The organism is Chryseobacterium sp. IT-36CA2, from assembly GCF_949767875.1.
Classification (GTDB): domain Bacteria; phylum Bacteroidota; class Bacteroidia; order Flavobacteriales; family Weeksellaceae; genus Chryseobacterium.
This window is the reverse complement of the sequence record NZ_CATKPG010000027.1, coordinates 57,672-100,050: the sequence shown is the minus strand read 5'-3', so window position 1 is coordinate 100,050 and position 42,379 is coordinate 57,672. Positions and strand designations below refer to the sequence as shown.

Sequence of the window (42,379 nt, the reverse complement as noted above, 5' to 3'; positions counted from 1 at the left end):
CCCTTCAGGATAATTTGCTTTTTGAGAAATTTTGTAATCTCTATTGCTTAATACAATGATATTACTATCATTTTTATCAGCAAGTACCTTTTCAGTACAACTAATCAAACTATCTATCTGTTTTATAGTATATTGTTGAGCATTGTACAATGTAAGGTTCATCACAAAAAAAATAATAAAGAGGAATTCTTTTTTCATATTAGATTTTTAATTAAATAATCATCAATCATAACACCAAAATATACAAATCCAGTAAATAGTAAAAAAAATTACATATGTATGTGATAAAATTAATTAATTACAAATAAAAATCATCAATATTTATTTTAAAATAAATATTGATGATTTTTATTTGCTGCTAAAGAATTAGCAACAGCCCATCTAGAAAATGCTCACGATATCTGCAATTAGTATCATAATGATTTTTCTTATCACTCAGTGTTTTAGTCATTTCGTGGCACAAAATGAGAATAATACAATTTTGAAACAAAAAAACTGACTACAACAAATCTACAACACAATATATAACCAATTAAAAATGAAACAATTAATCATTTAAAAACCTTTTTACATATAAATATTTAACAGTTTAGGAAGGCATTTTATTTAGAACTTAACATCTCCCAGGAGTCCATATTTCCCAATTAGAAATAAAAAAAGACCTCATTTCTGAAGTCTTTATTTTTTTTAATCTTGTTTTTAATCATTTGGAACCAGCTTACTATCATACTGATCACTTCCAAGCCCCAATACAGGAATAAAGATAAATCCCAGGAAGAGAATCAGAATCGTGTAAAGAGGAGTTTCTTTGGAAAAACCTTTAGCCAGCCTGTCATACACTACCCAACATGCATAGATATTGACTAATGGAATACAGAAAAGAATGATCCACCATATTGGTTTTTTCACAATTTCCAGCAATACAATTGTATTATAAATAGGAATAAAAGCTGCCCACGCATCCTGTCTTCCTGCTTTCTGGAAGATTTTATACATACAGTATCCGTAGAAGATATAGCAAAGTAATCCGAAGAACATAGTTCCAATCCCTAATCCTGCAGCAGCTGCACCAGATACCGAATCTGCCCCATTGTAAGGGTCTGTTTGTAAAAGAGTTAACATATTATTTGTTTTTTTGGTTTACCCAAATATAAAAAAAGCTTCTAAATAATTAGAAGCTTTTTTATTATATTTTTAAAAAGGTTTATGCATCAATTTTTGCATATTTCGCATTTTTCTCGATAAACTCTCTTCTTGGTGGAACCTCATCTCCCATCAACATTGAGAAGACACTATCAGCTTCAACAGCATTATCGATAGTTACCTGCTTCAGAATTCTGTGTTCTGGGTTAAGTGTTGTTTCCCAAAGCTGCTCAGGATTCATCTCTCCAAGACCTTTATAACGTTGTACCTCTACTCCTTTTCCATCTGGAGCCATTTCCAATGTAAACTCTTCACGTTCTTTTTCGTTATAAGCATATACTTTTTTGTTCCCTTTCTTTAATAGGTATAAAGGAGGTTGAGCAATATAAATATATCCGTTCTCAATAAGCTCCTTCATATATCTGAAGAAGAAAGTAAGGATCAATGTCGAAATGTGAGATCCATCAATATCGGCATCGGTCATGATAACGATCTTGTGGTATCTTAGCTTAGCCATATTCAATGCTTTGCTGTCTTCTTCTGTTCCTACAGAAACTCCAAGAGCTGTATAGATATTTCTGATTTCCTCATTATCATATACTTTATGAAGCATAGATTTCTCTACGTTCAAAATTTTACCTCTTAATGGAAGAATAGCCTGAAAGTGTCTGTCACGTCCCTGCTTAGCAGTACCTCCTGCGGAATCTCCCTCTACAAGGAAAAGTTCAGATTCTGCCGGATCTTTGGAAGAACAGTCAGAAAGCTTTCCAGGAAGACCAGAACCTCCCATTGGGGATTTTCTCTGAACCATTTCACGCGCTTTTTTAGCGGCCTGTCTTGCTTTTGCAGCTAAAACAACTTTTTGAACAATTACTTTAGCTTCATTAGGATTCTCTTCTAAGAAATTAGTAAGCATTTCTCCTACAATCTTATCAACAGCACCAGAAACTTCGGAGTTTCCTAATTTCGTTTTGGTCTGTCCTTCAAACTGAGGTTCCATTACTTTTACAGAAATTACAGCTGTTAATCCTTCACGGAAGTCATCACCTGTAATCTCTACTTTTTCTTTTGCAGGAAGCCCTAGCTCATCTGCATATTTCTTTAAAGTTCTCGTTAAAGCTCTTCTGAAACCCGCAAGGTGAGTACCTCCCTCATGCGTATTGATATTGTTTACGTAAGAGTGAAGATTTTCGTTGAAAGATGTGTTGTAACGCATGGCTACTTCCACAGGAATATCATCTCTTTCACCTTCCATGAAGATCACGTGCTCCATGATAGATTCACGGTTTCCATCAATGTATGCAACAAATTCCTTTAAACCTCCTTCAGAATGAAAAACTTCTGAACGGAAAGATCCGTCTTCTAATTTTTCTCTTTCATCGGTAAGCGTAATGGTAATTCCTTTGTTCAGATAAGAAAGTTCTCTTAAACGGCTTGCTAATGTATCATAGTTATAAACCAGTTCTGTAAAGATGGTATCATCCGGCTGGAAAAACTGCTTAGTTCCTCTTTTCTCACTATGACCAATCTCCTCAACCTGAGTTTGTGCTTTTCCTTTAGAATATATTTGCTGATAAACATTCCCGTCTCTGTAAACAGTAGTCACCATTTCGTTGGAAAGTGCGTTCACACACGATACCCCAACTCCGTGAAGACCTCCTGAAACCTTATAAGAGTCTTTATCAAACTTACCTCCGGCTCCAATTTTTGTCATTACAACTTCAAGGGCTGATTTCTGCTCTTTTTCGTGGAAATCAACCGGGATACCTCTACCATTATCACTTACCTCAATTCCGTTTCCTTCCTTGATGCTCACGAAGATTGTGTCGCAGTATCCTGCCAACGCCTCGTCAATAGAGTTATCTACTACTTCATAAACCAAGTGGTGAAGTCCTCTTGTTCCTACATCACCAATGTACATTGAAGGACGCATACGAACGTGCTCCATTCCTTCCAATGCCTGAATACTACTAGCTGTATATTGTTTTTGACTCATATTAAATATTAAAAATCCTGCTCTATGCAAAGACTTACAAATATCGTGATTTTTTTCGAGGTATGAAAGTTAAAAAGTGTCAAAAAAACATATAGTTTTCTTAGTAAAAACATAAGGAAAAGTAAGCCAATAAAAGAATCAAAATTAAAATGTATTGGTGAAATATCAACTGTTGTAAATCATATTCAACATCAATAATTTATGCGTAAATTTATTTACTGAAAAGTTGATATTATGGATGATTTTATAGCAGCACGCGCTCAGATGGCACTCTCTCTGGGCTTTCATATCATATTCTCCTGTGTGGGTATGGTGATGCCTTTTCTGATGGCTTTTGCCCATTGGAAATACCTAAAGACCAATAATGAAGTATATAAAGGATTAACAAAAGCATGGAGCAAAGGGGTAGCAATCCTTTTTGCTACAGGAGCCGTTTCAGGAACGATGCTTTCTTTTGAGTTGGGTCTTCTATGGCCTGGTTTTATGAAGCATGCAGGACCGATTTTCGGGATGCCATTTTCTTTGGAAGGGACGGCCTTTTTCATCGAAGCTATTGCTATCGGGTTCTTTTTATATGGATGGGAAAGATTCAATAAATGGTTTCACTGGTTCTGTGGTTTCCTTGTTGGGCTCAGCGGGCTGGCTTCCGGAATTCTGGTGGTAGCCGCCAACTCATGGATGAACTCCCCTACCGGTTTTGATTATATCAACGGACAATATCTAAATATAGATCCTATCAAAGCTATGTTTAATGACGCATGGTTTCCGCAGGCTCTTCACATGACGGTTGCCGCATTTTGTGCAACGGGATTTGCTGTAGCCGGGGTACATGCTTTTATGATCATGCGAAAAAGAAATATTGAATTTCACACTAAAGCTTTTAGAATTGCTGTAGGTTTTGCATTGATCGGAGCATTTGGTGCACCGTTAAGTGGTGATGTTGCCGCTAAATCAGTAGCAGAAAGACAACCTATCAAATTAGCGGCTATGGAGGCTCATTTTGAAACTGAAAAAGGGGCTTCATTTGTGATTGGAGGAATTCCTGATGAGGAAAAAGAAGAGGTAAAATATGCGGTGAAAATTCCAAAAGTTTTAAGTTTTCTGGTGAGCAATGATTTCAATGCTGAAGTAAAGGGTCTTAAAGATTTCCCAAGAGACGAATGGCCTCCGATTGCAGTTGTTCATTATGCCTTTCAGATTATGATCTTCTTCGGAGTGGTGATGATTGGTATTGGCGCTATTTATTTATATGCCTTCTTCTTCAAAAAAGAATGGTTAAGTAAGCACTGGTTGTTAAAAACCTTTTTAATAGCAACACCTTTCGGGTATATTGCGCTGGAAGCCGGATGGACGGTAACAGAAGTCGGAAGACAGCCATGGATCATTTATGGCATTATGAGAACAGTAGATGCTGTAACACCTATGCCGGGAATACAGTATTCATTCTACTTCTTTACGGCTATTTTCATCTCATTATCATTGATTCTTGTTTTCCTTTTAAAGAGACAGATTCAGATGGTACCAAAGCTTTACGATCCTACCGATTCTCAGTTTAACGATAAAAACAAACAATCATGATCTACGTTGTAATAGGTTTTCTCTGGCTATCCATATGCCTTTATATTATTCTGGGAGGTGCTGATTTCGGAGCTGGAATTGTGGAACTTTTCACTCATAAAAAAGCCAGAAATAAGACCCAGGAAATCATGTATGAGTCTATTGCTCCCGTTTGGGAAGCCAATCATATGTGGCTGATCATTGCGATTGTAATTCTCTTTGTAGGTTTTCCTGAAATTTATACTACCATGTCTACTTATCTTCATATTCCTTTAGTATTAATGCTTTTGGGAATTATTGCGAGAGGAACAGCATTTACATTCAGACATTATGATGCAGTAAAAGATAACTGGCAGGTTTTATATACTCAGATCTTTTACTATGCAAGTCTTTTGACTCCTTTCTTTTTGGGATTAATTGCTGCTGCAACCGTTTCACATTCTATCAATCCTGATGCTGTTGGTTTTCTGGATTTGTATGTATTCAGCTGGCTGAACTGGTTTGGAGTTTCTGTGGGGTTATTTACCGTTGCACTATGTGCTTATCTTGCTTCAATTTTTTCATTAAGAGAAACCCGTGATAAAGCAGATCTTTTATTAATGATAAGAAAGTCCAAACAGACGATGATCTTCGTTGTCATTACTGGAATATTGGTATTTTTCACAGCTTATATTTCAGATATACCTCTTTTGATGTGGGTATTTTCCAAGCCTTTAGGGATTATGGCAATTGCCTTTGCTACCATTGCATTATTGCTTATTTTAAGAGCTCTGAACCGACAGAAACTTCTTCCTGTACGTGCATTGGCTGGATTTCAGATGATGATGATTCTGGTAGCGGCAACATACCAGCATAATCCGAATATTATTTTGTTAGGAAACGGACAGCACCTTTCATTATTGGAACATATGGCTCCTGAAAAGACTATTGCGGCATTGGGATGGGCGTTGATGCTGGGTTCATTATTTATTCTTCCATTCTTATTTTATCTGATGGCTTCGTTCAGTAAACAAAGAAAATAAATTTTGTAGCGGCTATCCCAATGCTTGTATTATCTAAATTCGTTTTTGAATATTCATTTTTCAACCTAAAGCAGAGATCCCTGGCAATTATTACAATCATTCATTTTTTAGTTTAAAGAAAACTGAAATTGCACGAATTATTAGAATATTATTAATTAATTATAATTAAAGTTAACAGGCGTTAAGTGTTTATGTTAAATATAAAATTTATCATATTTTCGATTTTATATTCTTTTAAAACAAAATATATAATTATATGAAATATTTTACACAGCCACTTTTAACACTTAAAACTAAAAAAAAACCTGCCAACCTATACCTTATTATTACTCTTAGTATTTTTTCAACTACAAGTCTATTTTCTCAAAATAAAAATCCTGCTGAAAAATATTCTAATGCTTATAAAAAATACGAGGCTGAAAAATGCCCTGTTAAAGAAAATGGAATAAAAAATTTCGTTTATTTTTCGAGAGATAGAGAACAGATAAAAGATCATCCTTTTTTAAATATTCCTCAATTTGAAGGTGCACAAATCATGTATTCATGGAGAGATCTCGAACCTGAGAAAGGCAAATATAATTTTTCCATTATTAAAGAAGATTATGAATACCTTCGTTCAAAAGGAAAAAAACTTTTTATTCAGCTTCAGGATGCTACTTTTGATCCCAATTATAATGCAACACCTAAATACCTTTTAACTGATGAATATGATGGTGGTGCTATCGAATTTTTCGAAGAAGGTAAAGCTGTGGGATGGGTTGCTAAGCGTTGGAATCCCAAAGTTCAACAATGTTTCGCTACATTCCTTGAAGCTTTAGGAAAAGAATTTGATGGAAAAATTGAAGGAATTAATCTTCAGGAAACAGCTATAGGAACCGTTAAGAACCTTAATCCTGAACAATATGTAAAGGCCATAAAAGCAAATATGCTTTCCATGAAAAAAGCTTTTCCAAGCTCTACTACCATGCAATATGCTAATTTTATTTCAGGAGAATGGCTTCCATGGGAAGATAAAGGATATCTTCGAAGCATTTATAAATATGGAGAAGAAATTGGCGTTGGACTTGGTGGTCCAGATTTAATGGTCAAAAAAAAGGCTCAATTAAATCACGCATTAACTTTAATGCATGAAGAAAAATACACCGTCCCATTGGGGATTGCTATTCAAGATGGAAACTATCTCGGAGAAACCGGAAACACTAAAATTGTTCAGAAAAATAAAAATATTGTCCCTATGCTTAGTGCATTTGCAAAAGATTTTTTAAAAGTAAATTATATGTTTTGGGTAAATCAGGAACCTTATTTTACACGTGACGTTATTCCTTGTTTTTCATCAAAAGAACAATAAGTTAATGTATATTTTATTAAAAAAGCGAACCTTATAAGGTTCGCTTTTGATATTTATTATCTTTAAAAATTATGCTAATTTCATCAGAAGATTTTCTTCAATCTTCTCTACTTTCACAATATTATTCTTTGTTAAAGTTTTAGAAGCTTTATCCCATTTTTTACCAGATAACTGGCTTCTTTCTTTTACTTCAGCTAAAGACATTGCTTCTTCCTGAGAATTAAGGATTTCAAGGATTACTTTTTCATCCTCTCCCAATTCAATTTGAGGAACCGCTTTTTCTGGTCTCATCTGAGGGAAGAATAATACTTCCTGAATCGATGCATTATTCGTTAAGAACATGATTAATCTGTCCATACCGATTCCTAATCCTGAAGTTGGCGGCATACCGTATTCCAATGCTCTTAAGAAGTCCTGATCGATGAACATGGCCTCGTCGTCTCCTCTTTCAGATAAAGTCATCTGTGCTTCAAAACGCTCTCTCTGATCGATAGGATCATTAAGCTCTGAATAAGCGTTTGCGATTTCTTTACCGCAAACCATTAATTCGAAACGCTCAGTTAAGCCCTCTTTACTTCTGTGTTTCTTTGTCAGTGGAGACATTTCGATCGGATAATCTGTAATGAATGTTGGCTGAATGAAGTTTCCTTCACATTTCTCACCGAAGATCTCATCAATTAATTTTCCTTTCCCCATCGTCTCGTTCACTTCAATACCGATAGATTTAGCGAAGTCGTATAATTCCTTCTCAGTTTTTCCTGTAATATCAAATCCAGTATATTTCAGGATCGCTTCCGTCATGGAAACTCTTGGATAAGGTGCTTTCCAATTGATTGTGTGCTCACCGAAAGTAGATTCTGCATTTCCATTCACCTGAGTGGCGCAGAATTCCAATAATTTCTCAGTGAAATCCATCATCCAGTTGTAATCTTTATACGCAACATAGATTTCCATAGCCGTAAACTCAGGGTTGTGAGTTCTGTCCATTCCCTCATTTCTGAAGTTTTTAGAGAACTCATATACTCCGTCAAAACCACCTACGATCAATCTTTTCAGATATAATTCGTTGGCAATTCTTAAATATAATGGAATATCTAGCGCATTGTGGTGCGTAATAAACGGTTTTGCAGCAGCTCCACCAGGAATTGACTGTAGGATTGGTGTTTCCACCTCAAAATATCCTGCATCATTAAAGAAAGCTCTCATCGCATTGAACAGTTTTGTTCTCTTCACGAAAATTTCTTTAACCTGAGGGTTCACCGTTAAATCTACATAACGCTGTCTGTATCTTAATTCAGGATCTGTAAATCCGTCGTGAACAACACCGTTTTCGTCAGTTTTAGCCTGAGGAAGAGGACGTAAAGCCTTCGTAAGAAGGATAAAGTTTTTTACTAAAACCGTCTTCTCTCCTACCTGTGTCGTAAACAATTCTCCTTCGATACCGATAATATCACCAATATCCAAAAGATGCTTGTATACTTCGTTATATAATTCTTTATCTTCCCCCGGACAGATCTCGTCTCTATTGAAGTAAACCTGGATTTTTCCTTTAGAATCCTGCAATTCTGCGAAAGAAGCCTTCCCCTGAATTCTGCGGGACATCAATCTACCAGCGATCTTTACCTGTTTACTTTCAGAAAAGTCCTGTTTTATAGATTCTGTAGTATCTGTAATGGTATACTCATCCGCAGGGAACGCATTAATCCCCATTTCAGTAAGCTTATTAAGCTTTTCTCTTCTAATGATTTCTTGTTCTGATAATTGCATTTCTTATTTTTCTAAAAGCGTACAAATTTAGGCATTTTTGACATGACCATCAATGGCTTTTTTAAGAAATTTTAAAAAGTGGTTGAGATATGGAGTCTGGATATGTGTTCCGGAATGCGGGGTTTGAGATGCAAGATCTGAATTATTGTGCTAATGACTTTAAACTTTGAACCTTGAATTTTAAACAAACCAAGCTCTCCTGTCCTTTTTAGGAATAAATGTCCAGGCCAGCATTCTGCTGATCTTTTGCCCCTGAGCCATATCAATGGTTTTCACTTCTATAGCTTTTACTTTCTTTAAAAGACGGGTCAGTTTATTGAGATTTTCTTTTTTGGAAACAAGGCACGTGAACCAAAGAACCTGTGATGAAAATAATGCACTTTCATTGATCATTTTTGTTATAAAAGCCAGTTCACCTCCTTCACACCACAGCTCGGACTGTTGACCGCCGAAGTTAAGAAGTGGCTTTGTTTTCTTTAATTTACTGAGATTTTTTGTTTTCCTGATATTTCCTTTCATAGCAGACTCTTCAGAATCATGAAAAGGAGGATTGCACATGGTAAAGGTAAACCTGGCGTCAGGCTTAATGATATTGGTAAAGATATGATCAGCTTCCGGCTGCTTTTTTAACAGAATAGAACACGACAAATCTTCATTCTGATCCAAAATATGCCGAGCATTTTTCAAAGAATCCTGATTGACATCTGTTCCCAGCATCGTCCAGCCATATGCCCTGTGACTGATTAAAGGATATACAAGATTGGCGCCTGTTCCTATATCCAGACCTTTTACAGAATTTCCTGTAGGAATTGTATCAAGCTGTTCGGCTAAAAGATCGGCAATATAATGTACATAATCTGCTCTACCAGGAATCGGTGGACAAAGATTGGTATCGGGAATATCCCAGCCTTTAACATTATAGAAATGTAAGAGTAAGGCTTTGTTGAGCAGTTTGACTGCCTGTGGAATGCTGAAATTAATGGTTACCGTCTGATAAGCATTCACGAAAACATAGTGTTTCAGCTCCGGCACACAAGAAATAAGCTGATCAAAATCATAGGGATTACGATGCAGATTTCTTGTGTGCAGACTGGATTTTTCAGCGGACATATTTTATTTCTTCTGACTTAAAATATATTCCACCATTTTTTTGGCATCTTCCTTAGACACCTGTGGATGGGCGGCCATAGGCACACTTCCCCATACTCCACTTCCGCCTTCTATAATTTTGGAAGCCAGCAATTCTGTATCTTTTTCAGAATACTTTCCTGCAACTTCCTTATAAGAAGGTCCTATCATTCTCTCATTAACAGCGTGGCATCCAGAACAATCCAATGTTTCCATGATTTGATCGCCCGAAAGAGTAGATTTAACAGGCTCTGAAACAGCAGTTGTTTCAGAAGAGGGTGCCACCTCTGCTGTATTTTCTTTTTTAGAACAGGAAATGATCATAAGACCGAGAGTTCCTGCTAAAAGTATTTTTTTCATTATTTCTTCGCTGTAGAATCTGTTTTAGCAGCTTCTGGTGCAGTTGCAGCCGGAGTTGCAGCAGTTTTAGCAGTAGAATCTACAACTGTAGATGTTTCTGGCTCTTCAAGCATTGTGTTGCTGTCTTGTAAAGAGTGATCTACTTTTTTTGAACAGCTTGCTAATAGTAAACCTCCGATAAATGCGATTGCTAATACTTTTTTCATTTTTTTCTAATTTGGAAGCAAAAATATAAAAAATAAAGTTTTAAACTTATGACAAATGTTTTCTTTGAGAAATATTTTTTACTGACTGCATTTTAATCCAATCAGTAAAAAAATAATTCAAACATTAGGGATAATTAAATTAGGTTATTATTTTTGTATACTGAATTATCCAAACCAAAATCAATCTATTCATATGAAACTTATAACTAAAAAAAGTTTGTTAAAAACTGCTTTCTTCACGGCATTCTTTTCCTTGATTCTGTCCTGTAACAGCTCATCAGACGATCCTCATTCAGAATATTCTGATAAAATTGAATCGGTAACCTTATTAAAAACAACCAAATCATGGGATGGAACTTTGTATCCGGCCTATCCTACCACACAGCCGGAAATTTCTGTTCTTAAGATTGCTGTACCTCCTAATAAAGCCCTGGATTGGCATAAACATCCTGTGATTAATGCAGCTTATGTAGAAAAAGGAGAAATTCAGGTGGAAAGGAAAGAAGATGGTAAAACACAATGGATCCGTAAAGGCCAGGTTCTTCCGGAAATGGTGAACATTGGTCACCGAGGGAAAACGGGAGATCAAGGAGTAACTCTGATTGTTTTCTACAGTGGAACTCCTGATATTCCTTTGTCTGAACCAGTAAAATAGTTGTTTTAAACGCCATGTTCGCAAAGTAATTATCATAAAACTTCTTTTTTGTTCGCAAGGGCACTGCGTTTAGCTAATGATAGCCAACTTTGCTGAGTGAAATGCCATTGCGACCGCTTTCAAAGTAATTTAATAACATCTTTGTGATCTCAGCGTTTAAATAAAATAATTATATTTAATCCATGGTTTTAATTTCAAAAATTCTATTTTTCACCAGTCATCATGGTTTTTATACTGTGATTCTGTTGTTTGGGCTGTTTGGGCTTCTCTCCTATCTGACCAAAAAAGCATGGTTTTTAATTCCAATCATTCCACTGGCTATATTGAACGGAGTTGGCGGACAGTTTTTGAATGCATGGTTTTTAAATAAATATGGTGTTGAGAGCACGGCCATTATCACATCTAATGTAGAAACCAACTCTACGCTGAATGATATGTATATCCACGATTATGAAGCTATTGTGAAAAAGCAGGATGGAAAATACACTACTACTTTTTTCTCCACTACCAGTGCAGCCATCTATCCCATCAGTAATTCAATCAGAATACCCGACGACAAAGATATTCCTGTAAAATACATTCCGGGATATGAAAAGAATATAGTGATCCTTTATGATCAATCCAGAGAAGGAAAAATTTTATTACAATATGAAAAGCTAGCTCCCGTCAACTCTGCAAGAATCAAATATGAAGCAGATAAAACGAATAAAGAGTTCATTGAAGAATATATTTCTGCCCTGGAAAGTTATGTAGAATATGATGATGATGAAACTTACAAAGAAAAAATTAAGGAATTAAAACAAGAACTCAAGCAGCTTAAATAAAGGATTCTCATATTAAGTTTATTTATTTTTTGATATTTTTTAGTCTTGGTATTAAAAAAATTTCTACATTTGTCCCATGTTAAAAATGAACAACAATATTTGGTGGTGGCTTTCAAACTCTTCGTCGGGTCTGGAGGTATTGTCATGTTGTTAATCACAACAGAAATAATCAAAAAACAATATATAGGCTTTGACGGATACCGTTAAAGCCTTTTTTTATTCCTTAATCTCACAAAAAACAATAAGATGTTTACAAACACAATTACAATAAAAACCGTTTCGAAAAAAACACTGGGAGATCTTCATACTCCTATGAATATTTACCTTAAGATCAGAGATAAATTCCGGGATACCATTCTTCTGGAAAGCTCGGATTCAAAAAGTATTGATAATAATTTTTCCTTTATCGCGGTAAATGCCATTGCGGGGATAGAAGTGAAAAACCTCAACGAATTTGAAATTAAGCTTCCTGCTTCCGCTCCTGTAAAGCAATTGATTAATGACCAGAAGATTACAGACATATTTGAGGATTTCCGAAATATTTTTAAATGTGAAGAAACCAATGATCCTATAGAGCAAACGGCTCAGAGCCTTTTTGGCTACACAAGTTTTGAAGCGGTTCAGTTTTTTGAAAATATCACCCTTAAACCACAGAGCAAGGAAGTTGAAATTCCTGTGATGAGATACAGATTATATCAATATGTAATTGCTATTAATCATTTCAATGATGAAATGCATATCATTGAAAACTTCATTGATGGGGTAAAATCTGAACTTCATCTTTTGGAAAATCTTATTAAAAATCAGAATACTCCGGTTTATCCTTTCGAGAAAACAAGTGAGGAAACCTCTAATATTACCGATGAAGAGTATCTTGACCTGGTAAAAACAGCCCAGAAACACTGTATGCGAGGAGATGTCTTTCAGCTTGTTCTGAGCAGAAGATTTGAGCAGAAATTCAAAGGAGATGAGTTCAATGTATACCGTGCTTTGAGAAATATCAATCCTTCTCCTTACCTATTCTATTTTGATTACGGAAATTACAAATTGTTCGGATCAAGCCCTGAAAGCCAACTAATTATCAAAAATAACAAAGCGATCATTCACCCGATTGCCGGAACTTCCAAAAGAACAGGAAACTTTGAAGCTGATCTTGAAGCTATTGAAGTTTTAAAAGCTGATCCTAAAGAAAATGCGGAACATACCATGCTGGTTGACCTGGCAAGAAATGATCTTGGAAAGCTTGGAAAAAATGTTACGGTAACTAAACTTAAAGAAATTCAGCTGTTCTCTCACGTTATCCATATGGTAAGTGAAGTAACTGCCGATGTTGAAAATAATATCAATCCTCTTGAAATGGTTTCTGCCACTTTCCCTCAGGGAACGCTGAGCGGTGCACCGAAGCATAAAGCCCTTCTGCTGATCAATCAATACGAAAAAGATTCCCGCGGATATTATGGTGGCTGTATCGGAATTATCGGACTGAACGGAACCTGCAACCAGGCCATTATGATCAGAACATTCTTAAGTAAAAACAACACTTTATTTTATCAGGCTGGTGCCGGTCTTGTAGCAAAATCCGTCCCTGAAAGTGAACTGCAGGAAGTTAACAACAAACTAAATGCTCTGAAAAAAGCCGTAGAAAAAGCAGAAAAAATAGTTGAAAAATAAAATAATCATTCGACAACTATCAACCAGCAACAAAAAAAACACCAGCAACTATCTAACAAAAAAGCAATGAACAACAATAGAAACACCCAACAACCACAGCTTAAAGTTCTCGTTTTCGACAATTATGACAGCTTTACGTATAACCTTGTCCAGATTATTGAAAGAATTCTGGATCAGAAAGTGGATGTAGTAAGAAATGATAAAATTACCCTTGAAGAGATTGGAAAATATGACAAAATTATTCTTTCTCCCGGTCCCGGAATTCCTGAAGAAGCGGGTATTTTATTAGACCTTATTAAAGAATATGCGCCTACAAAAAGTATCCTTGGAGTATGCCTCGGCCAGCAGGCTATCGCTGAAGCTTTTGGGGGAACTCTTATCAACCTTTCTGAAATTTTCCATGGAGTAGCAACTACTACTGAAATTGTAAAAGAAAACACCAAGATTTTCAAAGATTTACATTCAGGACTGGAAGTGGGAAGATACCACAGCTGGGCAGTCAATCCGGAAGGTTTCCCGGAAGAACTGGAAATTACCGCTGTAGATAAAGATGGAATGATCATGGCTTTACAGCACAAAACCTACGATGTACATGGAGTACAGTTTCACCCTGAAAGCATTTTAACGCCGGAAGGAGAAGTAATCATTAAAAACTTTCTGTTGTCATGAAAACCTTAGAAATCCCTTCAACAACCATAAAAACGCCACAAATGAAAGAAATATTACAATACCTGTTCAACCATAATACACTTTCCAAATCAGAAGCTAAGGCTATGATGATTGAGATTGCACAGAATAAGTTCAATGCTGCGGAAGTGACTGCTTTCATGAGCGTTTTCCTGATGCGAAGCATTACACTGAAAGAATTGGAAGGCTTCAGAGAAGCATTATTACAAATGGCTGTTGCTGTAGATATTGATGCCAGTGATGCGATCGATATTGTAGGAACCGGAGGTGATGGAAAAGACACCATTAATATATCAACACTGACAAGCTTTGTAGTCGCCGGAGCCGGACAGAAGGTAACCAAACATGGAAATTACGGAGCCTCTACCACCACAGGTTCATCCAATGTACTGGAAGAACTGGGGTATCAGTTTAAAAGCAATTCAGAACAATTGAATGAAGATCTTGAAAGAGCCAACATCTGCTTTTTGCATGCTCCTCATTTTCACCCTGCACTACAATCGGTTGGATTATTGAGAAAATCTCTGGGATTAAGAACATTCTTTAATCTTTTGGGACCATTAGTGAATCCGGCAAAACCTAAATATTCAATGATTGGAGTTTATAATCTGGAAATTGCAAGAATTTATCAATATCTCCTTCAAAAAGAGGAACGCGAGTTTATGCTGGTACACGGCCTTGACGGATATGATGAAATAAGCCTTACCGATGACAGCAAAATCATTACAAAAAATGGGGAAGAAATTTATTCTGCAGAAGATTTAGGCTTCAATCCCGTAACGTTGGAAGATATTAAAGCAGGAAATTCTATTGAAGAAACAGCAAAAATATTCATGAATATTCTGGAAGGAAACGGTACGGAACAACAGAACTCTGTCATTCTTGCCAACGCATCAGTAGCGCTTTATAACACACAGAAATTTGGGACGTATGAAGATTGTCTTCTGCTGGCTAAAGAAAGTCTGCAAAGCGGAAAAGCATTGAATAGTTTTAATCTTTTAATTCATTAGTCTTATTATTTTTTTAACCATTAAGAAATTTTAAGTAATGAATAATCGTTAAGATTAATCATTCTGATTGTAAGTTAAAGTAAAGCTTATCTTAACATCTTACTACAATCTTAATGTTTCAAAAAGAAAAAAGTTTAAACAGGTTCAAATAAAATTCACAATTGACCGAATTCAAACACAAAAAAAATGACGATACTCGATAAAATTATTGAACGAAAAAAAGAGGAAGTTGCTGCAGCAAAATCACGCATTTCTCTTGATCAATTAAAAGACAAGGATTTTTTTGGAAGAAAAACCTATTCTCTGAAAGAATCCATCAAAAATAAAAACGGAATTATCGCTGAGTTTAAAAGACAATCTCCATCAAAAGGGATTATCAACAATAGTGTGGAGCCTTTAGAGGTAGTTTCTGCTTACGAAAATTTTGGAGCCAGCGGAATTTCTATCCTGACAGACCATGATTTCTTTGGAGGAAATTTAAATGATGTTCTAAGGGTAAGAAATGATATTAACATTCCTATTCTGCGAAAAGATTTCATGATTGATGAATACCAGTTCTATGAGGCCAAAAGCATCGGTGCTGATGTTATTTTACTGATCGCTTCATGTCTTTCTCCTGCGCAGGTGCAAGAATTTACAGAACTCGCTCATGAGCTGAAATTGGAAGTTTTGCTGGAAATTCATACAGAAGATGAGCTGAAACATTTCAATTCAAAAATCGACTTAGTAGGAATCAATAACAGGAACCTTAAAGATTTTAAAGTAGATCTGCAGCATTCCGTTCAGTTGAAAAACCAGCTTCCGAAAGGAGTTTTGTCCGTTGCAGAAAGTGGTATTTACAGTCTTGAAGACTTCAAATTTTTAAAGGAAAAAGGATTTGACGGTTTCCTGATGGGAGAATATTTCATGAAAAATACCAATCCGGCCAAAGCTTTTGAAGAATTTTCTTCTCAAATTTAAAATCAATCATAATGAACCTGCAACCTCAACTCAAAGTCTGCGGTCTTACAAAAACAGATCAGATTCAGGAACTAATTTCTATGAATGTAGATTTTCTTGGTTTCATTTTCTATGAAAAATCACCGAGATATGTTTTGAATCATCTGAGCCTGGAAGATCTTGCCGCCATTGATCATCACGGAAAAGTAGGTGTTTTTGTGAATGAAGAAATAGATAAAATTTTAAATATTGTCCAACAGGCGGATTTAAATTTCGTGCAGCTTCATGGAGATGAAAGTGATGATTTTATCATTGAATTAAGAGAAAAACTGGATCCGGAAGTCGGAATTATCAAAGTAATAAGAGTAGGAAACAATGATGATGATAACAAAGATAAAATAGCACAAACTCTTTCCTCCAACCTGCAATCTGTTACCTATTATCTCTTTGATACTGATAGCAAAGCCTTTGGCGGAACGGGAAAACAATTCGACTGGAATATCCTGAATGGGTTTCAGATTCCCATTCCCTACTTTCTAAGCGGTGGTATTTCTGAAGAAAATATCGGGAATATTAAAACATTGAAGCAACAGCCTTTCGCTTTAGATATCAATTCAAAATTTGAAACAGAACCCGGCAATAAAAATATAAATAGAATAAAAGAGTTTAAAATCTTATACCAGCAAAATAGATAACTGAAAAAGACACACAATGATGAATATACATTTGCTAAAGAAGACATTTTATAAAACATTATTTCCGCCCAAATTCGGGAATGAGAAAATCCAGAATTTGTACCACTTTATTGCTGAGAATGACAGCAATTTAGAACATTGGGAAGTGGGTGGATTATTGTCTAAATTTATTGGCGTTATTAAAGATTTTGAAGAAAGCGACATCCAGTATTTTTTTGAGAGAATCAGCTTATGGAACAGCTATTATCTGGTTATTATTTCGGATAAGTTTTTAGAAACCCATGTAAGATCAGTCGTAAAATATGACCTGGGACTAATTTATGCTAAAATATTTCTGCTGTATGAAGATTCCGATCCTTATTATCTGATTGACAACCTGGAAATTGCCATTACCATGTATAAATCAAAAATAGATAAAGCCACTTTAATTGATTTAACGCATAAAATAGAATTATTACATTATAAAAAATTGATTACCAAGCAACAGCACGATTATAACCTTGCATTTATTAATAGTTTGAACCCATGAAATATCAGATAAAAGAAACGAAAGATTTAACGGAAACCGAGATAGAACATATCCTGGAACTTTGGGATATCTCTGCCTGGAATACAATGAAGGCAGCCTATTTTCATACTTTTTTCAAAAATTCGGAATTTCATTTTCTGATGGATGCTCATGAAAATATACTGGCCATTATGAGGATAAATTTTGATTTTACTTTAAAAATAGCTGACACTGATTACTCCTTCGCAGAAGCTGTAGGCCTTGTGGCTGCTCATAAAAAGAAAGGATATGGTGCAGCGTTGGTCAGGAGTTTCAAAGAAAATGCTCTTCAGAGGAATATGGAAACTATAGGTTTTTGTCATTCGGATCTTCGCCCTTTTTATGAAAAATGTGATATAGAAATTCTCCAAGACAAAGCCAAAATGATCAAAGAAAGCATTGGCTCGCAATGGGTGAATTCTGAAGATGATGATATTTTGATTTTTCATACCTCACAGGAAAGAAAAGAACTGCTTAATCAGCTAAGTTCACAAAACAATGCTTATTTAATTACTAAAGAATAAAAAAATGAATTATAAAAACCCCGATGAAAATGGATATTACGGAGAGTTTGGAGGAGCTTTTATCCCCGAAATGCTTTATCCTAATGTAGAAGAATTGCAAAAAAGCTACCTTGAAATCATAGAATCTGAAGATTTTCAGGCTGAGTATCAGGATTTGCTTAAAAACTATGTCGGAAGGGCTACTCCTTTATATTTTGCTAAAAACTTAAGTCAGAAATACCAGACACAGATCTATTTAAAGCGGGAAGATCTCAACCATACCGGAGCTCACAAGATCAATAATGCTCTGGGACAGGTTCTACTGGCCAAGCGTCTTGGAAAAACAAGAATTATTGCTGAAACGGGAGCGGGACAACACGGTGTTGCGACTGCTACCGCCTGTGCTTTATTAGGTCTGGAATGTATTGTCTACATGGGAGAAATTGATATCCAGAGACAAGCCCCGAATGTAGCAAGAATGAAAATGCTGGGTGCAGAAGTGGTAGCAGCTACTTCAGGTTCAAAGACCCTTAAAGATGCCGTAAATGAAGCATTAAGAGACTGGATCAACAATCCTGTGACTACTCATTATGTGATTGGAAGCGTGGTTGGACCTCATCCTTTTCCTGATTTGGTAGCCAGATTTCAAAGTATTATTTCAAAAGAAATCAAAGAACAGCTTAAAGAGAAAATCGGAAGAGAAAACCCAGATTATGTGATTGCCTGTGTAGGTGGAGGAAGTAATGCAGCAGGGACTTTTTATCATTTTGTGGAGGAAAAAGAAGTGAAAATCATTGCTGCTGAAGCCGGAGGATTAGGAGTAGATTCCGGGAAATCTGCGGCCACTACGTTTTTAGGAACGCTTGGAGTACTTCACGGAAGCAAAAGCCTTGTAATGCAAACAGAAGACGGACAGGTTATAGAGCCCCACTCTATTTCCGCAGGATTGGATTACCCAGGAATAGGTCCTTTTCATGCCCATTTATTTAAAGAAAAAAGAGCAGAATTTTTTAGTATTAATGACGATGAAGCATTAAAATGCGCTTTTAACCTTACCAAACTGGAAGGAATCATTCCGGCACTGGAAAGTTCACATGCGCTGGCAGTTTTAGACAAGAAAAAATTTAATGAAAACGATGTTGTTGTAATTTGTCTGAGCGGCCGTGGAGATAAGGATATGGAAACCTATTTGAAAAATCTGTAAAATGTCGGATGTAAAATGTACAATGTATTTCCACTAACATTCATTACATCATACTTTGTACATTATACTTTAATACAATAAAAAATGAAAAAACTAAATATATACTTCACGGCAGGAATTCCTCAATTGGAAGATACCGCTGACATTATAAAACTGATTCAGGACTCCGGAGCAGATATGATCGAAATCGGAATGCCCTATTCTGATCCTGTGGCAGATGGACCTGTGATCCAAAATGCTCATGAACTGGCTTTAAAAAACGGAATGACCATCGAAAAGCTATTGTCTCAGCTGAAAGCCATTAAAGATGAAATCAGAATTCCGATTATCCTGATGGGGTACATCAATCCTGTGTTAAGTTTCGGATTTGAGAAATTCTGTGCAGCATGTTCTGAATGTGGTGTTTCAGGACTGATCCTTCCAGATCTTCCTCCTATTGAATTTGAGAAAAATTACCAGCATATTTTAAAGCAATATAATTTAAATTTCACCTTTCTCGTAACCCCGGAAACTTCGGATGAAAGAATGATTTATCTGGATTCCTTAAGCTCAGGTTTCCTATATGCTGTAAGCTCTTCTTCTACCACCGGAAATGAAAACGCTGTTTTGAAAAATGAATCCTACCTTTCCAGAATAGCATCCCTTCCTCTTAAAAACCCTGTGATGATTGGATTTGGAATCAAGTCGAAAGAAGATTTTGAAAATGTAACGGAAAAAGCAGATGGCGGTATCATAGGGACAGCTTTTGTGAATATTTTGCTTCAGGATAGAGAGTGGAAGAAAAGTGCTATAGATTTTATCCATTCTATAAAAGGGTAAAATTCACTAAATTTGTATATCAAAAATTGAAATGAATACAAATCAGAATAAAGCAGTAGAATTTGAAGATTTAGGAATCAAAGATTATCAGCCAACCTGGGATTATCAGGAACAACTGATGAAAAACATCATTGATACCAAAATAAAAAACAGGGATCTTCCCGCAGAACAACATATTACTACTCCCAACCATCTTCTTCTCGTAGAACATCCGCACGTTTATACTTTAGGAAAAAGCGGACACGAAGAAAATATGCTTGCAGGTATTGATAAATTGAAAGAAATTGATGCTACTTTCGTCAAAGTAAACCGTGGCGGAGATATTACCTACCATGGCTACGGACAGGTTGTAGGCTACCCTATTCTTGATCTTGAAAACTTTTTCACGGATATTCATTTATATATGAGAAATCTGGAAGAAGTAATCATCAGAACCATTGCCGAATACGGTATTAAAGGAGAACGTTCCCCAGGAGAAACCGGAGTATGGCTGGATGTAGGAAAACCTTACGCCAGGAAAATGTGTGCTATGGGGGTGAAAGCTTCCCGTTGGGTAACTCTTCACGGGTTTGCATTGAATGTGAATACGGATATGCGTTATTTTGAATACATTATTCCATGTGGTATCAAAGATAAGCAGGTTACCTCATTGAAAAGAGAACTTGAAAGAGAACTGACATTCGTAGAAATGGAAGAACTGAAAGCAAAGATCAGAAAACATTTTGCAGATGTATTTCAAGCGGAATTGATTTATAAATAATCAAGATAATTTAAAATATAAAACCCAGTTTCAGCCTTTGAAACTGGGTTTTTAGTTTAAAAACCACTATTTTAAAATTTTCTATTTTCCTTGAATATCTCTATAAAAATAATCATTATTCCACTCTTTTCAATATCATAAAATCAAAAATATAATACAATTATGTATTTTTTTGAAAAAATGTTTGCATATATTTTAATTTTTATTACTTTTAATATCACAAAATAGTGAACTATCACCACTAAAAAGTTCACTGAAAATTAACCACAAAGTATAAAAACTATGAAAAAATTTCTGTTATCCATGATGGTATTCGTGACGATGCTGTCATTCAATGCCTGTTCAGATTCAAACGCCAATCAGGATCCTAATCTCGTAGCCAAAGAGTCAAACGAAGTTGCCATGAAAGATTTCGGCAAGACTGTACCGGTAGGGATAGAAAAAGAGGATGGAAAGTTTAAAGTTTCATTTATGGTTTCAGCGCAGCCGTATCATATTAAGGATACTAAGGAAAATGCGGGATTCATCTCTATGATCAAAGAAGCTGTAGAAAATGAAACTCCGGTTCAGGTTTTCCTGAAGGCCAATTCTAATGAAATTGCAAAGGTAGATAAAGCAACAGCTGATGATATCCGTTATTTCAAATCAGTATTCAACAAAGAAGAGAGAGGCGACAGCAAAAAAGCAGTAAGCGTTATTCCAAATATTGCAACGCTGAACAGCTTATTCACTCAGATCAAAAATCAGGCTTGCGGAACTTCTACAGCATCTTCACCGTGTATTACTTTCAGATATCCTGTAGATGGATGCTATGCAAGAGCTCATAAAATGAGACAAATCCTTTTGAATGCCGGTTATGATTGTGAAAAACAGTTCGTTTATGGTAACCTTAGAGCTTCTACAGGAACATGCTGTGTATCATGGGTATATCACGTGGCAATTTTGGTAAGCTTTAAAAACGCTTCCGGAATTGTTGAAAAAAGAATCATAGACCCATCATTATTCTCCAGCGGACCTGTAACTGATGCTGCATGGAGAGCTGCTTGTACGAATACAGGCTGTGGATCTGCTTCTGTATCTTCTTTTGCCAATACAGCAGGAAATGTATACTACAGAAGTCCATCAGGATCTTTACTGTATGATAACAACTATGTAAATACCAACTGTGTATTGAATATATTCTCATCCCTTTCAGGATGTTCTCCTTCTCCTGCACCTAGCGTAGGAAGCTGTGGATTTTAACTAATTTATATAGAGCTCCTGCACGTATTTTGATATATTGCAGGAGCTTTTTACTTAATACTTTTTTGCTATGAAAGCCTGGTCCTATTTACTATTACTTTTTATTATGATTACATCCTGTTCCGGTAATTCCAGTTCACAGAACTTAACCTGGTATAATAATGCCACTATTTCCAACATCATGGAAGACCCCGATAAACCGGATGAAGTGGTACGTATCGCCATTGGAATAAGTGCTCAGGTTTTTTATCTTTCAAAAAAATCTCCGGATTATAAAAATCTCCTGGAAAAGGCTACTCAAAGCTTTAAAAAGAGTAAGACCTATAATATTGGTATTGAAAATAAAACCAATATCATCAAAGAAATAAAAGAGGTCAAATAATCTGTATTACCTGATCACAGAAATTCCGGCATCTACTTTTATTTCCGCTCCATGGATATATGAAGCTTCATCTGAAGCCAGAAACAGAACTACATTGGCAATTTCTGACGGTTCCCCTTGTCTTTTAAAAGGAATTGTAGGGATAATATCTTCAATAGCACTTTCTATCTGCTCTCCGGTCAGACCAGTATTATTAAAAATATTGGTTTTAATATGTCCGGGGCTTACTCCATTCACTCGAATTCCACGTTCTGTAAGTTCTACGGCAAAAGTTTTGATGAATGACTGCACTGCAGATTTGGCAGCAGAATACACCGAAAAATTGTGCATTGCAATTTCCGTTGCCACTGAAGTATTGAAAATAACAGAACTTCCGCTTTTCATCAATGGTAATAACTGCTGTACTGTAAAAAATGGCCCTTTGACCAGCATATTGAAGAGTTCGTCAAACTGGTTTTCATCTACATATTCTACAGAAGCAAATCTTCCGTAGCCTGCATTGGCAAAGACCAGATCAATATGGTCTGTATATTTTCTGACTTCCTGCTGAAGATTCATCAGGTCTTTTATATTTCCTGCGTTGGATACGATTCCCAATGCCATTTCTCCAAGCTTTTCCAAAGCATTGTTTACGGTTTCTTCACTTCTTCCTGTGATGATAACTTTTCCTCCTTCTTCAATGAATTTCTGAGCAGTAGCTAAGCCCATTCCGTTAGTTCCACCTGTAATTAAAGCGGTTTTGTTATTAAATCTCTGCATTGCTTTTAGTTTAAATTTCTATTGCAAAGATTGGAATACAAGGGCTTTGAAAAAATCCGAATCATGTGGAAATCAACAAAATTGAAGCTATAATTTACCTTTTAAATTTCATCAATAATCGCGATCAATAAAATCTTTCAAAATTAAATTGCGCACAATTAAATCGAGTGTACATTTGTACTGTTAATTTACTTCACTGTTAAAAACAGAAGTAATAAAAACACCAAGTAGTTTAATTTAAAACAAAAGAAAAATGTCATTAATAGAAAATCTAAACTGGAGACATGCTGTAAAAGCTTATGACCCAACCAAAAAAGTATCACAGGAAGATCTTAATACGATTTTAGAATCAGCAAGACTGGCTCCTACTTCATCCGGACTTCAACCGTTCAGAATTATTGTAGTGGAAAACCAGGAATTGAAAGAAAAAATGGTAGCAGGTGCTTTAAACCCTGAAGTAATGAGAGATTCTTCTCACGTTTTGGTCTTTGCAGCTTGGGACAGCTATTCTAATGAAAAAATTGACAAAGTTTACGATTATCACACGGATGTAAGAGATCTTCCAAGAGGTCGTTTCGGAAGCTATACCGATACTATCAAAAAAATGTACGGAGCACAAACTGCTGAAGAACATTTTGCACATACTGCCCGTCAGACTTATATTGCCTTAGGAATTGCCCTTGCACAGGCAGCAGAGCTTAAAATAGACAGTACACCGGCAGAAGGATTCAACAATGCCGTAGTGGATGAAGTACTGGGATTGAAAGAACTAGGATTAAAAAGTGTAACGCTTTTATATCTTGGATACCGTGACGAAGCTAATGACTGGCTTTCTTCTATGAAAAAAGTTAGAATTCCAATGGATGAATTTATCATAAAAAAGTAATACCTTCATCGAATCTTTCGTACTCAAAATTATGGAAAATCCGAAAACACCCAAACTAGAAAACCAGATTTGCTTCCCACTGTATGTAATTGCCAAAGAGATTACAGGGCTTTACCGTCCTTTTCTTGATGAACTGGGCATTACGTATCCGCAGTATCTTGTGATGATGATATTATGGGACGGTGACGGACTTACGGTAACCCATATCGGAGAAAAACTTTATCTGGATAGTGGAACTTTAACACCTCTTCTGAAAAGACTGGAGTCTAAAGGATTTATTAGCAGAAAAAGAAAAAAAGAGGACGAAAGAGTAGTTGAAGTATTTTTAGACGAAGCTGGAAAACAGCTTCAGCAGAAAGCTTGTGAAATTCCTGGAAAAATTCAGGAAAAACTGGGAATACAACCAGAAGAGCTGCTGCACCTTAAAGACACAGTACTAAAAATATTAAACAAAATAGAAAAATAAATGAAAACGTTATATACCACTAAAGTTACTGCTCAAGGAGGCAGAAACGGACATGTAAAAAGTGAAAACGGAGTGTTGGAACTTGACGTAAGAATGCCGAAAGGTTTAGGAGGCGCCAATGACGATTTTGCTAATCCTGAAATGCTTTTTGCAGCCGGATATTCTGCATGTTTCGACAGTGCTCTGAACAGAGTAATCAGTCTTTCTAAAGTAAAAACCGGAGAAACCACAGTAACCGCTCAAATAAGCATAGGTCAGCTTGAGAATGGTGGTTTCGGACTGGCTGCAGAATTAGACGTGAACATCCCTGGAGTTTCTCTTGAGGAAGCACAGGCTCTGACAGAAAAAGCACACCAGATCTGCCCTTATTCTAATGCTACCAGAAATAATATGGAGGTGAAACTTGCAGTAACCAACAACGATTAATCCAATTTTTTTAAGCATAGTTATAACGAAAGGAGCTGTTTCAGTAGAAACAGCTCCTTTTTTTATTTTCTCAGGGATTTCACAGATGACACAGATGATTGAGGATATATTTTATGCATATAATGTAAGAATTTCATTCATCATTCATCATTCATCATTTATAATTTATAACTCATCATTACCTCCTGTCTTTATTTACGTCACTTTTCTGATAAGCATCTACTTTTCTATAAGAATCATTTTTCTCTTTTTCTTTTTTATCGGAGATTAAAATTCCAAAAAGATGGTCGATTTCATGTTGGAAGATCACTGCAGTGAAACCTTCTACAATTTCTGAATATTTCTGACCTTTCAGATCAACATATTCCAGTTGAATAACTTTGCTTCTGTAAAACTGATCTCTGAATTCAGGAATAGACAAATCACCTTCAGGACCCAGATTTTGTAAATCTGAACGCCATACAATCACCGGATTGATGAAGTATTCCAATGGTGTTCCTTCCTTATCAAAACGCTGCACCCAGATGATCTTTCTGTTGATTCCTACCTGTGGAGCTGCAATGCCTACTCCACCATCTGTTGAAAGGAGAGATTCTTTCATTCTTTTTACCAAAACAGTTGTATTCGGGTCAAGAGGGTCTGCTTCTGAAGAAATGCTCAGCAATGTTTTATGCTGATTGGAATTTGTCGTCTGATAGATCGGTAATGCGGTATTTACATCTCCCTGATTGATGATTGAAATTTCATGGGAAGTGAGTTTTTGAGCGTTATACGTTAAGCTCAGAGACAATAACAAAAAGAAGGATAAATTTTTCATATTTATTATATTCATATATCATGTGAAAAGTAATTATATATTTTTAAGTATAGCCATTTAAGGTGTTTACAATTTTTTTCACATTTTACAAATTTTTAAATCTTTTTATTAAATACAAAATAAATTCACACTTTTTTTTAGCTTTGTATAATAAATTAAAATTCCCTCTAACAATTATAAACACAATTATGGCTGATTTAGAAGTTCGCAAACATGCCAAACAGGCTTTAAAAAACATTACAAAAAGAGACAATAAAGGGCTTTGGCATAAAATAAAAGAGTTCTTATTAGAAATATTTATTATTGTTTTTGCAGTTTCCCTTTCCATCTGGCTTCATGGATTAAGTGAAAAAAGTCATCAGGCAGAAGATGTAAAAGAATTTCTGATTGATTTAAAAAGTGATTTGGCAGCTGATAAACAGGAAATACTAAAAAACAAAGAAATGTTATTAAAAAAATATGAAGAAGATTCTCCTACAAAAAATATTGGTAACAAAATTATTAAAAATGAAGATCCAATCTTTCAAAAAACGACAAGTATGAAAGAAATCCAGTCTCAACAATCTCAGATTACCTTAATATCTATCTTTAGAAGTGCTAATTCCGGAAATTACGAAGGATTTAAATCAAGTGGAAATATTGCATACATCCGTAATAAACCTTTAAAAAGTAAAATTTTAAAGTATTATGAACAGGATGTAAAGTCTTTGGAAAACAGTGAAAAAAGATATAATAATCAGTTGGAGAAAACAATGCAAGCTATCATAGCAAACAACTCTAAGGAAGCAAATGCCAGTAATTATTTTTTGACACTTTACCGACAAAATGTTATCGAGCAATATGATAAGCAACTTTTAGAAATTGAAAAAATTTCTAAAGAAATCAATGAGCAAATCAAATAATTTTAATAAAAACGGACTTTGGTCCGTTTTTATTAAAATGTTTTCGTCATATCTCCCGGAATAATCAGATTAAAATCTGTAGGGATATAATCTTTGGATGGTACTTTCAATTCGGGGTCATCTGATTCGAATACGGAGATAACCGCTATTTTCAGATTAGGATTTTTCTGTTTGATGTACCAATAAATCCCGCCGAATTCTTTGCTGTGGTAGTTTCCATTGTAGTGGATGAAAGTTTTTCCTGCCTGATAGCTTTTCAGGATAGATTCAGCCATGGTAGCATCTTTTGTAGCCTGAGCAGAGATGAAATTCATCACTTTAGTTCCTTCTGCATGATCGCCCATCATCTTTTTCATCTCCTGATATCCGGGAGTATCTAAAGTAACCTTGATGGGCAGCTGAGCAATGTATGTTTTTTCTTTCTCGCTTAATTTATTTAAAGACTCAAGACCTTCTTTTGCCGTTTGTGAGGCATATCTTCTTGGAATATTGGTTGCAATGAAATTCAGCTTTTTATCTTTGGCAAAATCTACCAAAGGTTTGTAATCTGTTGCATAATTGTTCCACAAACGGGCAGAATCTTTCAATGTTTTAGCATCGAATTTCCCGTTTAAATATTGATTAAGCTGAGCCTGATTATCTCTTTCAAACATTTCTGCTCCTAAGATAAGCTGACCGTTCTTTTTTGCAAAGAGCGCTTCTGTAATTTTAAGCTGAAGCCAGTGATTGATGGAGCTGTTATGATTTTCACCAAAAAAGACCACATCATAATCTGCCAGTTCTTTTACCAGCTTTTCTGTCTTTATTTCTTTTCCTTTTTTATCATAAAATTGATATGCCTTAAAATCCTGTGCTTTTAATGAACAGAAACCGGCAAGCAGTATCGCTATGAAAATATTTTTCATTTTTATTTATATTTAATCACAAATTACACAAATATTCTGGCACCTACAGATCGCATGAAATAAAAAAGACCGCTTTGAATTTTACAAACAAAACGGTCTCATTCAAAATCATCTAATTATTATTTCTCTAATTCTGCTACAAGGTCCTTCCACTCCTGAAGTTCAGGAATTCCAGGTTTTCTTTTTCCGAAGAACTGAACAATGAAGTCACCTTCACTGTTGAATACTTCGATAGCGGTTACTTCTCCGTCTTCAGTTGGTTTTTTAACGATCCATGCTTCAGCAATTTTCGTTACATCAAGGTGTAGGTTGAAATCTGGATCCATTACGTTGAACCATTGCTGGTGCCAAAGTGTTTTCTTCACATTTCCTGTGTGGATCTGGATAATTCCTCTGTTTCCAACGAAAACCATGATCGGTGTATTTTTCTCAGAAGCGTCTTCAAGGACGTTGACTACTTTCGCATTATCAATTTTCTTAGCAAATCCTTCCGGAGCTAGTCTTAATGCCTGTGTTCTGCTTACTCCATATTTTCTGGTCATCATGAAGAAATCATGAGTATCTTTCAATTCTGTCCATGCTTTTTTGAAGCCTTCCACATCAATGTCTGAATCTGCTTTTTCAGCCTGTTTTGGAGCTACTGCTTCAAATACCAATGCCTGATTCTGATCGTCTGCTTTAAATTTTTCTACAATAGCATCGAAAGCTGCTTCATTGCTATCTTTTGTTAAATAAATTTTGTGAAGTGCCAAACCGTCTTTCCCGAAAAACTGAAGGCTTTTCTTCTCTCCTTCCAATACTGCAAAAGCAAATTTCCAGTGGTTAAGGAAAATTCTAAGGTCAATATCTTCACCCACAAAAAGCTGTGCATGAGGACTGCTGAAATCTCCGTTCAGATACGTTCCTTTTCTTTCATGAACACATTCATCATTACGGGTAAGAGCCATTACTTTTCCTAATTGCTCAGCTTCTGTAAGGATTCCCTGAAAATCCGGGTTCAGTACGGTAACACCTTCTCCGATGCTTGTTGCCAATAATTCTGCTTCACTTACTTCTAGCTGTGCTGCTGCATTTCTTATTCTGATATGTGGATTTTCTGCTTTCAGAGCTTCCCATTTTTCCTTTAAATCATTAACTAATGTGCTCATTACTTTACTTTTTTATGGTTAAAATTGTATAAATTCTTCGTATTGTTTCGTTTCCTGTTTTACTTTTTATTTCTTCTTCTTTTTCAGAAGTTTTCATTCTTTTAAAGTGGCTTTTGGAGATAAGCTCTTCCATTTCACTGTTGCTGTACAAGGTGAAATCATATTCCGTAAACGGCAGTTTCTCCATGAATTCTCTTTGTCCAAATGTAAGGACGAATGTCCCGTCATCTTTTAAAACCCTGTAAATCTCGTTTAGAAATTCTACCGGATTTCCCCAGAAATAGACTGTGTTTACAGTGAATATCTTATCAAAAGATCTATCCTGAAATGGCAGTTTCTTCCCTTCATACAGAACAAAATCTGCTTCGCTTTCAAATTCTTTATTGAGCCTTTTGGCTTCATTGTGCATGGTTTCAGAAATATCAATTCCTGTGTATCTGAGATTCTTGGCAAGACTCATTATACTTTTCAGATGGGCTGCATTTCCGTGTCCTATTTCAAGGATCTGCTGATCATCATCTATTACAAGTGTTTTAATGCTTTCCAACGTCATACTGATATTAGTAGCATTCATCATTTCACCAATCTCGATGCCTTTTTCACCCTGAGGATTGGCAAGATTCTGTGCGAGTATTTTGAGTTCGTCTTTTTCCATGGTTATCCAAAAATGATCATTGGGTTATTGGTAATAGGGTGTTCACAAATGGTACAGGGAAAATTATAGGCATTGCTTATATTTTCTGCCGTAAAAACTTCCTGTGGCGTTCCATAGGCGGAAACCTGTCCTGATTTCATTAATAAAATCTTATCTGCAAACTGTGCAGCAAGGTTCAGATCATGCAAAACAACAATAGCGCTGTTGGCTTTTTTTGTAAATTTTCTGATAATTTCCAACGCTTTATACTGATGTTTTATATCTAAATTATTCAAAGGTTCATCCAGAAAAAGCAGTTTGTGGGCAATTTCATTTTCAAGCTGCGCCATTACTCTTGAAAGGTGTACTCGCTGTTTTTCTCCTCCCGAAAGGGTGTTGTATTCTCTTTCTTTCAGGTGAAAAATATCGGTTTCGTACATCATATTGTTCATGGCTTCCAAATCTTCTTTTCCGGGCTGGGCATCAAAATACGGATACCTTCCCATCATGATCACATCTTTCACCTCAAGCGGAATATCATTGCTGTTATGCTGTGAGAACTTTGCTTTGTGCTTTGAAAGCTCTTTGATATTCCATTCTCTGATGGGTTTATTTTTAAACAGGACCTTGTTATTTCCGGATTTCACTTCATCAGCCAATACGCTCAGAAGACTTGACTTCCCTGCTCCGTTGGGACCTACAATGGCCAGAAATTCACCGTATTCCAGAGAGACATCTACTCCGTCCAGAATCCGGAATTCTTTATGTTTATAATTAATCTGGTGTGCCTTGATCATTACAGTGATTTTTTAAATTTAACCAAAATAGCGATAAAAATAGGTCCTCCCATTAAAGCTGTTAAAATTCCGATCGGCAGTTCTGACGGTTCTACAATACTTCTGCTGAAGGTATCTGCCGTCAATAACAAAATGCTTCCGCACATTGCCGATAATGGCAAAATAAACGTATAATTGGATTTGAATAAAAGTCTTAAAATATAAGGTACAATAAGACCTACAAAACCAATGGTTCCTGAAAATGCTACACAACTTCCTACCATTAAAGCTACGATGATGATAATCTGCTTTTTCAGTCTTTCTACATTTATTCCCAGATGCTGAGCATCTTTTTCACCCAACATCATTGCATTCAATGCTTTTCCTTTGGGGAGTAAAATAATGTAAGCGATGATTGCAACAATGGCTAAAATGATATTCTTCGTCCACGTAGCAGCTGCCAGGCTTCCTAAATTCCAGAAAGTAAGATCTCTGAGCTGCTCATCTTTTGAGATATAGATCAAAAATCCGGTGATTGAAAAACCAATAGCGGTTATGGCAACTCCTGTAAGCAGCATCATGACTACATTAGTTTTTCCTCCGCTTGTTGAAATTCTGTAAACCAGCATCATTGATAAAAAAGAACCGATAAAAGCCGCTATTCCTACCAGAGAAAATTGCACAACCTCAGGAAGATATTCTTTGAAATGCCCTCCTAAAACAATCGCAATAGCTGCCAGCAAAGTTGCTCCTGATGTAAGTCCTATTAAATCTCCCGTTGCCAGTGGATTCTTGAAAAGTCCCTGAAGACTTGTTCCTGAAACCGACAGCATACTTCCTACTAAAATGGCCATGATAATTCTGGCTGCTCTTACGTCCCAAATCACATATTTATCACTGAGTGACAAACCTGAATCTCCTTTTATAAATTGCCACAAGGCCATGAACGGAGATTTTTCTCCAAAATCATAAACTCCTGTATTAAGTGACAGTACTGCTATAATGGTTAGCAGTACTGCACTTATAATAAGATAAAAGTATAGTTTACTTTGTGCTTTCAATTAAAAGTTTGTTTAATCCTACTGCTGCTTCTCCTACTCTCGGTCCAAAACCTGACACTAAACCTCCGTCCATTGCAATAATCTTTTTGTTTTTACCTGCATTGGTTTGAGATACTCCCGGCATTTTTAGCGCTCCATCATTTCCTCCTGCTCCCTGTAGACCAGTTTCAAAGAAGAATAATACATCAGGATTAGCTTTTACTACGGCTTCTGGTGTCAAAGGTTTGAAATCTTCAAAATCAGTAACCGCATTTTCTCCGCCTGCAAGGGTAATCAATGAAGCCATTGGAGTGTTTTTACCACTTACCATCAGCATGTTTCCTCTGGCATAGATGAACAATACTTTTGGCTTTTTAGCAATAGGCTGTACTTGTTTCAGGTCAGCATCTATTTTATCATTTAATTTCTGATAATCTGTATTTCCGATCGCTTTTGCTACTTGTTCGATCAGTTTTTTAGTTCCGTCAACCGTGTATTCCTGTTTGAAAACTTCCGTTTTAATTCCTGAAGATTTGATTTTACCCATTAATTCCGGGTTAATATCTTTATCAGAAGCTAAAATTAATGTTGGAGAAACGGCCATGATCGGCTCAATAGTCATAGATCTCATGTGCCCAAGATCTTTGGTTGTAGTTTTTAAAGAGGCAGGGTAAGTACTTGTAACATCTGTTGCTACGATTTCTTTTTCGTGGCCAAGAGCTGCTACAATTTCAGTAATTCCTCCGTTTAATGTTACTATTTTATTGTTGGTTTTTGGTGCTTCAGAAGTAGCTTCTGTAGTATTTTCTTTTGCTGTTCCTTCTGCTTTTTTGCAAGAATATACTGCTACAAGTACAGAAGCTGCAAGGATGAATTTTTTCATGATATACTATTATTTGATTATTTATAAAGGTTTGTATTCAAATTGAGGTCTTCCACGTTCTCCTGCCGTGTTTGTTATTCTTGTAAATCTTAATTTAAAGTAATATCCTTCGGCATCTTTAATCACATAGAATCGGTCACCATATACTTCAAGTCCATTGGCGCCTACAGGATTTCTCCAGTTTCCTCCAATCACTCTTTGGTCATTATAAATAAATTTGGAAGGATCAATATCTGAAGTTTTGAAGTTATTGTATGCTTCTACTCCTGATCCTGAAGTTACTTTCACTTCATAGGCACCTACTCCACCTACATTGTTTGAAAGCACAAAATCAGCATAGATGTAACTTCCCGCTCCGGCAATCAGATTGGTAAATACGGTGAAGCACAGATCCCATTTCTTTTTTTCCGGCTGTACTGTTACCTCACTATTTTTTTCCAGACTTACAAAATTGTAGTTGTAGGCTGTGTTTTTGGTAATGGTTAATTCTTTATGCTCTGTGGCATTGAGTTCAGCATATTTTATTTTGTAGTTGGCTCCTGATCTTACCACCTGAACTTTCATCCAGCCTCTGCTATCACCTCCTGTAGTTACTGATCCTGTAGGAACATTTCCTGTAAAGATCTTTCTTCCCATATTAACAAGATAAACGCCATTTTGGGAGTCATCAGCTTTAATTTCTTCTATTGCGGTATTGCCTGTAGGGAAATTACCTTTTACATCATCAATATAGGCTTCATTGGCAGGATTGAAGTTCGCTACCTGAACCTGCTCTTTTAATGCAGTAACACTTGCATCTGTAACCAAATCTATATTGGTTGCATTTGGTATCTTACCTGCCGCCATCATGATAGACGAATTCAAAACTACTTTAAATGAATTCCCTGTATAGAATGCAAAATCCCAATCTGTTCTTTTGGTTGCAACTTCTGTATTGGTACCTAAATCAATCCAAACCTGGTTGGGTTGAGTGGCTCCCCCTACATTTGGATTAACAACAGCTCCATCGGATGGTGCTACCATAACAGCATCTTCATTATCATTAATACAAGATTGAGATATAAAAGATGCTCCTATTAAAAGGGAAAATAGTATTTTTTTCATTTTTAATCCTTTAAAAATTATAATTTAATCTGGCAAAATAACTTCTGCCATAGAATAGATTCTGTTGATCTGCAGCAGCATTGTGGCTGTTTCCTGCCTGTATTGTATTTCTGACAGAGGTAACGTCAAAAATATTTTTAACCCCTACACTGATTTCAAAATGATTTTTAAAGAAAGGCTGGCTTACTGTGAAGTTCATCATATTATAATCACCAATTTCTCCAAGCACATATTGTCCCGGATCTTTTGGATCCTGCAGGTTTGTCTTATGGGTATATCGTTTCTGAGCTCCTGTATATTTGTAATAAAGAGCAAATAAGGTTTTCGTATAAGGTAGTGTATAGTTGGCTGCCAGATTGGCTTCAGCATAAAAATTGTAATCATCCGGTGAAGTAATATTTCCGGTATTAAGAACTTGGGAAACTCCCATTACTGAAACACCTGCATTCAAAGAAAGATCCCCTTTTCTTACATTTATCCCTCCTCCGAACAATAGAGACTTATAATTATCAACATTTAAATAAGTAATTTGTAGAGGACTGTTGTTCACAATTACACTTTCAATCCTGTTTTTTACATCTAAAAACATTCCTGAAGCACTGAAATTAAACTTCCAGTCGTTTGAATTAGCCGTTGCATAATCCCAGAATAAAGATGTTGAATATCCCGTTTCAGGTTTCAGATTTTCATTTCCTCTGATATCATGGTTATTATCTACTACAAAAGTGTATAATTCATCGTAGGTAGGAAACCTGTTTGCAGAACCGAATACCAAACGGATGTCAGATTTTGCAGTAGTTTTAAATCTTAATGTCGTTGAATAATTATATTGAGAGTCGAATTTATCACTCAAAGCCAGTCTTACACCAGGACGTAGGGAAAACCAATTGTTTACATTCCATTCTGCAGATAAGAAATTAGCATAATTGAATATGGAACGCTGAATATCCTTTCCGTTATTATTGCTTTCAAATGTGCTGGCACCAGCAAAACCTTTTGTTCTGTCCAACTCATATCCTAACTGAAAATTGATTTTATCACTGTTCAAAAAGTTACTGAACATCCCTCTGGAATAAAGTACATCAGACTTATAGAAAGTCTGACTTTCATCTCTTGACAATTCCTGTCTGCTCGGAACATCGTAAGTATAGTGTTGTGACTTCCTTTCCTGTGTTTGATAAGAGAAATCTCCGTTGTAATTGATTCTTCCTATTTTAGTCTGGATATTAAATTGATGAATCCATCTTTTAGTATCATAATCAATATCTTGTGCTGTATAAGTTCTGTTACCTCCTCCCAGGTAAAGCTCACTTACTAACGGATTGTAATAATTAATTTTTTCGGAAAGGAAATTCATTTTATAGTAAAAACTCGTATTATTTTTACTGTAGCGTATCACGCCGTTGGTTGTGATCTGATCTTTAGGCTGCCAGTCATAACCACGCTGTCCGTCATTGCTTTCACTAAAGTATTTATAACCCTGAAGATTTCCTTTATACCCCTGAAAATCATTATGATTAATATCTGCAGAAACAGACCAGTTGTCATTTATTTTATATCCAACATTCAATGATTGGATGTGTCGGCCATTTCCTTTTTTAAACCAGTCATAATCTTTATTAACTGTTTCTTCCTGCAAAGAAGCCAGAATCGAAACTTTTTTGCTATAGCTTTTTTTGGTAATAATATTAATCACACCAGCTAAGGCATTATTACCATATTCTACACCCATGGAACCTTTTACCACCTCAATACGTTCAATATTATTAACGTTAATCTTGGTAAGATCTACAAGGTTTCCCATCCCTTCATCACTCACAACAGGAATATTGTCAATAAGAATTTTGGTATAAGCCCCACTCAATCCCATAATATTGGCACTGGAATTTCCTGAGCCTCTGTTCGGTTCTATTAAAATATTCAGATTTTGATTTAAAACTTCGGCAACATTGGTAACAGCCATATTCTTGATTTGCTGTGCATCAATCACCTCTACCTTGTATATTGATTTATTGATTGACTGTTGCATATACTGACCAGTTATAACAACTTCATCAATATTATTTTTATTCAGAGAATCTTTTTGTTGTGCATTCATCCAAAAAGTAATGGACAGTGACAAAACGGTAATCACTTTCTTCTTCATAACTATTGAGAAAAATTTTCAGCAAATATAAAACTTTATTTAGACTCATTAAAAATAATTACATATTTTTGTGGAATAATTCTAAATAAAAATAAAGTTATGACACTAAGATTACTTATTGGAGGTTTAATGCTTACAGCGTTTGGTATGAATGCACAGATGAATAGCATTAATGAAAACTTTGATTCTTTTGCGAATGCTGGAGATGGATCTCTACCTCAGAATGGATGGACAACACAGATTTCAGTTACAGATGCCAGCGTAGCACCAAGACTATCAGTGGAAGCTCCCGGAGCTGCAGACAAATACATCCAGGCATACTCTCTGTTCTCACCAAATACAGCCTTTTATTTAGTATCTCCTCAGATAGCTGCTCCAACCGGAGGTCAGACATTATCTATTACAACATTAAGAATTGGAGGAGCTCCGGGTTCTGGAAGTGTTGAAATGGGTCTTGTAGCAAGTCCTACTGACATGTCTACTTTTACTTCATTAGGAAGCCCTGTTCCAATGACCAATGGTACAGCTGTAGTGACTACTGTAAATGTACCTGCTTCAGCATATCAATACATTGCATTTAAATTTTCGGCAACAGCAAACCACCAGGCTTTGAGATTAGACAATGTAGTTCTTACTCCTGCAGGCTCATTAGGCGTTAATGACGCTTCAAAATCAACAGAAAATATCAAGTTTACAACGACTTCAGATAATACAGCATTGCAGTTTATCAGCAAAAAAGATCCTAAGAATATCCAGATTTATTCTGCAGCAGGTCAAAAAGCAGCTGAAGGAAAACTGAACGGGCAAAGATTTGATATCAGCGCACTTCATACTGGAGTGTATTTCATGAATATTGAAACTGCAGAAGGAAAATTGATCCAATCAAAATTCATCAAGAAATAAGGTTTATTAGACTATTATCAACCTTTATAAAGCCGGCGGGATTACTTCCTTCCGGCTTTTTCGTGCTCTTATTTTACCTTTTTAAGTCTACAATTAAAATAAAAACACGATAAAAATCATGTTTTTATTTAGACTGATTAAAAATAATTATATACTTTTGTGGAATCATTCTAAATAAGGATTTAAAAAATAGATTATGAAAACAAAACTATTATTGGCTTCAGTATTGGCAATGTCTGTTCAGCAGACTGTTTTGGCACAAACTGATGCACAGGGATACTCACAGGTAAATATGACAATGGGGAGCGGATACCAAAACAGAGTGTTCGTAAACCTTGCAGATGGTAATATGGTTTCTCAACCTGCCAATAGCTGGGATATTGCTTTTTATAGAAACTCACCTTATACAGCAGGAACAAGAATAAATGATGCAAAAGATATAGAGGTATACACTGCTTCTACAAACCTTGCAGACTGGGATAATATCAATATCAGCAACCTGTCTTCATGGGGAGCACCTCTTTATAACCCGGATCAGACGACTGACTGGAGCCAGGGAGCCTTTGAACAGGGACCTGTAACCTCTACAAACCCAAATATTCCTTCAACAGGATGGGGAGTCTACAACCCTGTAAGTCACCATATTGAAGGAAAAGCTATTTTTGTATTGAAATATGCTTCAGGAACTTATGTTAAGTTTGCGATTGAAGATGCTTTCGCCGGATATACCTTCAAATATTCAAAATGGAATGGTACAGCATGGGGAGCAACAGAAACAAGAACCGTTGCTAATGGAACAGATGATTCTTATTTCAACTATTTCTCATTTGATACAGGAGCAAAAGTTCCTAGCCTGGAGCCATCCAAAACTGCATGGGATTTCGTATTTACAAAATACTATACTTTCTACATGGGGGTGCAAATGTATCCGCTTTCAGGAGCGATTCAAAGTCCGAATGTGAAAGTAGCAATGGTACAGCCTGAAACTCAAGGAACGGCAACTTCTACCATTCCTGCCACTACAAGTTTCTCATCAGCTATTACTACAGTAGGACACTCCTGGAAAGGGATCGGAACTGTTAAAAGTGATGTTGTATACTACGTTAAAAAAGGAAACGATTACTACAGAATGTACTTCACTACAAATGGTGGGGCAAGTACAGGAAATATGTATTTCAAATATAAAAAGATCACAGAAACTCTTGGAATTACTGAGGTAGGTAAAAAAGCTTCTTTCGGTATTTATCCAAACCCGGCTACAGCTGATAAAAAAGTGACTGTTCTTTTTGATGTTAAAGAAAAATCAGGGAACAAAGGAAGTGTAGAAGTGTATGATCTTACCGGCAAAAAAGTATATTCTGAGGAACTTACTAATCAGGCAGGATTCTACAAACAGGACCTTAACCTGTCTACCCTTACTTCAGGAAATTACCTTGTAAAAATTACTTACGGTGGCCACTCGGAAACGAAAAAGCTTATCGTGAAATAAATTTTTTATTTTAATACTTTCTATTTTTTCTAATAAAAGGGCGGTTTCAAACTATTGAAACCGCCTTTTATTCTTTTAAATTTTAATATATCTTAAAACCTTTGTACACCTCTGCAGAGCTTTCCATGATTTTGGAAGCATCTTTACGGAAATCTAAAAGGTGATCCTGACCGTTATGCCTGTTGTGGTGTTCTACACTTTCCCAAAGCTCAATCAGGAAGAAAGTTCCTTTATTATCTTTATCTTCAATAAGGTCATACTGCAGACAGCCTTCTTCTTTTCTTGTTTCTTTCACCAGGTTCTGAAACAGCTCTACGGCATCCATCAGATAATTTTCATTAAACTTAAAAAGTGCAATGATATGTAAATTCATGTTCTAATATTTAGTGATGTAAAAGTAAAATATTTTCAAAACCGAATATCTATTTTATCTCTTTATTTTTCAACACCATGCTTATTTTTTAATTAAAAACTGATTTATAAATAGTTATAGAACTCATTACGATTACCAATGTTCCGATAATCACAAACATTTTCTTTACCGGAAGCTTAGCAGTAAGCATTGCTGAAAAGGGTGCGGTAATAATTCCGCCTATTAAAAGCCCGAGAATAATATTCCAATGCTGGATTCCCAGGGTAAAGAAAAAGGTAACCGCAGCAGTGATGGTAAGGATAAATTTCGCCACTGTAGAACTTCCCACCGCAAATCTTGGAGTAAAAGCATTTTTAATAAGCGTTCCTGTAACCAGAGGTCCCCATCCTCCACCGGCAAAAGAATCTATAAAACCTCCTATCACGCCAAGTCTTGTCAGATTGGTTTTTCTTTTCAGGGCCTTGCTTTGTTTTTCTTTAAAAGCATTAGACAGGATTTGAATTCCGAGGTATAAAGTATAAAAAGCAATTAATGTTTTGGTGATTTTAGCATAATATTCTCCCAGATAGGTCAGAGATACAGCACCGATAACAGCTCCAATTACCGCAGGAATAGCCAGCTTTTTTACCAGGCTTTTGCTTACATTTTTCAATTTGATGTGGCTGAGACTTCCTGCAGCCGTTGTAAAACTTTCCGCAGAATGAATACTGGCACTTACAATATGGGGAGGAATATTCAGGAGCATAAGAGTTGTAGTACAGATGACACCATATCCCATTCCCATTGATCCTGCCACAATTTCAGCAAAAACACCTACCAGAAGCATCCAATAAAAAATGTAATTATCTTTTGCCAAAATATTCAGAAGTTCATCCAGATATCCCAGTTCGTACATTGAAAAAACAGCAATGAAGATAATAGCAGCCGTCACAAAAAGAACATTAAGCCTTATCTGAATTTTTCTTGAAATCACCATATCACAGAATCTTTTTAATCCATATTACTTCATTAACAACTGTTTCTACCATAAAAACAGCTGACTCCTTATCTTTCTCCGAACTGTAGATGGTTTTTTTTCCGTCTAAAATGGATGCAACAGCTAAATTTGCTGTTATTATAGAATCTGTAAACTTTTGTATTTGGTTTGCTTCTTCTTTTGAAATCATAATTTATTCATTTGAAGTATTGCAAATATCTGATAAAAATATTTATCCTACAAAATAAGTAGACTATTAATTCAAAAAAAAGGATCAGGTCAGTCGACCAGATCCATTAAAGTTTTACTTTCCAGAATATTCAGTGAAGCATCCCGAACCTCTATCAGTACATCGTGAAGCCCGCAGTGATCTTCATTGCAGTCATCACATTTTTCATAGAAATTAAGGCTTACACATGGAAGCATGGCAATAGGGCCATTCACAAGACGAATGATCTTGGCCAGTGTCACATTTTCAGGATTTTCTTTGAGAAAATATCCTCCACCCTTTCCTTTTTTACTATCAAGGATTTCCGCTTTTTTCAGTTCAAGCAGGATATTTTCCAAAAACTTTAAAGGAATCTTTTTGTGTTCCGCGATTTCAGAAATAAGAATCGGGCCATCATTTCTTTTTTCTACAAGATATGACAGCGCCTTAAAAGCATATTGAGATTTTTTTGAAAGCATTACAGCAAAAATAAGAAAATTGTTTAATATTTGAAAAAAGACAATTTTCATCAATTGTTTCTTCTGCCTTTACGGTTTTTATCTTATCTGTCTTATCCGTAATTTTACGGTTTTTACTACTACATTTTTGCCTTTCTCCTATTAAATCGCTATGTTTGCGATATGTTCAGTAAACAAGAGGCGCAGCAATTAAAAAAAGAATTTTGGACTGCTTTCGGAAGGTCATTTCCCAGAAAATGGATTCTTTATGATACCAAAATCAAGGATATGTCATTTAAATTTTCTGCCGACAACAAAAAAGCGGAAGTTTCTCTGGATATCGAAATGAAAGACGAAATTTTCCGAAATGCCTACTACGAAAAGATCTGGTCCCTGGAAGATATTTTAAAAGATTTCATTGGAGATTTTCAAAAAGAAGAATATTTCACCCTGGAAAACGGCAAGATTATCAGCAGAATATGGATCGAAAAACATGGAGTTTCTATTTTTAATAAAAATACCTGGCAAGAAATTTTTGAGTTTTTTGTGGACAAAATGGACGGTTTCGAAAGGTTTTATTATGAATATGAGGATTTTATAAAGAAAATATAAAATAATTACGAAATAAATACTGTTTTATGCTTCATATTAATATAAAAAAAGAAAACTTATCTTTGCTCCACCACTTAAACTAATAGATGAAACTAACTAACATGATTAAAAATGAGAAAAGTGTACAAAAACATTTTTGGAGAAATTCTCTCCAAAAGTAAAGCTGTGAAGCTAAACGAATATCATCTGTATTATTATGAGGAAGGTTCCGATTTCTTAAAAGAAATTGAATTCATCAATGAAGATACTGTTTATAACATCAATTATTTTCTAAGTGACGGAGAGGATGAGGCACAGGTGGTAGATTATCTCAAGGAAAAATCAGATTTTTTTGATATTGAAAAAAGGGAAACCAACGACGGTTTTATTATCTCTACCAATAAACTGTATTCCTTATCTGTGGATGATCTGCCTTTAATTTCTAAAACCGTTTTCAAAACTGATGATCCTGAAAACTTTATCTGTTCCCAGGTTATAGACAACGAAACACATGAACCGCAACTTGAAAGAACGATAAAATGCTGGTATACCAACGACGAAGGTGGTGAAAAATACGCAGCAATAGAATGCAGCTATCAGGAAGATGGAAAATTGGAACTGGCTGTAGATAAAACCTCAGATCCTGATCACGAAGAAAACTGGTCTCATTATGATTATGATACTTTTCCAGACCTTCAGGCACAAACATCTACGGATATTAGTTATTACAGAACTGCCGCTCTACTTCCAAAAGAAGCCTATCAGCAATAATTTCTACTAAAAAACACTTATCTCAAAAAATTATTAATCGAAGTTAACTCTATTTTTTATCAGGCAGGAAGTAATTCAATCCTGAACTTAATAAACATCTATGCAGATTAATCTGTTTTTATCAGATTGAATCTTTAGAAAAATAATAATGGCTGTCTCTTTATTGAGGCAGTCTTTTTTTAATACTTATTATGATCTTCAACACCAATTTCTCTGATAAAAAAGGGAATGATGCTTTTTATGGGATCTGGAACGTTCTGGAAAAGTATCAGAATAAGCTGTAAACCCAGCTATTACTTACTTCTTAAAATAACATCAATTATTTATTAAACAGACCATTAGGTATTTTCACACAAGATGGTTTTTGGTTATTTATACTCTAAAATTCTTCTTTTTTTCTTTGTTACTTTGGGTTCCTAAAGTAGAAAAAAACCGACTCATTATAACGTTATAAGGGGTAAAAACTAATCAACAACCAAAAGCAAAAACATGGAAACAATTGAAATCACAAGAACTGAGGTAGGGATTAATGATCCTTTTCAGAGAGTTATTTTCGATCAACCGGAAAGTTTAACCGGAGAATCCACAGAGTCCTACTCTATTGAAGTAGCAGGACAAGGCCAGCTTACAGGACTTTCCTACACAGTACCTGCTCACACAGAAGGGAGAATCAAGGCAAAACTTCAGATCAATGCTATGTCCAGCGAAGATGTAAAAAAACTCAATGATCTTGCTATGGGAATGCTGAATGCCAGCGCCAAAGAAGAGCTCAGGGAGTTTGAAAAAACATCAGCAAGCGCCAATCTATCTGTATGGACCTGGTTTTTTGGTGGTGGAGGTGCTTCAGCATCTTATGAGAAAACAAAGAATCTGATGAAATCAAAAGGGCTTACTGAAGCTCAAATCACCACGTTGATGAACACGTTCCTGGAAATGGCAAAAAAAATGTCAACAGTACAAATTAATTTTTACGTAAACAATTCTGCAAACAGTTATTCTGTTTCGGGGGATCTTTATCTGTATACAGTTTCCGGGACGATCAAAACTGAAAAAGGAACATCACAGTACCGTATGTTATCCGATCAGGCTTCTGCAGGCGGACCTCCTCCTTCGGGTGGTGGAGCACCTTCTTCAGGAGTTATTAAACTGAATTAATTCCGATAAGACAAGGTTCAATATTATTAACAAAACTCCCGGAAGAAAGTCTTCCGGGAGTTTTATATTTTATCCAAATTTCTTTTTTCTTAACCAGA

At 35.7% G+C, this 42,379-nt stretch carries 48 protein-coding genes (1 of these 48 running past the window's edge); 26 read left to right on the top strand and 22 right to left on the bottom strand.

The genetic code is table 11. The features are described 5' to 3' along the window. The 3 genes from ACM6F9_RS22535 to gyrB form a co-directional block, all read right to left on the bottom strand. Window positions 1-198: hypothetical protein (locus tag ACM6F9_RS22535; RefSeq protein WP_414847739.1), on the bottom strand; the 198-nt coding region annotated here is incomplete at its 3' end. A gap of 501 nt (window positions 199-699) precedes the next feature. After that, window positions 700-1,122, bottom strand: a complete 423-nt coding sequence (locus tag ACM6F9_RS22530) for a DUF5684 domain-containing protein (protein ID WP_414847738.1) — start codon at window positions 1,120-1,122, stop codon at window positions 700-702. Window positions 1,123-1,204: 82 nt separating this feature from the next. After that, window positions 1,205-3,139 carry a DNA topoisomerase (ATP-hydrolyzing) subunit B gene (gene gyrB / locus ACM6F9_RS22525; RefSeq protein ID WP_414847737.1) on the bottom strand — a complete coding sequence of 645 codons (1,935 nt, stop codon included), beginning with the start codon at window positions 3,137-3,139 and terminating at the stop codon, window positions 1,205-1,207. A gap of 234 nt (window positions 3,140-3,373) precedes the next feature. On the opposite strand from gyrB, the gene ACM6F9_RS22520 reads away from it, so the two are divergent. The 3 genes from ACM6F9_RS22520 to ACM6F9_RS22510 all read left to right on the top strand — a co-directional run bounded on the left by ACM6F9_RS22520 (window position 3,374) and on the right by ACM6F9_RS22510 (window position 7,066). Beyond that, a complete protein-coding gene (locus tag ACM6F9_RS22520; RefSeq protein ID WP_414847736.1) occupies window positions 3,374-4,717 on the top strand; it encodes a cytochrome ubiquinol oxidase subunit I in 1,344 nt (447 codons plus the stop codon). Then, window positions 4,714-5,718: a cytochrome d ubiquinol oxidase subunit II gene (locus ACM6F9_RS22515; protein WP_414847735.1), complete on the top strand. Its 1,005-nt coding sequence runs from the start codon at window positions 4,714-4,716 to the stop codon at window positions 5,716-5,718. Before ACM6F9_RS22520 ends, ACM6F9_RS22515 begins: the two co-directional genes overlap by 4 nt. A 256-nt stretch (window positions 5,719-5,974) precedes the next feature. After that, the gene (locus ACM6F9_RS22510) at window positions 5,975-7,066 is read left to right on the top strand and encodes a hypothetical protein (RefSeq protein WP_414847734.1); all 1,092 of its coding nucleotides are present in this window, start codon (window positions 5,975-5,977) and stop codon (window positions 7,064-7,066) included. Between the two features lie 69 nt (window positions 7,067-7,135). Here the strand turns inward: ACM6F9_RS22510 and lysS are convergent, their stop codons facing one another. The 4 genes from lysS to ACM6F9_RS22490 form a co-directional block, all read right to left on the bottom strand. Further along, window positions 7,136-8,833 (bottom strand): lysine--tRNA ligase, encoded by a 1,698-nt coding sequence (lysS, locus tag ACM6F9_RS22505; protein WP_414847733.1) that lies wholly within the window; start codon window positions 8,831-8,833, stop codon window positions 7,136-7,138. Between the two features lie 180 nt (window positions 8,834-9,013). After that, a complete protein-coding gene (rlmF, locus tag ACM6F9_RS22500; RefSeq protein WP_414847732.1) occupies window positions 9,014-9,943 on the bottom strand; it encodes a 23S rRNA (adenine(1618)-N(6))-methyltransferase RlmF in 930 nt (309 codons plus the stop codon). A 3-nt stretch (window positions 9,944-9,946) separates the two neighbouring features. Then, a complete protein-coding gene (locus ACM6F9_RS22495; RefSeq protein WP_414847731.1) occupies window positions 9,947-10,321 on the bottom strand; it encodes a c-type cytochrome in 375 nt (124 codons plus the stop codon). Beyond that, a complete protein-coding gene (locus tag ACM6F9_RS22490) occupies window positions 10,321-10,527 on the bottom strand; it encodes a hypothetical protein (RefSeq protein ID WP_414847730.1) in 207 nt (68 codons plus the stop codon). The genes ACM6F9_RS22495 and ACM6F9_RS22490 overlap by 1 nt, the downstream gene beginning before the upstream one ends. Window positions 10,528-10,720: 193 nt before the next feature. On the opposite strand from ACM6F9_RS22490, the gene ACM6F9_RS22485 reads away from it, so the two are divergent. The 14 genes from ACM6F9_RS22485 to ACM6F9_RS22420 all read left to right on the top strand — a co-directional run bounded on the left by ACM6F9_RS22485 (window position 10,721) and on the right by ACM6F9_RS22420 (window position 22,465). Continuing rightward, on the top strand, window positions 10,721-11,182 hold the full coding sequence (locus ACM6F9_RS22485) for a cupin domain-containing protein (RefSeq protein ID WP_414847729.1): 462 nt from the start codon (window positions 10,721-10,723) through the stop codon (window positions 11,180-11,182). Between the two features lie 182 nt (window positions 11,183-11,364). Then, window positions 11,365-12,006 (top strand): hypothetical protein, encoded by a 642-nt coding sequence (locus ACM6F9_RS22480; protein ID WP_414847728.1) that lies wholly within the window; start codon window positions 11,365-11,367, stop codon window positions 12,004-12,006. A 246-nt stretch (window positions 12,007-12,252) separates the two neighbouring features. After that, window positions 12,253-13,677: an anthranilate synthase component I family protein gene (locus ACM6F9_RS22475; RefSeq protein WP_414847727.1), complete on the top strand. Its 1,425-nt coding sequence runs from the start codon at window positions 12,253-12,255 to the stop codon at window positions 13,675-13,677. 66 nt (window positions 13,678-13,743) lie between these two features. Continuing rightward, window positions 13,744-14,346: an anthranilate synthase component II gene (locus ACM6F9_RS22470; RefSeq protein ID WP_414847726.1), complete on the top strand. Its 603-nt coding sequence runs from the start codon at window positions 13,744-13,746 to the stop codon at window positions 14,344-14,346. A gap of 41 nt (window positions 14,347-14,387) precedes the next feature. Continuing rightward, window positions 14,388-15,374, top strand: a complete 987-nt coding sequence (gene trpD, locus ACM6F9_RS22465) for an anthranilate phosphoribosyltransferase (RefSeq protein ID WP_414847740.1) — start codon at window positions 14,388-14,390, stop codon at window positions 15,372-15,374. Between the two features lie 186 nt (window positions 15,375-15,560). Continuing rightward, window positions 15,561-16,334 carry an indole-3-glycerol phosphate synthase TrpC gene (gene trpC / locus ACM6F9_RS22460; RefSeq protein WP_414847725.1) on the top strand — a complete coding sequence of 258 codons (774 nt, stop codon included), beginning with the start codon at window positions 15,561-15,563 and terminating at the stop codon, window positions 16,332-16,334. An 11-nt stretch (window positions 16,335-16,345) separates the two neighbouring features. Beyond that, window positions 16,346-17,008: a phosphoribosylanthranilate isomerase gene (locus ACM6F9_RS22455; RefSeq protein ID WP_414847724.1), complete on the top strand. Its 663-nt coding sequence runs from the start codon at window positions 16,346-16,348 to the stop codon at window positions 17,006-17,008. Window positions 17,009-17,024: 16 nt separating this feature from the next. Beyond that, complete coding sequence (locus ACM6F9_RS22450) at window positions 17,025-17,537, top strand: hypothetical protein (protein WP_414847723.1); 513 nt, start codon at window positions 17,025-17,027, stop codon at window positions 17,535-17,537. Then, window positions 17,534-18,079, top strand: coding sequence for a GNAT family N-acetyltransferase (locus ACM6F9_RS22445; protein ID WP_414847722.1), 546 nt, complete (start codon window positions 17,534-17,536; stop codon window positions 18,077-18,079). The genes ACM6F9_RS22450 and ACM6F9_RS22445 overlap by 4 nt, the downstream gene beginning before the upstream one ends. Before the next feature lie 4 nt (window positions 18,080-18,083). Continuing rightward, a complete protein-coding gene (gene trpB, locus ACM6F9_RS22440) occupies window positions 18,084-19,262 on the top strand; it encodes a tryptophan synthase subunit beta (RefSeq protein WP_414847721.1) in 1,179 nt (392 codons plus the stop codon). 84 nt (window positions 19,263-19,346) lie between these two features. After that, the gene (trpA, locus tag ACM6F9_RS22435; RefSeq protein ID WP_414847720.1) at window positions 19,347-20,081 is read left to right on the top strand and encodes a tryptophan synthase subunit alpha; all 735 of its coding nucleotides are present in this window, start codon (window positions 19,347-19,349) and stop codon (window positions 20,079-20,081) included. 31 nt (window positions 20,082-20,112) lie between these two features. After that, on the top strand, window positions 20,113-20,841 hold the full coding sequence (lipB, locus tag ACM6F9_RS22430) for a lipoyl(octanoyl) transferase LipB (protein WP_414847719.1): 729 nt from the start codon (window positions 20,113-20,115) through the stop codon (window positions 20,839-20,841). Between the two features lie 282 nt (window positions 20,842-21,123). Further along, on the top strand, window positions 21,124-22,083 hold the full coding sequence (locus ACM6F9_RS22425) for a protein-glutamine glutaminase (RefSeq protein WP_414847718.1): 960 nt from the start codon (window positions 21,124-21,126) through the stop codon (window positions 22,081-22,083). Between the two features lie 70 nt (window positions 22,084-22,153). Beyond that, a complete protein-coding gene (locus ACM6F9_RS22420; protein ID WP_414847717.1) occupies window positions 22,154-22,465 on the top strand; it encodes a hypothetical protein in 312 nt (103 codons plus the stop codon). Between the two features lie 6 nt (window positions 22,466-22,471). Here ACM6F9_RS22420 and ACM6F9_RS22415 read toward each other — a convergent pair whose 3' ends face one another. Then, complete coding sequence (locus tag ACM6F9_RS22415; RefSeq protein ID WP_414847716.1) at window positions 22,472-23,224, bottom strand: SDR family oxidoreductase; 753 nt, start codon at window positions 23,222-23,224, stop codon at window positions 22,472-22,474. 253 nt (window positions 23,225-23,477) lie between these two features. Between ACM6F9_RS22415 and ACM6F9_RS22410 the strand changes: the two genes are divergently transcribed. Genes ACM6F9_RS22410 through ACM6F9_RS22400 form a run of 3 tightly spaced genes read left to right on the top strand, consistent with a single transcriptional unit; the run spans window position 23,478 to window position 25,002 of the window. Then, window positions 23,478-24,110, top strand: a complete 633-nt coding sequence (locus tag ACM6F9_RS22410) for an NAD(P)H-dependent oxidoreductase (protein WP_079241094.1) — start codon at window positions 23,478-23,480, stop codon at window positions 24,108-24,110. A gap of 31 nt (window positions 24,111-24,141) precedes the next feature. Next, on the top strand, window positions 24,142-24,576 hold the full coding sequence (locus ACM6F9_RS22405) for a MarR family winged helix-turn-helix transcriptional regulator (protein ID WP_414847715.1): 435 nt from the start codon (window positions 24,142-24,144) through the stop codon (window positions 24,574-24,576). Further along, window positions 24,577-25,002: an organic hydroperoxide resistance protein gene (locus ACM6F9_RS22400; RefSeq protein ID WP_414847714.1), complete on the top strand. Its 426-nt coding sequence runs from the start codon at window positions 24,577-24,579 to the stop codon at window positions 25,000-25,002. Between the two features lie 178 nt (window positions 25,003-25,180). On the opposite strand, the gene ACM6F9_RS22395 is transcribed toward ACM6F9_RS22400, so the two are convergent. Continuing rightward, window positions 25,181-25,819 (bottom strand): peptide deformylase, encoded by a 639-nt coding sequence (locus ACM6F9_RS22395; protein ID WP_414847713.1) that lies wholly within the window; start codon window positions 25,817-25,819, stop codon window positions 25,181-25,183. Window positions 25,820-26,007: 188 nt separating this feature from the next. On the opposite strand from ACM6F9_RS22395, the gene ACM6F9_RS22390 reads away from it, so the two are divergent. Then, window positions 26,008-26,721, top strand: coding sequence for a hypothetical protein (locus ACM6F9_RS22390; RefSeq protein ID WP_414847712.1), 714 nt, complete (start codon window positions 26,008-26,010; stop codon window positions 26,719-26,721). A 32-nt stretch (window positions 26,722-26,753) separates the two neighbouring features. Here the strand turns inward: ACM6F9_RS22390 and ACM6F9_RS22385 are convergent, their stop codons facing one another. From ACM6F9_RS22385 to ACM6F9_RS22350, 8 genes are all read right to left on the bottom strand, one after another. Then, window positions 26,754-27,626 (bottom strand): ChaN family lipoprotein, encoded by an 873-nt coding sequence (locus tag ACM6F9_RS22385; protein ID WP_414847711.1) that lies wholly within the window; start codon window positions 27,624-27,626, stop codon window positions 26,754-26,756. Window positions 27,627-27,745: 119 nt separating this feature from the next. After that, complete coding sequence (locus tag ACM6F9_RS22380; protein WP_414847710.1) at window positions 27,746-28,774, bottom strand: hemin-degrading factor; 1,029 nt, start codon at window positions 28,772-28,774, stop codon at window positions 27,746-27,748. Between the two features lie 4 nt (window positions 28,775-28,778). Then, window positions 28,779-29,429: a class I SAM-dependent methyltransferase gene (locus tag ACM6F9_RS22375; protein ID WP_414847709.1), complete on the bottom strand. Its 651-nt coding sequence runs from the start codon at window positions 29,427-29,429 to the stop codon at window positions 28,779-28,781. Between the two features lie 2 nt (window positions 29,430-29,431). Then, the gene (locus ACM6F9_RS22370) at window positions 29,432-30,205 is read right to left on the bottom strand and encodes a heme ABC transporter ATP-binding protein (RefSeq protein WP_414847708.1); all 774 of its coding nucleotides are present in this window, start codon (window positions 30,203-30,205) and stop codon (window positions 29,432-29,434) included. Further along, the gene (locus tag ACM6F9_RS22365) at window positions 30,205-31,245 is read right to left on the bottom strand and encodes a FecCD family ABC transporter permease (RefSeq protein ID WP_414847707.1); all 1,041 of its coding nucleotides are present in this window, start codon (window positions 31,243-31,245) and stop codon (window positions 30,205-30,207) included. Before ACM6F9_RS22365 ends, ACM6F9_RS22370 begins: the two co-directional genes overlap by 1 nt. Further along, on the bottom strand, window positions 31,229-32,107 hold the full coding sequence (locus ACM6F9_RS22360; protein ID WP_414847706.1) for a heme/hemin ABC transporter substrate-binding protein: 879 nt from the start codon (window positions 32,105-32,107) through the stop codon (window positions 31,229-31,231). Before ACM6F9_RS22360 ends, ACM6F9_RS22365 begins: the two co-directional genes overlap by 17 nt. Window positions 32,108-32,128: 21 nt before the next feature. Next, a complete protein-coding gene (locus ACM6F9_RS22355) occupies window positions 32,129-33,211 on the bottom strand; it encodes an HmuY family protein (RefSeq protein ID WP_414847705.1) in 1,083 nt (360 codons plus the stop codon). 10 nt (window positions 33,212-33,221) lie between these two features. Next, window positions 33,222-35,357 carry a TonB-dependent receptor plug domain-containing protein gene (locus ACM6F9_RS22350; RefSeq protein ID WP_414847704.1) on the bottom strand — a complete coding sequence of 712 codons (2,136 nt, stop codon included), beginning with the start codon at window positions 35,355-35,357 and terminating at the stop codon, window positions 33,222-33,224. Window positions 35,358-35,456: 99 nt separating this feature from the next. Here ACM6F9_RS22350 and ACM6F9_RS22345 point away from each other — a divergent pair, with 99 nt between their 5' ends. Both ACM6F9_RS22345 and ACM6F9_RS22340 read left to right on the top strand, forming a co-directional pair. Beyond that, window positions 35,457-36,260 (top strand): T9SS type A sorting domain-containing protein, encoded by an 804-nt coding sequence (locus ACM6F9_RS22345; RefSeq protein ID WP_414847703.1) that lies wholly within the window; start codon window positions 35,457-35,459, stop codon window positions 36,258-36,260. 196 nt (window positions 36,261-36,456) lie between these two features. Next, window positions 36,457-37,749 (top strand): T9SS type A sorting domain-containing protein, encoded by a 1,293-nt coding sequence (locus ACM6F9_RS22340; protein ID WP_414847702.1) that lies wholly within the window; start codon window positions 36,457-36,459, stop codon window positions 37,747-37,749. Window positions 37,750-37,831: 82 nt separating this feature from the next. Here ACM6F9_RS22340 and ACM6F9_RS22335 read toward each other — a convergent pair whose 3' ends face one another. The 4 genes from ACM6F9_RS22335 to ACM6F9_RS22320 all read right to left on the bottom strand — a co-directional run bounded on the left by ACM6F9_RS22335 (window position 37,832) and on the right by ACM6F9_RS22320 (window position 39,785). Then, complete coding sequence (locus tag ACM6F9_RS22335; RefSeq protein ID WP_047376912.1) at window positions 37,832-38,122, bottom strand: putative quinol monooxygenase; 291 nt, start codon at window positions 38,120-38,122, stop codon at window positions 37,832-37,834. Between the two features lie 88 nt (window positions 38,123-38,210). Further along, the gene (locus tag ACM6F9_RS22330) at window positions 38,211-39,098 is read right to left on the bottom strand and encodes a sulfite exporter TauE/SafE family protein (protein ID WP_414847701.1); all 888 of its coding nucleotides are present in this window, start codon (window positions 39,096-39,098) and stop codon (window positions 38,211-38,213) included. Window position 39,099: 1 nt separating this feature from the next. Then, window positions 39,100-39,288 carry a hypothetical protein gene (locus ACM6F9_RS22325; protein ID WP_414847700.1) on the bottom strand — a complete coding sequence of 63 codons (189 nt, stop codon included), beginning with the start codon at window positions 39,286-39,288 and terminating at the stop codon, window positions 39,100-39,102. 89 nt (window positions 39,289-39,377) lie between these two features. Then, window positions 39,378-39,785, bottom strand: coding sequence for an RrF2 family transcriptional regulator (locus ACM6F9_RS22320; protein ID WP_105703121.1), 408 nt, complete (start codon window positions 39,783-39,785; stop codon window positions 39,378-39,380). A 162-nt stretch (window positions 39,786-39,947) separates the two neighbouring features. On the opposite strand from ACM6F9_RS22320, the gene ACM6F9_RS22315 reads away from it, so the two are divergent. From ACM6F9_RS22315 to ACM6F9_RS22305, 3 genes are all read left to right on the top strand, one after another. After that, window positions 39,948-40,376, top strand: a complete 429-nt coding sequence (locus ACM6F9_RS22315) for a DUF4268 domain-containing protein (RefSeq protein ID WP_414847699.1) — start codon at window positions 39,948-39,950, stop codon at window positions 40,374-40,376. 111 nt (window positions 40,377-40,487) lie between these two features. Then, window positions 40,488-41,126, top strand: coding sequence for a hypothetical protein (locus ACM6F9_RS22310; RefSeq protein ID WP_414847698.1), 639 nt, complete (start codon window positions 40,488-40,490; stop codon window positions 41,124-41,126). A gap of 489 nt (window positions 41,127-41,615) precedes the next feature. Then, window positions 41,616-42,281, top strand: a complete 666-nt coding sequence (locus tag ACM6F9_RS22305) for a hypothetical protein (RefSeq protein WP_414847697.1) — start codon at window positions 41,616-41,618, stop codon at window positions 42,279-42,281. 69 nt (window positions 42,282-42,350) lie between these two features. Here ACM6F9_RS22305 and gldG read toward each other — a convergent pair whose 3' ends face one another. After that, window positions 42,351-42,379 carry the final stretch of a gliding motility-associated ABC transporter substrate-binding protein GldG gene (gldG, locus tag ACM6F9_RS22300; RefSeq protein WP_414847696.1) on the bottom strand. Its footprint extends 1,642 nt past the window's final position, so 29 of the gene's 1,671 nt are visible here — the last part of the coding sequence; its start codon lies off the right edge, out of view; it ends in the stop codon at window positions 42,351-42,353.

Excerpts from the sequence above, each read along its gene's own strand:
- ACM6F9_RS22380 (WP_414847710.1), bottom strand. The coding sequence starts at position 28,774 with ATGAGCACATTAGTTAATGATTTAAAGGAAAAATGGGAAGCTCTGAAA.
- gyrB (WP_414847737.1), bottom strand. The coding sequence starts at position 3,139 with ATGAGTCAAAAACAATATACAGCTAGTAGTATTCAGGCATTGGAAGGA.
- ACM6F9_RS22470 (WP_414847726.1), top strand. The coding sequence starts at position 13,744 with ATGAACAACAATAGAAACACCCAACAACCACAGCTTAAAGTTCTCGTT.
- ACM6F9_RS22305 (WP_414847697.1), top strand. The coding sequence starts at position 41,616 with ATGGAAACAATTGAAATCACAAGAACTGAGGTAGGGATTAATGATCCT.
- ACM6F9_RS22530 (WP_414847738.1), bottom strand. The coding sequence starts at position 1,122 with ATGTTAACTCTTTTACAAACAGACCCTTACAATGGGGCAGATTCGGTA.
- ACM6F9_RS22495 (WP_414847731.1), bottom strand. The coding sequence starts at position 10,321 with ATGAAAAAAATACTTTTAGCAGGAACTCTCGGTCTTATGATCATTTCC.
- ACM6F9_RS22480 (WP_414847728.1), top strand. The coding sequence starts at position 11,365 with ATGGTTTTAATTTCAAAAATTCTATTTTTCACCAGTCATCATGGTTTT.
- ACM6F9_RS22490 (WP_414847730.1), bottom strand. The coding sequence starts at position 10,527 with ATGAAAAAAGTATTAGCAATCGCATTTATCGGAGGTTTACTATTAGCA.
- ACM6F9_RS22350 (WP_414847704.1), bottom strand. The coding sequence starts at position 35,357 with ATGAAGAAGAAAGTGATTACCGTTTTGTCACTGTCCATTACTTTTTGG.
- ACM6F9_RS22400 (WP_414847714.1), top strand. The coding sequence starts at position 24,577 with ATGAAAACGTTATATACCACTAAAGTTACTGCTCAAGGAGGCAGAAAC.
- trpA (WP_414847720.1), top strand. The coding sequence starts at position 19,347 with ATGAAAAAACTAAATATATACTTCACGGCAGGAATTCCTCAATTGGAA.
- ACM6F9_RS22510 (WP_414847734.1), top strand. The coding sequence starts at position 5,975 with ATGAAATATTTTACACAGCCACTTTTAACACTTAAAACTAAAAAAAAA.
- ACM6F9_RS22405 (WP_414847715.1), top strand. The coding sequence starts at position 24,142 with ATGGAAAATCCGAAAACACCCAAACTAGAAAACCAGATTTGCTTCCCA.
- trpD (WP_414847740.1), top strand. The coding sequence starts at position 14,388 with ATGAAAGAAATATTACAATACCTGTTCAACCATAATACACTTTCCAAA.
- ACM6F9_RS22450 (WP_414847723.1), top strand. The coding sequence starts at position 17,025 with ATGATGAATATACATTTGCTAAAGAAGACATTTTATAAAACATTATTT.
- lipB (WP_414847719.1), top strand. The coding sequence starts at position 20,113 with ATGAATACAAATCAGAATAAAGCAGTAGAATTTGAAGATTTAGGAATC.
- rlmF (WP_414847732.1), bottom strand. The coding sequence starts at position 9,943 with ATGTCCGCTGAAAAATCCAGTCTGCACACAAGAAATCTGCATCGTAAT.
- ACM6F9_RS22315 (WP_414847699.1), top strand. The coding sequence starts at position 39,948 with ATGTTCAGTAAACAAGAGGCGCAGCAATTAAAAAAAGAATTTTGGACT.
- ACM6F9_RS22390 (WP_414847712.1), top strand. The coding sequence starts at position 26,008 with ATGGCTGATTTAGAAGTTCGCAAACATGCCAAACAGGCTTTAAAAAAC.
- ACM6F9_RS22325 (WP_414847700.1), bottom strand. The coding sequence starts at position 39,288 with ATGATTTCAAAAGAAGAAGCAAACCAAATACAAAAGTTTACAGATTCT.
- ACM6F9_RS22415 (WP_414847716.1), bottom strand. The coding sequence starts at position 23,224 with ATGCAGAGATTTAATAACAAAACCGCTTTAATTACAGGTGGAACTAAC.
- ACM6F9_RS22335 (WP_047376912.1), bottom strand. The coding sequence starts at position 38,122 with ATGAATTTACATATCATTGCACTTTTTAAGTTTAATGAAAATTATCTG.
- ACM6F9_RS22410 (WP_079241094.1), top strand. The coding sequence starts at position 23,478 with ATGTCATTAATAGAAAATCTAAACTGGAGACATGCTGTAAAAGCTTAT.
- ACM6F9_RS22330 (WP_414847701.1), bottom strand. The coding sequence starts at position 39,098 with ATGGTGATTTCAAGAAAAATTCAGATAAGGCTTAATGTTCTTTTTGTG.
- ACM6F9_RS22520 (WP_414847736.1), top strand. The coding sequence starts at position 3,374 with ATGGATGATTTTATAGCAGCACGCGCTCAGATGGCACTCTCTCTGGGC.
- trpC (WP_414847725.1), top strand. The coding sequence starts at position 15,561 with ATGACGATACTCGATAAAATTATTGAACGAAAAAAAGAGGAAGTTGCT.
- ACM6F9_RS22355 (WP_414847705.1), bottom strand. The coding sequence starts at position 33,211 with ATGAAAAAAATACTATTTTCCCTTTTAATAGGAGCATCTTTTATATCT.
- ACM6F9_RS22475 (WP_414847727.1), top strand. The coding sequence starts at position 12,253 with ATGTTTACAAACACAATTACAATAAAAACCGTTTCGAAAAAAACACTG.
- ACM6F9_RS22485 (WP_414847729.1), top strand. The coding sequence starts at position 10,721 with ATGAAACTTATAACTAAAAAAAGTTTGTTAAAAACTGCTTTCTTCACG.
- ACM6F9_RS22425 (WP_414847718.1), top strand. The coding sequence starts at position 21,124 with ATGAAAAAATTTCTGTTATCCATGATGGTATTCGTGACGATGCTGTCA.
- ACM6F9_RS22360 (WP_414847706.1), bottom strand. The coding sequence starts at position 32,107 with ATGAAAAAATTCATCCTTGCAGCTTCTGTACTTGTAGCAGTATATTCT.
- ACM6F9_RS22455 (WP_414847724.1), top strand. The coding sequence starts at position 16,346 with ATGAACCTGCAACCTCAACTCAAAGTCTGCGGTCTTACAAAAACAGAT.
- ACM6F9_RS22375 (WP_414847709.1), bottom strand. The coding sequence starts at position 29,429 with ATGGAAAAAGACGAACTCAAAATACTCGCACAGAATCTTGCCAATCCT.
- ACM6F9_RS22515 (WP_414847735.1), top strand. The coding sequence starts at position 4,714 with ATGATCTACGTTGTAATAGGTTTTCTCTGGCTATCCATATGCCTTTAT.
- ACM6F9_RS22395 (WP_414847713.1), bottom strand. The coding sequence starts at position 25,819 with ATGAAAAATTTATCCTTCTTTTTGTTATTGTCTCTGAGCTTAACGTAT.
- ACM6F9_RS22320 (WP_105703121.1), bottom strand. The coding sequence starts at position 39,785 with ATGCTTTCAAAAAAATCTCAATATGCTTTTAAGGCGCTGTCATATCTT.
- trpB (WP_414847721.1), top strand. The coding sequence starts at position 18,084 with ATGAATTATAAAAACCCCGATGAAAATGGATATTACGGAGAGTTTGGA.
- lysS (WP_414847733.1), bottom strand. The coding sequence starts at position 8,833 with ATGCAATTATCAGAACAAGAAATCATTAGAAGAGAAAAGCTTAATAAG.
- ACM6F9_RS22345 (WP_414847703.1), top strand. The coding sequence starts at position 35,457 with ATGACACTAAGATTACTTATTGGAGGTTTAATGCTTACAGCGTTTGGT.
- ACM6F9_RS22370 (WP_414847708.1), bottom strand. The coding sequence starts at position 30,205 with ATGATCAAGGCACACCAGATTAATTATAAACATAAAGAATTCCGGATT.
- ACM6F9_RS22310 (WP_414847698.1), top strand. The coding sequence starts at position 40,488 with ATGAGAAAAGTGTACAAAAACATTTTTGGAGAAATTCTCTCCAAAAGT.
- ACM6F9_RS22385 (WP_414847711.1), bottom strand. The coding sequence starts at position 27,626 with ATGAAAAATATTTTCATAGCGATACTGCTTGCCGGTTTCTGTTCATTA.
- ACM6F9_RS22420 (WP_414847717.1), top strand. The coding sequence starts at position 22,154 with ATGAAAGCCTGGTCCTATTTACTATTACTTTTTATTATGATTACATCC.
- ACM6F9_RS22445 (WP_414847722.1), top strand. The coding sequence starts at position 17,534 with ATGAAATATCAGATAAAAGAAACGAAAGATTTAACGGAAACCGAGATA.
- ACM6F9_RS22340 (WP_414847702.1), top strand. The coding sequence starts at position 36,457 with ATGAAAACAAAACTATTATTGGCTTCAGTATTGGCAATGTCTGTTCAG.